General features: G+C 30.1%; 52 protein-coding genes and 1 tRNA gene (1 of these 53 only partly in view). 41 read left to right on the top strand and 12 right to left on the bottom strand.

The features are described 5' to 3' along the window. The 3 genes from AACQ14_RS08455 to AACQ14_RS08445 all read left to right on the top strand — a co-directional run bounded on the left by AACQ14_RS08455 (nucleotide 1) and on the right by AACQ14_RS08445 (nucleotide 1,766). A complete protein-coding gene (locus AACQ14_RS08455; protein ID WP_339363136.1) occupies nucleotides 1–684 on the top strand; it encodes a DUF1287 domain-containing protein in 684 nt (227 codons plus the stop codon). Between the two features lie 11 nt (nucleotides 685–695). Further along, nucleotides 696–1,310, top strand: coding sequence for a nucleotidyltransferase domain-containing protein (locus AACQ14_RS08450; RefSeq protein ID WP_339363135.1), 615 nt, complete (start codon nucleotides 696–698; stop codon nucleotides 1,308–1,310). A gap of 264 nt (nucleotides 1,311–1,574) precedes the next feature. Continuing rightward, nucleotides 1,575–1,766, top strand: a complete 192-nt coding sequence (locus tag AACQ14_RS08445) for a helix-turn-helix domain-containing protein (RefSeq protein ID WP_339363134.1) — start codon at nucleotides 1,575–1,577, stop codon at nucleotides 1,764–1,766. A 389-nt stretch (nucleotides 1,767–2,155) separates the two neighbouring features. Here the strand turns inward: AACQ14_RS08445 and AACQ14_RS08440 are convergent, their stop codons facing one another. The 4 genes from AACQ14_RS08440 to AACQ14_RS08425 form a co-directional block, all read right to left on the bottom strand. Continuing rightward, complete coding sequence (locus AACQ14_RS08440) at nucleotides 2,156–2,359, bottom strand: winged helix-turn-helix domain-containing protein (RefSeq protein ID WP_423247990.1); 204 nt, start codon at nucleotides 2,357–2,359, stop codon at nucleotides 2,156–2,158. A gap of 95 nt (nucleotides 2,360–2,454) precedes the next feature. Next, entirely contained in the window at nucleotides 2,455–3,177 is a 723-nt protein-coding gene (locus AACQ14_RS08435; RefSeq protein WP_339363133.1) for a hypothetical protein, read from the bottom strand. A gap of 1 nt (nucleotide 3,178) precedes the next feature. Further along, complete coding sequence (locus AACQ14_RS08430; RefSeq protein ID WP_339363132.1) at nucleotides 3,179–4,039, bottom strand: ABC transporter ATP-binding protein; 861 nt, start codon at nucleotides 4,037–4,039, stop codon at nucleotides 3,179–3,181. After that, nucleotides 4,020–4,403, bottom strand: coding sequence for a GntR family transcriptional regulator (locus AACQ14_RS08425; protein ID WP_339363131.1), 384 nt, complete (start codon nucleotides 4,401–4,403; stop codon nucleotides 4,020–4,022). Before AACQ14_RS08425 ends, AACQ14_RS08430 begins: the two co-directional genes overlap by 20 nt. Nucleotides 4,404–4,634: 231 nt before the next feature. Here AACQ14_RS08425 and AACQ14_RS08420 point away from each other — a divergent pair, with 231 nt between their 5' ends. From AACQ14_RS08420 to AACQ14_RS08410, 3 genes are all read left to right on the top strand, one after another. Continuing rightward, complete coding sequence (locus AACQ14_RS08420; RefSeq protein WP_339363130.1) at nucleotides 4,635–4,802, top strand: hypothetical protein; 168 nt, start codon at nucleotides 4,635–4,637, stop codon at nucleotides 4,800–4,802. 158 nt (nucleotides 4,803–4,960) lie between these two features. Then, nucleotides 4,961–5,650 carry a hypothetical protein gene (locus AACQ14_RS08415; RefSeq protein WP_339363129.1) on the top strand — a complete coding sequence of 230 codons (690 nt, stop codon included), beginning with the start codon at nucleotides 4,961–4,963 and terminating at the stop codon, nucleotides 5,648–5,650. A 241-nt stretch (nucleotides 5,651–5,891) separates the two neighbouring features. Then, nucleotides 5,892–6,059, top strand: a complete 168-nt coding sequence (locus AACQ14_RS08410; protein WP_339363128.1) for a hypothetical protein — start codon at nucleotides 5,892–5,894, stop codon at nucleotides 6,057–6,059. Nucleotides 6,060–6,287: 228 nt separating this feature from the next. Here the strand turns inward: AACQ14_RS08410 and AACQ14_RS08405 are convergent, their stop codons facing one another. Continuing rightward, complete coding sequence (locus AACQ14_RS08405) at nucleotides 6,288–7,511, bottom strand: stalk domain-containing protein (protein ID WP_339363127.1); 1,224 nt, start codon at nucleotides 7,509–7,511, stop codon at nucleotides 6,288–6,290. Between the two features lie 317 nt (nucleotides 7,512–7,828). Between AACQ14_RS08405 and AACQ14_RS08400 the strand changes: the two genes are divergently transcribed. Both AACQ14_RS08400 and AACQ14_RS08395 read left to right on the top strand, forming a co-directional pair. Next, the gene (locus tag AACQ14_RS08400; protein WP_339363126.1) at nucleotides 7,829–8,422 is read left to right on the top strand and encodes a hypothetical protein; all 594 of its coding nucleotides are present in this window, start codon (nucleotides 7,829–7,831) and stop codon (nucleotides 8,420–8,422) included. A 195-nt stretch (nucleotides 8,423–8,617) separates the two neighbouring features. Then, nucleotides 8,618–9,094: a QueT transporter family protein gene (locus AACQ14_RS08395; protein WP_339363125.1), complete on the top strand. Its 477-nt coding sequence runs from the start codon at nucleotides 8,618–8,620 to the stop codon at nucleotides 9,092–9,094. Nucleotides 9,095–9,213: 119 nt separating this feature from the next. Here AACQ14_RS08395 and AACQ14_RS08390 read toward each other — a convergent pair whose 3' ends face one another. Next, the gene (locus tag AACQ14_RS08390; RefSeq protein ID WP_339363124.1) at nucleotides 9,214–10,329 is read right to left on the bottom strand and encodes an aminopeptidase; all 1,116 of its coding nucleotides are present in this window, start codon (nucleotides 10,327–10,329) and stop codon (nucleotides 9,214–9,216) included. A gap of 331 nt (nucleotides 10,330–10,660) precedes the next feature. Here AACQ14_RS08390 and asnS point away from each other — a divergent pair, with 331 nt between their 5' ends. The 4 genes from asnS to AACQ14_RS08370 all read left to right on the top strand — a co-directional run bounded on the left by asnS (nucleotide 10,661) and on the right by AACQ14_RS08370 (nucleotide 16,188). Continuing rightward, entirely contained in the window at nucleotides 10,661–12,052 is a 1,392-nt protein-coding gene (gene asnS / locus AACQ14_RS08385; RefSeq protein WP_339363123.1) for an asparagine--tRNA ligase, read from the top strand. Between the two features lie 306 nt (nucleotides 12,053–12,358). Beyond that, nucleotides 12,359–14,203 carry a hypothetical protein gene (locus tag AACQ14_RS08380; protein ID WP_339363122.1) on the top strand — a complete coding sequence of 615 codons (1,845 nt, stop codon included), beginning with the start codon at nucleotides 12,359–12,361 and terminating at the stop codon, nucleotides 14,201–14,203. 44 nt (nucleotides 14,204–14,247) lie between these two features. Beyond that, a complete protein-coding gene (locus AACQ14_RS08375; RefSeq protein ID WP_339363121.1) occupies nucleotides 14,248–15,099 on the top strand; it encodes a mechanosensitive ion channel family protein in 852 nt (283 codons plus the stop codon). A gap of 63 nt (nucleotides 15,100–15,162) precedes the next feature. Further along, entirely contained in the window at nucleotides 15,163–16,188 is a 1,026-nt protein-coding gene (locus AACQ14_RS08370; protein ID WP_339363119.1) for a M42 family metallopeptidase, read from the top strand. Nucleotides 16,189–16,277: 89 nt separating this feature from the next. Here AACQ14_RS08370 and AACQ14_RS08365 read toward each other — a convergent pair whose 3' ends face one another. Beyond that, nucleotides 16,278–17,036, bottom strand: coding sequence for a GntR family transcriptional regulator (locus AACQ14_RS08365; protein WP_339363118.1), 759 nt, complete (start codon nucleotides 17,034–17,036; stop codon nucleotides 16,278–16,280). Nucleotides 17,037–17,530: 494 nt separating this feature from the next. Here AACQ14_RS08365 and AACQ14_RS08360 point away from each other — a divergent pair, with 494 nt between their 5' ends. From AACQ14_RS08360 to AACQ14_RS08330, 7 genes are all read left to right on the top strand, one after another. Next, nucleotides 17,531–18,382, top strand: coding sequence for a DUF5685 family protein (locus AACQ14_RS08360; protein ID WP_339363117.1), 852 nt, complete (start codon nucleotides 17,531–17,533; stop codon nucleotides 18,380–18,382). 23 nt (nucleotides 18,383–18,405) lie between these two features. Further along, nucleotides 18,406–19,011, top strand: a complete 606-nt coding sequence (locus AACQ14_RS08355; RefSeq protein WP_339363116.1) for a J domain-containing protein — start codon at nucleotides 18,406–18,408, stop codon at nucleotides 19,009–19,011. After that, the gene (locus tag AACQ14_RS08350) at nucleotides 19,002–19,529 is read left to right on the top strand and encodes a hypothetical protein (protein WP_339363115.1); all 528 of its coding nucleotides are present in this window, start codon (nucleotides 19,002–19,004) and stop codon (nucleotides 19,527–19,529) included. The genes AACQ14_RS08355 and AACQ14_RS08350 overlap by 10 nt, the downstream gene beginning before the upstream one ends. Nucleotides 19,530–19,685: 156 nt before the next feature. Next, nucleotides 19,686–20,759 carry a 6-phosphofructokinase gene (locus AACQ14_RS08345; protein WP_339363114.1) on the top strand — a complete coding sequence of 358 codons (1,074 nt, stop codon included), beginning with the start codon at nucleotides 19,686–19,688 and terminating at the stop codon, nucleotides 20,757–20,759. 133 nt (nucleotides 20,760–20,892) lie between these two features. Continuing rightward, nucleotides 20,893–21,984 carry a metallophosphoesterase family protein gene (locus AACQ14_RS08340; protein WP_339363113.1) on the top strand — a complete coding sequence of 364 codons (1,092 nt, stop codon included), beginning with the start codon at nucleotides 20,893–20,895 and terminating at the stop codon, nucleotides 21,982–21,984. A 1-nt stretch (nucleotide 21,985) separates the two neighbouring features. Further along, a complete protein-coding gene (locus AACQ14_RS08335; protein WP_339363112.1) occupies nucleotides 21,986–24,712 on the top strand; it encodes an ATP-binding protein in 2,727 nt (908 codons plus the stop codon). A gap of 251 nt (nucleotides 24,713–24,963) precedes the next feature. Further along, nucleotides 24,964–25,173 (top strand): hypothetical protein, encoded by a 210-nt coding sequence (locus AACQ14_RS08330; RefSeq protein ID WP_339363111.1) that lies wholly within the window; start codon nucleotides 24,964–24,966, stop codon nucleotides 25,171–25,173. Between the two features lie 26 nt (nucleotides 25,174–25,199). Here AACQ14_RS08330 and AACQ14_RS08325 read toward each other — a convergent pair. From AACQ14_RS08325 to murC, 4 genes are all read right to left on the bottom strand, one after another. Beyond that, nucleotides 25,200–25,273, bottom strand: a tRNA-Arg gene (locus tag AACQ14_RS08325). Nucleotides 25,274–25,376: 103 nt separating this feature from the next. Further along, nucleotides 25,377–26,366, bottom strand: a complete 990-nt coding sequence (locus AACQ14_RS08320) for an ATP-binding protein (protein WP_339363110.1) — start codon at nucleotides 26,364–26,366, stop codon at nucleotides 25,377–25,379. 47 nt (nucleotides 26,367–26,413) lie between these two features. Further along, nucleotides 26,414–27,490, bottom strand: a complete 1,077-nt coding sequence (locus AACQ14_RS08315; RefSeq protein WP_339363109.1) for a DnaD domain protein — start codon at nucleotides 27,488–27,490, stop codon at nucleotides 26,414–26,416. 429 nt (nucleotides 27,491–27,919) lie between these two features. After that, the gene (murC, locus tag AACQ14_RS08310) at nucleotides 27,920–29,299 is read right to left on the bottom strand and encodes a UDP-N-acetylmuramate--L-alanine ligase (RefSeq protein ID WP_339363108.1); all 1,380 of its coding nucleotides are present in this window, start codon (nucleotides 29,297–29,299) and stop codon (nucleotides 27,920–27,922) included. Between the two features lie 434 nt (nucleotides 29,300–29,733). Here murC and purR point away from each other — a divergent pair, with 434 nt between their 5' ends. The 22 genes from purR (at nucleotide 29,734) to ftsH (ending at nucleotide 57,190) form a co-directional block, all read left to right on the top strand. Continuing rightward, the gene (gene purR / locus AACQ14_RS08305; protein WP_339363107.1) at nucleotides 29,734–30,558 is read left to right on the top strand and encodes a pur operon repressor; all 825 of its coding nucleotides are present in this window, start codon (nucleotides 29,734–29,736) and stop codon (nucleotides 30,556–30,558) included. A 339-nt stretch (nucleotides 30,559–30,897) separates the two neighbouring features. After that, nucleotides 30,898–32,172 carry a glucose-1-phosphate adenylyltransferase gene (locus AACQ14_RS08300; RefSeq protein ID WP_339363106.1) on the top strand — a complete coding sequence of 425 codons (1,275 nt, stop codon included), beginning with the start codon at nucleotides 30,898–30,900 and terminating at the stop codon, nucleotides 32,170–32,172. Next, nucleotides 32,172–33,293, top strand: a complete 1,122-nt coding sequence (gene glgD / locus AACQ14_RS08295; RefSeq protein ID WP_339363105.1) for a glucose-1-phosphate adenylyltransferase subunit GlgD — start codon at nucleotides 32,172–32,174, stop codon at nucleotides 33,291–33,293. The genes AACQ14_RS08300 and glgD overlap by 1 nt, the downstream gene beginning before the upstream one ends. 162 nt (nucleotides 33,294–33,455) lie before the next feature. Next, entirely contained in the window at nucleotides 33,456–33,758 is a 303-nt protein-coding gene (spoVG, locus tag AACQ14_RS08290; RefSeq protein ID WP_113673174.1) for a septation regulator SpoVG, read from the top strand. 205 nt (nucleotides 33,759–33,963) lie between these two features. After that, nucleotides 33,964–35,325 (top strand): bifunctional UDP-N-acetylglucosamine diphosphorylase/glucosamine-1-phosphate N-acetyltransferase GlmU, encoded by a 1,362-nt coding sequence (gene glmU, locus AACQ14_RS08285; protein ID WP_339363104.1) that lies wholly within the window; start codon nucleotides 33,964–33,966, stop codon nucleotides 35,323–35,325. 79 nt (nucleotides 35,326–35,404) lie between these two features. Beyond that, on the top strand, nucleotides 35,405–36,370 hold the full coding sequence (locus tag AACQ14_RS08280) for a ribose-phosphate diphosphokinase (RefSeq protein WP_339363102.1): 966 nt from the start codon (nucleotides 35,405–35,407) through the stop codon (nucleotides 36,368–36,370). 97 nt (nucleotides 36,371–36,467) lie between these two features. Beyond that, nucleotides 36,468–37,052, top strand: a complete 585-nt coding sequence (gene pth / locus AACQ14_RS08275; protein WP_339363101.1) for an aminoacyl-tRNA hydrolase — start codon at nucleotides 36,468–36,470, stop codon at nucleotides 37,050–37,052. Beyond that, nucleotides 37,052–37,855: a class D sortase gene (locus AACQ14_RS08270; protein ID WP_339363100.1), complete on the top strand. Its 804-nt coding sequence runs from the start codon at nucleotides 37,052–37,054 to the stop codon at nucleotides 37,853–37,855. The genes pth and AACQ14_RS08270 overlap by 1 nt, the downstream gene beginning before the upstream one ends. Nucleotides 37,856–37,983: 128 nt before the next feature. Then, nucleotides 37,984–41,499 (top strand): transcription-repair coupling factor, encoded by a 3,516-nt coding sequence (gene mfd, locus AACQ14_RS08265; protein ID WP_339363099.1) that lies wholly within the window; start codon nucleotides 37,984–37,986, stop codon nucleotides 41,497–41,499. A 110-nt stretch (nucleotides 41,500–41,609) separates the two neighbouring features. Then, complete coding sequence (locus AACQ14_RS08260) at nucleotides 41,610–42,764, top strand: peptidylprolyl isomerase (RefSeq protein ID WP_339363098.1); 1,155 nt, start codon at nucleotides 41,610–41,612, stop codon at nucleotides 42,762–42,764. A gap of 231 nt (nucleotides 42,765–42,995) precedes the next feature. Next, the gene (gene spoVT / locus AACQ14_RS08255; RefSeq protein ID WP_113673181.1) at nucleotides 42,996–43,547 is read left to right on the top strand and encodes a stage V sporulation protein T; all 552 of its coding nucleotides are present in this window, start codon (nucleotides 42,996–42,998) and stop codon (nucleotides 43,545–43,547) included. A gap of 245 nt (nucleotides 43,548–43,792) precedes the next feature. Further along, entirely contained in the window at nucleotides 43,793–46,807 is a 3,015-nt protein-coding gene (locus AACQ14_RS08250; protein ID WP_339363097.1) for an insulinase family protein, read from the top strand. 160 nt (nucleotides 46,808–46,967) lie between these two features. Beyond that, complete coding sequence (gene mazG / locus AACQ14_RS08245) at nucleotides 46,968–47,774, top strand: nucleoside triphosphate pyrophosphohydrolase (RefSeq protein WP_459112797.1); 807 nt, start codon at nucleotides 46,968–46,970, stop codon at nucleotides 47,772–47,774. 106 nt (nucleotides 47,775–47,880) lie between these two features. Further along, nucleotides 47,881–48,159, top strand: a complete 279-nt coding sequence (locus tag AACQ14_RS08240; protein WP_113673183.1) for an HU family DNA-binding protein — start codon at nucleotides 47,881–47,883, stop codon at nucleotides 48,157–48,159. Nucleotides 48,160–48,252: 93 nt separating this feature from the next. After that, on the top strand, nucleotides 48,253–48,492 hold the full coding sequence (locus AACQ14_RS08235; protein WP_339363095.1) for an RNA-binding S4 domain-containing protein: 240 nt from the start codon (nucleotides 48,253–48,255) through the stop codon (nucleotides 48,490–48,492). A 154-nt stretch (nucleotides 48,493–48,646) separates the two neighbouring features. Continuing rightward, nucleotides 48,647–48,928, top strand: a complete 282-nt coding sequence (gene yabP / locus AACQ14_RS08230) for a sporulation protein YabP (protein WP_113673185.1) — start codon at nucleotides 48,647–48,649, stop codon at nucleotides 48,926–48,928. A gap of 7 nt (nucleotides 48,929–48,935) precedes the next feature. Further along, nucleotides 48,936–49,424 carry a spore cortex biosynthesis protein YabQ gene (gene yabQ, locus AACQ14_RS08225; RefSeq protein WP_339363094.1) on the top strand — a complete coding sequence of 163 codons (489 nt, stop codon included), beginning with the start codon at nucleotides 48,936–48,938 and terminating at the stop codon, nucleotides 49,422–49,424. A gap of 63 nt (nucleotides 49,425–49,487) precedes the next feature. Next, nucleotides 49,488–49,790 (top strand): FtsB family cell division protein, encoded by a 303-nt coding sequence (locus AACQ14_RS08220; RefSeq protein ID WP_339363093.1) that lies wholly within the window; start codon nucleotides 49,488–49,490, stop codon nucleotides 49,788–49,790. 755 nt (nucleotides 49,791–50,545) lie between these two features. Next, entirely contained in the window at nucleotides 50,546–52,921 is a 2,376-nt protein-coding gene (gene spoIIE, locus AACQ14_RS08215) for a stage II sporulation protein E (RefSeq protein ID WP_339363092.1), read from the top strand. 406 nt (nucleotides 52,922–53,327) lie between these two features. Beyond that, nucleotides 53,328–54,695: a tRNA lysidine(34) synthetase TilS gene (tilS, locus tag AACQ14_RS08210; protein WP_339363091.1), complete on the top strand. Its 1,368-nt coding sequence runs from the start codon at nucleotides 53,328–53,330 to the stop codon at nucleotides 54,693–54,695. Between the two features lie 11 nt (nucleotides 54,696–54,706). Then, nucleotides 54,707–55,234: a hypoxanthine phosphoribosyltransferase gene (hpt, locus tag AACQ14_RS08205; protein WP_339363089.1), complete on the top strand. Its 528-nt coding sequence runs from the start codon at nucleotides 54,707–54,709 to the stop codon at nucleotides 55,232–55,234. Between the two features lie 54 nt (nucleotides 55,235–55,288). Next, entirely contained in the window at nucleotides 55,289–57,190 is a 1,902-nt protein-coding gene (gene ftsH, locus AACQ14_RS08200; RefSeq protein WP_339363088.1) for an ATP-dependent zinc metalloprotease FtsH, read from the top strand. 109 nt (nucleotides 57,191–57,299) lie between these two features. On the opposite strand, the gene AACQ14_RS08195 is transcribed toward ftsH, so the two are convergent. After that, nucleotides 57,300–57,671, bottom strand: the 3' portion of a protein-coding gene (locus tag AACQ14_RS08195) for a YaiI/YqxD family protein (RefSeq protein ID WP_339363155.1). The gene runs 78 nt beyond the window's last position; 372 of the gene's 450 nt are visible here — the last part of the coding sequence; its start codon lies beyond the right edge, outside the window — the gene reads right to left on this strand; its stop codon occupies nucleotides 57,300–57,302.

Raw genomic sequence — 57,671 nt, 5'->3', positions numbered from 1 at the left:
TTGAAAAAGGGTATAAAATTAATAGGAATAGGAGTTATATTACTTATTGCTTTTGGGATTTATAATAAATATAAACATGATGATGTGTTTTATGTTTTTAGACCGTCAATCAATATAGAAACTATCAGCTGTGTATATGATTTGGACAAAGATGGATTAAACGATCAAGCAGATATAATTGAAGGTGCTAAAAAAGAGGTTAAGAATCATACAAAATATAAAAGTGGTTATTATGCAGGAGGATATCCTCCAGAAGATGAAGGAGTGTGTACCGATGTAATATGGAGAGCTCTTGATAATGCAGGTTATATCTTGAAAGATAACATGGATAAAGATATAGAACTAAACCCTGATGATTATCCAAGAATTGATAAGATTGATACAAATATTGATTTTAGAAGGGTAAAGAATCAATATGTTTTCATGAAGAAATACATGACTAATCTACCTATAGAAGTTATGCCATATGATAAGAATAATCTTACTCAGTGGCAGGGAGGAGATATTGTGATTTTATCTCATCCAGACCATATTGCAATCATCTCTAATAAGAGAAGGAAAGATGGTGTACCGTATGTTATACACAATTCCTATAATTATCCAAAAGAAGAGGATAGATTGCTGAAATGGAGTGATGGTAATAACATTATAGGGCATTTTAGATTTGTTAATATTGAAATTTGAAGGAGCTTTATATGAATAAATTATTATTGGAATTGAAAGATTATCTAAGAGAAAAATATAAATGTCATATTATCATTTTATACGGTTCATATGCAAGAGGAGATTTTACTGAAGAGAGTGATATAGATATTATCTGTTTCGGGGATGATATAGCACACTGTAATGATACTCAGATATTTAATGGAAAGCAGTTGGATGTTTGGATATACGATACAAAACAGATGAATGAACCAGAAAATTATCTCCATATATTAAATAACAAAATATTACTAGATGATAAAGGGATTGCACAAGATTTTATAAATAAGATACAAAAAGTATATGATGATGGACCAGCCCGACTAGATGAAGGGAAAAAACAATTTAATAGAGATTGGCTGCTCAAAATGTTTAGAAGGACAAAAAAAGGTGATGTAGAAGGCATGTATAGACATCACTGGATGATTAAAGAGTCATTAGAAATATATTTTGAACTACAAGGAAAATGGTTTCTAGGAGTAAAGAATTCATTGAGATGGTTACAGGAGAATGACGAAGAAGGATATATACTATTTAAGAATGCGTTTGAAGGAGAAGCAGGTAGTGAAGAATGTAGAAAGCTTATAGAATATATTGTAAGTAAATAGTGTTATAAATTAAATAGGATTAGGGACTGTTGAATTGTTATATGAAAATATTAAGAAAATGGAATATAAAAAACATACATTAATATCTATTATAATAGTAGTTTTATATGCTATAATAGATTACATATTTGTTATATCCAACACTTCATTAATCTAATTTTCAGCAAGTACTTATTGATTTTGTAAATTCCCAGTATTTACCTAGTGAAATATCTATATCTCTAATGTAAAGTATAATTAAAAAAAACTTGCGTGGTGGGACATATGTTATTTAGAATTAGAGAAATTAGAGAAATTAAGAATTACAACAAATCACAGTTAGCCAAAAAAGCTGGAATATCCAAAGCAACAATATCCAAATTAGAAAATTATAAAGAATCACCTACAATTGAGACATTAGAGAAAATAGCAAAAGCTTTAGATGTTAAAGTAAGTGATTTATTAGTTGAAGATTAAATGTTTGCATAATGTTGATTATAATAATCATAGTCAGAAACCCATAGATGCTTTTTTATGGTAAAATGTACTTGACAGCGCTGTAGCAATAATGATAGTACTTAGTTGTTGTAAGGTTTTATGCTACTTAGTCCGGACTATACAAATACAGGGGAAATCTAAATCGACCATGTGTTTAATAATGATGTTTATATATCCTTATGTATGTTTAACTTTTATCTATAATCTTTAAAACCCAAAATCCCAAGCTATTTATCGACTAAAACTATAAATCAACTAATAAAATTAGTATTATCCTAAATTCAAAATAGAAATGCAGATTATCGCTTAAACACTAGGTTTATCAATAAATTATTCGAGAAATGCACAAAACCGTAGATTATATATTACTAATTAGTGAAATTATAATCTACGGTTTTTCTTCTCTGAATTCTAGCCGAACCCCAGACGGTTACTATGTACTGCGGATTGTCTGGGGACGGCTCTATCTTATTTCTTAACTTAAATATGAATGATGTGAGATTGCTACCCTCTGGAGCATTCTCATAACCCCATAAGCTTTCTCCATTTTCAGGAGGTAAAGGTTCTGGCAAAGAAAGGGGTCTAAATGATCCTTAAATGTAACAACTATTATTTTCCCATTTTACCACCTGCCTTTATTGATATAGCAAATTCAACTTCTCTTATATCATCTAAGTTCTGTTCGGCGAATAACAGCATATGAACTGATACCTAAAACACCTACCAGTACAAGTAAGGTCAATACTGGAAAAAAATAATTGATTGTTCCATTTCTCATAAAACCAAATGCTTTCAGCATCAGTGCTACTATATTGTTCACAACCTCGCTTGAAAGAACAAATCTAAACAGAGCGACAATTAATAATACAGCACCGCCAAGGATAACAGTTAAATAAATAGACAATGTTTTCCCAATTTTATTTATTACAAGGACGCCAAGATATAGCAAGGTACAAATAAGCATATAGGCAAGGAACAGCCATAACCAATTTACTAAAACATTTCCATATCCATATATGCTGGAATATAAAGATAGATAATTATGCTGTAAATAATGTATCACGTTTCCCATTATGGTATCAAACAATGCCATTATTCCTGATATAAACGCAAACATAGTAAGCGAAGCAGTAAAAATATATTTACGGGTAAATCCATTCTGTATCAACATTTTGAAATCTTCCTTAAAACCTAATACACCTAAAATACCAATATAAATTAAGGTATTCATTTCAAGAGCATTTGTTCCTAGATCTTCAAAACTTCCCGTGCTAATTCCAATAATTAGAGTAATAAGTGTAACTATTGAATATTGGATAGCGTAGAAATACCAGATATATTTGAATGAAGTTGTACACTCATATTGAATGATTGTTTTTAATTTATTCATATTAGTTACCGCCTTTCTCTGTAAGCTTGACAAACAGTTTTTGTAAATTCATGTTTGAAGTCTGTAAATTACTTCCCTGAGGAAACTGTGATTTTTCTCCTACTACATAGGCGAGTTTCAGACCACCTATTTCATCATAGCCTATCACATTTTTATCTTTACAATAATCGTCAATATCTTTTGCCACACCAGAAACGCAATAACCCGTTTCTAATAGTCTTTCCACACTTTCTTGCAACAGTACTTTCCCATTGTCAATCAAAATAACTTCCTCAATAATATTTGCTACTTCTTCAATCAGATGGGTTGCGATAATGATTGTTCTCTCGTTACTTTCATAGTCTTTTAACAGCATATTGTAAAACAACTCTCTGTGGTTAGCGTCCAAACCTAATACTGGTTCGTCGAAAATCACATACGGTACATTAAGAGCCATAGCAACCGTTAATTTAAAAATGGACTGATACCCTTTTGACAGTTGCTTAAATTTTTTGGTGATATTGAGATTAAATTTATCCGCAATCTGTAAAGCCTTTTCTATATTGAAGCTGTCATAAAAGCGGTTTATCCATTTAAAATGGTCTTTGATTTTTAAGCTCGTATCGTATAAATCAACTTCACTCATACAAAAAATTTTTTCATGGACTTCCATATTTTCCTTTGCAGGTACATCATCAATCAAGATTTTTCCTTCGTCAGCAAAAATACGGTTTGCTATAATATTGATGAGCGTTGATTTTCCAGCTCCATTTCTTCCTAAGAAACCATAAATTTTACCATACTCAAAAGAAAAAGAAACATTATCAAGTGCAGTAACATCATTGTATCGTTTTGTAATATTCTTAATTTGAATTGCGTTCATTTTCATAACCCCTTTCTATTAATTTCATAATTTCTTCTTTGGTCATTTGCAATTTTGATGCTTCTTCAATCAATGTTGCAATGTACTGATTGTAAAAGTGACTTTGCCTTTTCTGGCGTATTTTTTCAACTGCGCCGTTTTTCACGAACATTCCTAACCCTCTTTTCTTATAAATGATTTCATCATCTACCAGCATATTCATTCCTTTTAGAACTGTATGAGGATTAATATGTAGCAGAGCTGATATTTCATTTGTTGAGGGGATTTTTGTTTCCTCTGGAAATACGCCTGTAAATATAGAGTCCTCAAGTTGTTCTGCAATCTGAATGAAGATTGGTTTATCTATATTTGGATTAATATTCAATTATATCACTCCTTTGTTTGTTTGTTAGTCAAGTAACTAACTACATTACACTATTAATATAGCCGATTATGGAACAAGTGTCAATACTTTTTAAAGAAATCATAAAAATAATCAGAGATATCGTGCAAATTCATACAGAAATGTACGTTTAACTATTCACCTATAGTCTTTCAGTTGATATCTTTACAAAGCGTCAATTCAAACTGTGAAATCTGTGCTGCCTCTGTCTGATTGTCAATAAACTTCACATTACCAGAGGTTCAAAGAGTATTGCGTGAATATGAAGATGGTTATAAACATGAAACAGTAAGAGAATATGATTGGTCAAGTAGAGAAGTTTTTATGGAACACTTATTAGACCTATTTCGTATGAAAAGTATACATATATTAGAATTATAAAAAAACGACAGTTCAGTTAATTAGTAATATAATTGAAAATTAAGCTGCATTATGATAGAATTTTGCTAAAAAAACAAAGTCTTATTTATTGATTATAATTGGATTATCTGATAGTATTAAATGAGTATTTAAATATCTAAAGATGAGAGGTAGATAAAATGAATAAACATTTCTTAACACTAGGTTTGATTTTTGTAGTTATGTTAACTGGATGTAAGGATAATGAAGGTATTACTTATGAAACAGAAATATCACAAGTAGTTGAAAAAGAAATTGCTACTATAGAATATGAAGAGCTAGAAAAGAAATTAAATAATGCTAAAATAAAAATAGAGGAATTAGAAAAACAAATCGTTGATCTAAATAAACAGTTGAAAAACACCGAAAACCAAGAAAATATTGATGGTGATTTACCTACTAACTATGAATTAAGAATCATTACTGTTGACGAAAAAGAAATTAAATATATTATTGATAAAACCCATATTGCATCACAACCTATATCAATCATAGGTTACAATATTGATCGAATGGTTGAGAGTTATGAAAAAATACAGATTAAAGGATTAGGTGAAGGAGAGCATTTTAAAGCCGAAGTTATTGGTAGTATTTATGACTTTCAATTAATAGAGCTTAAATGGAATGAAGAAACTGATAACCTAGATGAAGTAAGAGTGATAGATGAGTTAGAAGAGGTAAGAAATCAAGCAGTATATATTGAAACATATTTATCATGTGGCATGCCTAACCAAAAAATAAAATGGAAAGATTCAACAGGAAATACCCATGAGATTTATTTGGCTAATGATGGTTATGGGTTTGATGGGTCTATAATATGGTCAGAATAATATGTAATTAGGATTAGTGCATACAGAATGTAATCAACCCCTAGAAAGTAGCCAGAAAAAAGCGTTTGATATTACAAAATTATTAGAGAAAGCAAAAAACTTGTAGATGATGGACAAGCAAAGAAAATAGTTTTAATTATTTAATAACTAAAAATAAATCTAATTTTTATTGCATATAAGATTAATATTTGCTAATATTATTAATATAGATACTAACAAATCAGATAAAGAGGTGAGGCATATGCTATGGTTGATTATTATATGGATAGTTTCTGGCATATGGGTGTGGATAGATAGTAAACATCATAGGAATGATAATATTATATGTTCACGATCATTAGTGTTAATGGGACCATTAGGAGTAATAGTATATTTACTTGGAAGAAATCCACACAAAAGTATTAATTAGTACATAGGAGCCTTAAGAAGGCTTCTTATTTTGTACTTATAATAAGTATATAAAGTACACTTAGTGCAGTATCGAATATTAAGAAGCACCTAGATCATGAGGGAATTTTACCAAAAAAGCAAAAAAAATAGATGTAAGGACACATTCTCAAGAGAGGAAGGAGTCTTTACATCTTTGTTTGTGTTCAAATGTCAATTTAACGCCATTGAAATGAGGGGTCAGTTCATACTATTTACCAACATTTAAGGTCTTAAGGAAACTCTCTGCGTCAATAAATTTTAGTTCAGAATTTTCCCAATCTGTTAAATCTACGGTAATTATCACATCTTCACTGACACGTCTATATGATAAATTCTCTATATCAAGATTATATGTACCATCTTTCATGTTTAAAGCTATTGAATTTCCAGTATCATCCCAGTTCATAATAAAATAATCCTGGTACGCCAACATCATATATCCAGCATAATAATTTAATCTATAATCGGTTACTAATTTTTTTTCAAGGGTATTTACATCAATACGTTTAGTAGAATAATTATCCTTCTTATCTAAATAATATAATTGACCATCATTATAATATATTTTATAGGATAAACAATCTTTAAGAAATATTTCTGGTTCTCCAGAGGGCTTCATTCGCATTATATTTTGACCATAAGCATTACTTGTGAAATATATATATTCGCCATCTGTATCCATAGTAAATATATTGACATCTTCTAGTATTGCTTTTTCTTCTGTACCATCTTTATTGATTTGCCATAAAGTTCCTCGTTGTACAAAACCATCTTCTCTTTCTAGATCAACAAAATTCATGTAGTATATAGTATCTCCTATAATTCCTAACGTATATGCTTTATTCTCAGATATTTTAGTACTAGTTCCATCATTATTAAGTCTATATATTCTATATCCTGTATCTTCATTATTATAATAACACATATCACTCATCATGTTTACATAATATATAGGTTCATCTGTAGCAACCCCCACTGATTCTGTAGGAGTGATTAATACTGAACTTTTAGCGTTATCCCAACCTACCTCATAACCTAATGCTTGCATTACTACTCTGATAGGTAAATAAGTTCTGCCATTTTTAACTAAAGAAACAGTATCATTATATATGATTCTCCCATTTTTTATGATATAGTTTTTATCTATTGGTACTTTCACAGTAATATCATCTTTTTTAGCTATTGCTGTTCTATTCTCATCATCCCATGATATAACAGCACCTGCTTGTTCTAATGTGATTCTAAAAGGTACTTGTGTTCGATTGTTCTCATCAATAAAAGGCATACCACTATCTTCTGTAAATATTACTTCTTCTCCATCTACAATTATTTTCGCAGTGTTTGCTGTAGCGTGAAGCGTAAGTCCATATTGTGGTAATGACAGTAATATGAACATAGATAAAACCATAGCTAATCTTCTTTTCATAATCATTTCATTATCTCCTTCTACTTGTTTTAATACTTAATATCATGTTTTTTTGTTAGATTCAGGTAATGTGATTTTACTGAAAATCTAATGAGTTACTTACATATTTTAGCATATGTATGTTACTGATTCAAATATTTTACTACAAATATTTAATATCATTTATTAGCATTAAAAAAAAATTGGAATAAATGGACATAGGGATATTATTGATTATTATTAAATTGTCTGTTAACATTAAATTTCGGGAAGTATATAATATGTTATTTTTTAATAAAGGAAGAATACAATACGAATATTAAATTGATAAAGGAAGTTATAATATGGAAAAACAACAAATTACCATTCAAGTTAGTAAAGAACTGCTAAAAGAATATGAAAAATATTATCCAGATGTATACAAAGGGCTAGAACTAGGTATAAGGGCATGGATTAGTATACGACGTGATACGATTAATGAAATGAATGGTTTTTTTACAAAAGACGAAGTAAAGTTTCTAATTGAATTTGTAAAAGATATTGATCATATAGAATATTACTATGATTTGTCTATTGATCTTATAATTACAGAAGAAAAATTGTCTTGTAGAGATATAGAAAGTATAGCAAAAAGGCATAATATTAACTATCATGATTTCTGTGATAAAGTACGTAATATTGGAATGGGTAAATCTACTGCTATACTTGATTGGGCAAACGCTTATTGGACTAATGGAACGTTTAGAAAAATAACTATGGACGACTATATAAAAATTCTCACTGAAAAATCCAAAGGGCGTAAAGTTTTAGATAAAATAAACAAGGTCTATTTTGAGAATAAGAGTCTAGAAGAAAGTGAAATAAATAGACGATTGAAAGAAGCAGTTTCAGAAAGTGATATAAATGTTTTACTTGATGAATTACATATAGATGACTAGTGAATATAAAGCTTTAATATACTGTGCTTAATAGTGTAATCAATGTATAAAATGATTGTAATAGGGATATTTATAAATAATATCAAAATTAAAAATATCATAAATGTCCTTTTTTAATAAAGGGAAATATGCTATTATTTTATTGTCAGTTCGAAACCATCCTGACACTAAACAAAACTAGGGAGGAACATAAAAATGAATAGAAGTACAAAGTTTTTAACGCAAGCAGGTTTGATTGCGGCTATTTATATTGTACTCACATTAGCTTTTAGACCAATAAGCTTTGGAGAAGTACAAGTTAGGATAGCAGAGGCACTAACAATATTACCATTCTTTACACCAGCTGCCATTCCTGGATTATTTGTAGGATGTTTACTTGGTAACTTTTTAGGTGGTGCAATAGTCTACGATATAATATTTGGAAGTTTGGCATCATTACTATCATCAGTGCTAGTATATATGCTAAGACGATATAAATACCTAGTACCAATACCACCAATAGTAATCAATGGTATAGTAGTAGGATCAATCCTTAAGTATGCATATGCAGTACCATTACCATTAATATCACTAATGATATTTGTTGCTATAGGACAGACTATCGCTTGTTATGGTCTTGGATTACCGCTCTTGCTTTTTTTACAAAAGAATAATATATTCAAAAAAAATTAAAAAATAGTATATCATTATATCTAATGCTACAGATATAAATTAAATAAGTAATACTAAATTCTAAAGGAAAAAAAGCGCTAGATAGCGCTTTTTTAATATAATATTCTCTTGTATTCTTTTTATTTAAGATTCTCAGGATTTAAACACTCAAGTTCTGGAACTACAAACATACCATCTTTTCTAATAAGCACATCATCAAAATAAATTTCTCCACCGCCAAAATCAGGAGTTTGAATATATACTAAATCCCAGTGGATAGCTGAATGGTTTTCATTATCACAGTCATCATATGAATTACCAGGTGTAAAGTGGATACTACCCATAATCTTTTCATCAAATAAAGTATCTTTTAGAGGATTTAAGATATAAGGATTAACACCAATAGCAAATTCACCTATATATCTAGCTCCTTCATCTGTATCAAGTACAGCATTGATTTTTTCTGTATCATTAGCAGTTGCTTTTATAATTTTACCATTCTTGAATTCGAAAACAATATTTTCATAAGTAAAACCTCTATAAACAGCAGGTGTATTATAACTGATAACACCGTTAACAGAATCTTTAACAGGCGCTGAATAAACTTCACCATCAGGAATATTGCATCCGCCATCACATTTAATAGCTGGAAGCCCTTTGATTGAGAATGAAATATCAGTTCCTTCACCAACGATTCTTACTTTATCAGTCTTGTTCATAAGAGCAACTAGATTATCCATAGCCTTTGACATCTTTCCATAATCAAGTGTACAAACGTTAAAATAGAAGTCTTCAAAATCTTCTAGACTCGTATTAGCAAGTTGTGCCATAGAATTGTTAGGGTATCTCATAACAACCCAACGAGTATCAGGAACACGAACATCTCTGTGTACAGGAGTAAAATGATACATTTCGTATAATCCTCTTTTGTCACTTGGAACATCACTTAACTCATTAACGTTATCAGAAGCTCTAACACCAATGTAACAATCCATTTCTCGCATGATCGTCAAATCAGATTCAGCCATCAAATCTATTTGTTCTTTAGTACAATTTAATAATAACTCTCTTTGTACAGATTCATCTATATGTTTTTCGAATGGAATACCTCCAACTGCGTAAATTTCTTTTATTAATTGTCTAGTAAGAGGTAATGTAGAATCACCAACATGCTGTATTAAAACCTTATCTCCTTCTTTGACTTTGCAAGAATAATTAACTAGAATTTTTGCTAACTTTACAATTCTTGAATCCATTATATATCCGTCCTTTCTTTTTTAAAATAGTAAACTTTTCTTGTGGTACACGGTAATATAAGAATCGTTTTTATATTAATTTCTATTCTTTTATATATAAACAACAATATTAAATTTTCTTTGTTTTTGCACCGTGAATTACTAATAAGTATAACATAATTAGGTAAAAAAAATAAGTTAATTGGTTATACTTATAATAAATATTATTTAGGAGACTTATAACTTTAATAATTTAAGTTACAAAGTAAAAAATTATTCATTTAAATATAAAAAAATTTGAATGACTATGGTATAATACCAATTAGAAAGTTTGAAAGGAAGGAGAACTATAATGAAATATACATCAGTTAAAGAATTATTTAGAAATACCAGCCAATATACAGATAAAGAAATAACAGTCTCAGGTTGGATAAGAAGCGTTAGAGCTTCAAAAGCCTTTGGATTCATTATTCTTAATGATGGGACATTTTTTAATAATCTTCAAGTAGTAATTAATAACGAATTAGAAAACTTTGATGAACTATCTAAGTTGAATGTTGGTTCATCAATTATTGTAAAAGGTAAATTTATTGAGACACCAGGTGCTAAACAACCTTTTGAAATGCAAGCAACAGACGTACAGATAGAAGGCGCATCAACACCAGACTATCCATTACAAAAGAAAAGACATACATTTGAATATCTAAGAACCATTTCACATCTTAGACCAAGAACTAACACTTTTGCAGCGGTATTCAGAATACGTTCTGTTGTGGCTCAGGCAATACATCGATTCTTCTCAGATAAAGGATTCGTATATGTTCATACTCCAATTCTTACAGGTAGTGACTGTGAGGGAGCAGGAGAAATGTTCAGAGCTACTACACTTGATTTGAATAGCGTTCCAAAAGACGAAGAGGGTAATATTGACAACAAACTAGATTTCTTTGGAAAAGAGACTAATCTTACAGTTAGTGGTCAGCTTAATGTTGAAACTTATGCAATGGCATTTAGAAATGTATATACATTCGGTCCAACATTCAGAGCAGAAAATTCTAACACTGCAAGACATGCAGCAGAATTCTGGATGATTGAACCAGAGATGGCATTTGCTGATTTGATTGATGATATGGATATAGCAGAAGAAATGATCAAATACATCATTACTTATGTTAAAGAAAATGCTCCAGAAGAAATGGAATTCTTCAATAAATTTATTGACAAAGGTTTGTCAGAAAGACTTGATAATGTACTTAACAATAAATTTGAGAGAATTACTTATACTGAAGCAGTTGAGCTTCTAGAAAAAAGTGGAGAGAAATTTGATTATCCTGTAAAATGGGGAGCAGATCTCCAAACAGAGCATGAAAGATATATAACTGAAAAAGTATTCAAAAAACCTGTATTCGTCATCGACTATCCAAAAGAAATAAAAGCTTTCTATATGAAGTTGAATGAAGATAATAAGACAGTTGCAGCTATGGACCTATTAGTTCCAGGTGTTGGTGAAATCATCGGTGGTAGCCAAAGAGAAGAAGACTACGATAAACTAATATCCAAGATGAAAGAATCAGGATTAAAAGAAGAAGATTACTGGTGGTATCTAGATATAAGAAAATACGGCGGATGCAACCATGCTGGATTCGGATTAGGATTTGAACGTATGATTATGTATATAACAGGTATGAGTAACATAAGAGACGTAATCCCATTCCCTAGAACAGTAAATAATTGTGATATCTAAAATAGTCTGCCAAGACTACCTTATATAATATAAACTCGTTTTTCCAATAGGAATTACGGGTTTTTTAATTTTATGCTGTAAAATTACCTGCTGAATTGATATATTAGGGGTGATGCCTCCTGTTATTGAAGTTTTTTCATATAATTATTGTAAATTAAAGTAAATTTGGCGATAATTATAATAAAACTTACTTGTTTTATAGGAAAACAAACTATATAATATACTCGTATCCAAATAAGAGTATCTATGATAGGAATAATTATTAGGAGGTTAACTTTGTTAGATTAAAACAAAGTAATGATATCAATGGGAAAAAAAGAAAAGGAAAGTGACACTAAAGATTTGAAGGATACCAAGACTATAGATAAGAAAATAATATATAAAAGGTCTCTTAGGATTGGTCTGGGGTTTCTGACAATTATTGTATTATTTATAGGATTCCTATTAATATATTTGCATAATTCATCGTTTACAGTTGCTTTCAATCAAATAGAATTAGGTGGATATTTTAATGATAGAGATTTAGGAAAGATTATTGAGATAAAAGAAAATAATGTATCTATAGAGATACCAATAGACGTTCTAACAACAGCATTTAATCATAAGATTGAAGAGATGAGTATACAAAATGGTTACATTATAAATAATGGCTTTATTGATACTAATGAAAATAAAGCATACATTAACACTACTATACATGGCATCAATATACCAATATCCATGGATGTAACTCTAGATAACGACAATAGAGAGATACAAATTAATTTTACCAACATGAAACTTAGAAACAAGAACTTTTTATCACTACCTAAATCTATAGAAGAAACTATAAAGGCTAAGTTGATTGAGAACAAAGAGATATTAAATATAAGCTTAGATGACTTTAATATACCAGACATAGCAACTATCCATAGCATCAATATGGATTCAGACAAAGTAGTTATAGATTTAGTCATTGATGAAGCGAGAACTAAACAATTACTAGCGGACATTGCTAAGGTTAAAAGTGATGAACTCTATGGTATATATAAAAATGATAATGACAATACTCGAGGAAAAGTTTTAGATATCATTGATAAAGAAATAATATCAACTGAAGATATAGAAATGATATTGACAGATATACTCATAGGAGACGAAGAACTAATAAAAAATATATTAATACTGACAGATGAGAATAAAATTGATTACGTTCTTAATAATTTTGGAAAATATATTACTCATTATAGTAAAAAAGACATAACAAATGAGAAGAACAAGCTTATTTTAGGTAAAATCAAAAATTATTGTACTTTATTACTTGACCAAGTAGAAAAACTGCCTAAGAATGAGTACGTAGTTTACTTAAATAATCCTTATGACATAGACAAAGATGTATCTGTTTTTATAAAAGATATAATCGTTAAATATAATCTTGATATACCAGAAGATGTCTATGACAAGATGAATTTTTTATATAATTATGCAGATAAAAATTATATAATTGCATATAAGATAGATGATAATAAATATGCAGTGGTTGATAAGATGAACTATGATTTTATTGATGAAAAAGATTATTTAGGTTACCAATTCCAGAAACCGCTAGAGACAAAAGTATTTTATGATGAAGATATTGAAAAGAGTATAAAAGAATATTTTGCCTCAGAGGTATTTATAAGATATATGAATACTGATGGTAGATATGCTTTTGTAATAGCCTCAAATTCTAATAATTATCAAAGCTATGAGAGATTTGCTCTGGAAAAGAAAGAGACATGGAAGATTGTAGATAAAGGTATTAATGATTTATATACTTTTAGTATTAATCATCCAGGATTTAATATAAGAACTATAACTGATAATTTTATTGAAGATAACATATATAGTCTATCAGACAAAGATATAAATGCTGTACTAGACCAATTGGAATATAGAGATATAATACCTGACAGAAAAGAAGTAGGAATAGAATACTGTTCTTATGATGGTAAATACATTTCTATAAAATTGACTAATGACGAAGAATACGTATTTTCAATAAAATATTCTTATTTGGATAAAGTCTATAAAAAAGAAACAGCAATAAATAAATGGAGAGATATATCTCCACTTATATTATTACAAGATAAAAATAATGACAAAGATGATGCAAAACTAATCAATAAATAATATTTTTTTATGGATTAGTAAATTACTAAAGAAAGGAAGACATTATGGACACAGTTATGAAGCAGTTAGACAATATCAAAGTTAAGGCTCTAGAAATATTGACAGCATATGGTTTCAAAATCTTAATGAGTTTTGTTATCTTAATTGTTGGATTAAAAGTTATTAAATATTTGGTTAAACTTATTGAGAAGTTCTTGAACAAATCAAAAGTAGATGTATCATTATCAAAATTCTTGTTATCAGCAACAAGATTAATATTGAAGATATTACTTGGTATCATCATAATGGAAAATCTAGCTATTCCAACCACTTCTCTTATAGCAGTTATTGGAGCAACTGGTATTGGTGTTGGTATGGCTTTACAAGGAAGTCTTGCTAACCTTACAGGAGGAATCTTAATATTATTATTGAGACCATTCAAAGTAGGAGATTTCATTGAAGAAAAAGCATTTGGACATGAGGGTATAGTAGAAGATATTCAAGTGTTCTATACAACATTAAGAACAAGAGACAATAAAGTGATAACTGTACCTAATGGAAGTTTATCCAACAGCAGTATTATAAATCATTCAACAATGGATATCAGAAGGGTTGATTTGACTTTTGGTGTAGCTTATGAAGAGGATACTTTTGCTGTTAAAAGGGCAATAAAAGAAGTTATTGAGAAACATGCTCTCATACTTAAGGATAGAGAACCATACATTAATATTAGCGAACATGGAGATAGTTCAGTTAATTTTGCTGTATTGGTATGGTGTAAAACAAAAGATTATCTACAGGTGAAGTTTGACCTGATAGAACAGATTAAGATTAAGTTTGATGAAGAAAATATCTCAATACCTTATCCACATATGGATGTAAACATTGTTAATAATGAAGGTAAGATTGCCAAGTAAAGTGAATTCATTAATGATATGAATTCACTAATATAAAATATTTTTACCAGAGGAGATGTATAGATGGAAAAGTACAAAGATTACATTCTTGATTTTCTAAAAAAAATACTGGAAACGGAAAGTCCCAGCGGATTTTGCCAAAACATCATGAAACTCATAAAAGAAGAAGCTAATGACATGGGTTATGACATGGAATTCACTAACAAAGGCTGCGGAGTCATAAAGATTGAAGGTAAAAATAAAGAAGTTCTAGGATTATCAGCTCACGTTGATACTTTAGGAGCTATGGTAAGATCCATTAAATCTAATGGAACAATCAGGTTCACTAGTATAGGCGGATATCTAATGAACAGTATAGAAGGCGAATACTGCAAGATATTCACAAGAGACGGTAAAGAATATGACGGTACCATACTAACTACAAAACCTTCAGTTCACGTATTTTCTGACGCATCAGAGCATAAAAGGATAGAAGAAAATATGGAAGTAAGAATAGATGAGAGTGTAACATCAAAAGAAGATGTAGAAAAATTAGGAATAGAAGTAGGTAACTTCATTGCTTTTGATCCTAGAGTTAGGGTAACAAAAAGTGGTTATATAAAATCTAGACATCTAGATGATAAAGCAGGGATAGCTACTATTTTTGCTTTAATGAAATACATAAAAGATAATAATATAATACCTGATAACACTATAAAAATATTTATATCTACATATGAAGAAGTAGGACATGGTTCTTCTTATATTCCACAAGATATAACAGAAATGATTGCAATAGATATGGGTGCAATGGGGGATGACCTTTGCTGTACTGAACATGACGTATCTATCTGTGTAAAAGATTCATCAGGACCTTATGACTATAATATGGTTAATAAATTAGTAAGCATTGCAAAAGATAAAAAGATTGGATATGCATTAGATGTTTATCCTAACTATGGTTCAGATGCATCTGCTGCTCTGCGTGCAGGAAACAACATCAGAGGGGCACTTATTGGACCAGGGGTACATGCATCTCACGGTATGGAAAGAACTCATATAGAGGGCATTCTCAATACCTTAAAACTATTATCAGAGTATGTTAAATAAGTGAAACAAGATATATGTAAGAAAATAACTCATATAAAAGTAAAAACCTCAGGAATTAACCTGAGGTTTTTACAAATACCTACCGTTTACTAAACAAACTGTTCTACAGAGAAAATATTCTTATCTCCTCTAAATCTAGAGACAGTGTACTCTACAGGTGTCTCAAATTTATTATAACCTTTTACATGAAATAATTGTATTGCAGTTGTCTTATTGATTTCAAGTAATTCACAATCTTCCTTAGTAGGAACAACAGCTTCCATTTTTTTAATTATTTTATAGACTTTAGTATTAATATTGCTAGATAGTATGCTATATAGTGATTCTTCATTCATATTATTATCGAGAATATGTTTACAAAATGAATAAGGTAAATAAGTTTGAGAAATTATTAGTGGTTCATTATTTACAAATCGGAGCCTCTTTAAATAGATAACGTCTGTATTCGGTGCGAGATTTAAAGCAGATGCAACTTCTGGGGTAGCGGAAACTACCTTAAAATCTAAAACCTTAGTACTAGGGGTATATCCATTTCGTAACATCTCATTATCAAAGCTCTCTGCTTTTTGAGTAAAATCATGTTTAATTTTGGTTTGAGCAACAAAAGTACCTCTACCTTTTACACGATAAAACTTACCTTCATTAACTAATTCAGTTAATGCTTGTCTGATTGTTGTTCTGCTTATACCATAAATATCACATAGCTCAAACTCAGTAGGTATCATATCACCTGGTTTTAAAACTTCATCCTTCATCATTTCAATCAAAATATTCTTGAATTGAAAGTATAGAGGAATAGGAGTTGACTTGTTAACGGTATACTTTTTAAAACTATCAATACTTGCCATAATTCATCACCCTACTTTATTATATTTTTAGTATAAGGTTTATCTGCTACAACACCTATTTTACAATAATTGGAGAAAAAAGCAAGGGCTAATTTCATTAAATATTATAATAGTTAAAAATTGCTATATAAAAATGTTAGTATACTAGCGATTTTGCCCTAAAAATAAGCCAATCTTAACTTATAAAATATATTTTTAAATATTAAACGTGATTTTTACATAAAATGAAATTTCTTTTATAAAAATTTGATATAGCATTTATATATTTATGTGCTTAATTTTAGAAACTTCCCTTGACAGGAGTACATAGAAATTGTACACAAAAAATTAATAATTGTAGTGTTGAGCTTTTATTACTTATGCTTTATACTAATAATATTAAGATTTTTAATGTCATTTATGTATATAATATATCGGTATTATTTGGAAAAAACTTAATAGTTACCTTGATTTTGTGTTATATTGTTTTAATAAATTAGTAGAGAGGACTTAAAATGTTTGGATATGTGCAGATTGATAAACTTGAATTAAAAGTAAGAGAATATATGACATACAAAGGATATTATTGTGGATTGTGTATGGCGTTGAAGCATAATTATGGAAATCTTAGCAGGTTTACATTGAATTATGATATGACATACCTGGTTATCATTTTAACGTCTCTATATGAACCTGTAAATAATTGCTCTAATTGCAGATGTGTGGCTCATCCTCATAATAAACAGCTTATGATAGATAATGAGGTAAGTGAATATTGTGCAGCGCTTAATATTATGTTAGCATATAATAATCTAAAAGATGACTGGAAAGATGAAAGAAGTATAAAAAGCCTTCTTGCAATGATGTTATTTAATAGAGGGTATAGAAAAGCTAAGAAAAAGTATCCAGAGAAAGATGAAGTGATAATTAGATTTATAGAAGAATTAGAGGAACTTGAAAAAGCTGATTGTAAGGATATTGATAAGGTATCAAATGTTTTTGGACATCTAATGGGACAACTTATGATTTATAAACAGGACCATTGGAAACAATATTTAAATAATATTGGATTATATTTGGGAAAATATATTTATATTTTAGATGCCTATGATGATATAGAGAAAGATAAGAAAAATAAAAGTTATAATCCATTTCTATTATGTGAAGAAGAAAACATAGAAGAGTATGCTAAGAACCTATTGAACCTCAATTTATCTTTTTTGGATAGTGAACTGGATAAATTACCTTTGGTAAAAGAAAAACCTATTCTAGATAATATAATATACTCTGGAATTAAAAATAGAATGAGAATTATTTTTGACAAAGATGATTGTAATAAATGCAAAAGATTAGAAGAAACCAATTAAATTCTTACTAGGAGGAAAAGACAATGAGAGACCCTTATGAAGTATTAGGAATAGAAAGAGGAGCAAGTAAAGATGAAATAAAAAAAGCGTATAGGGAATTAGCAAAAAAATATCACCCAGATAGATATGCAGACAACCCATTAAACGATCTTGCAGAAGAGAAATTCAGAGAAGTTCAAGAAGCGTATGAATCGCTAATGAACAATAATGACTATACAAATTCAAATTATAGCAGCAGTAATTCAGGTTCTGGGTATACATCTTCAGAATATATGAATGTAAGAAGTTATATTCAAGTTAGAAGATTCCAAGATGCAATGAATATGCTTAATGCTATGAGTGATAAAAATGCTGAATGGTATTATTTAATGAGTATCTGTCTTGTTGGCACAGGCTATACCAACCAAGGATTCGAATATGCTAGAACAGCTGTAAATATGTCTCCAAACAATATAGAGTACAGAAACCATTTAACAAGACTTCAAAATGTTCAGAATGGATATAATACTAGAGCATATCAATATAATAGAGGGAACAATAATTCAGATGCTTGTGGATGCTGTTCACAACTCATATGTGCAGATTGCTTATGTGAATGTCTTGGAGGGGATTTAATTTCATGTTGTTAAAAACAAAGAGATTAGCATACTTAGGAATATTATTGGCAATTAATCAGATTATATTGTTGTCAAGTACAATATTTGTCAGTAATACAATAATTATATTTGCACTAGCAGCTATTTTAATAGGTGTAGTAATCATTGAATTCAATTTAGCCAATGGTGTAAGTTTTTATATAGCATCCAGTCTACTTGCACTTATATTAGTACCTGATAAGATACAGATCATAACATATATTGCGTTTTTTGGGCTATATAGTATAGTCAAATACTTAATTGAAATATTAATAAACCGTAAAAACTTATCAGTCATCATAGAAGTCGTATTGAAGATAGTATATTTCAATATGGTATTAGTAGTTTATTACTTTGTTATAAAGCAGTTTGTATCAGTTTTACCCTTCAATGTAACATGGTGGGTCGTTTTAGCAGCAGAAGTATTCTTTATCGCATATGATTACTTCTTAGGATATTTTCTCCACGTATACGCAAATAGAATAAAACCAAGATTAAAAAAATATCTTTGAGTACAATAATCAAAACATAGTCTCTACTGAAATAATGCAACCTAGTCACTTTTCTTGAATGTAAATATATATTTTAGGTGATAATATATATTACATTAAGTATATAAGTTGAATTTGATAATTTTTAATACAAAATAAAATAACGGAGTGGTTTTGATGAAACAAAGGATTGGAATTGTAACAAGTGGGGGAGACTGTCCAGGTTTGAATGCAGCAATTAGAGGTGTAGCAAGAGCTTCTTATGGTATGATCGATTGTGAGATAATTGGTATAAAAGACGGTTTTAAAGGCTTAATACATTGTAATTATCAAGTGTTGACTCCAAGGGATTTCTCTGGAATACTTGTTAGAGGAGGAACAATACTTGGTACATCCAGAACTCCATTCAAGAAAATGAGAAAAATTGAAGAAGACAATATCGATAAAGTAAAAAATATGGTAAATAATTATGAGAAAATGAAGTTAGACTGCTTAGTGACACTTGGAGGTAATGGAACACATAAAAACGCTAATCTCCTTAGGGAAGAAGGGCTTAATGTAATAGCTCTACCAAAGACTATTGATAACGATATATGGGGTACAGATATAACTTTTGGATTCCATAGTGCAGTAGATATCGCAACTGAAGTAATCGACCGTATTCATACAACAGCAGATTCTCATGATAGAGTTATGTTGGTTGAATTAATGGGTCATAAGGCAGGTTGGTTGACATTACACGCAGGGGTTGCTGGTGGAGCAGATGTAATTTTGATTCCTGAAATCCCTTATGATATTAATAAAGTGATAGCTTCCTTGGACAAAAGACATTCTTCAGGTAAAAACTTTTCTATATTAGCTGTGTCAGAAGGAGCACTTTCAGTCGAAGAATCAAATATGAAGAAAAAAGAGCTGAAAAAATTAAGAGAAAAAATGAAATACCCATCAGTATCCTATAGATTGGCTAAACAGATTAATGAAGCCTTGGGTCTAGAAACAAGAGTAACTATACCAGGACATCAACAAAGAGGAGGTTCACCTTCACCATATGATAGAATATTGGCAACAAAGCTTGGTGCATATGCAGCTGAGATGATAGCCAACAAAGACTATGGAAAAACAGTTTCAGTTGTCAATAATAAATTATGGGCAACACCTTTAAAAGAAATAGCAGGTAAGTTGAAACTAGTTGAGAAAGATAATCTGCTAATAAGTACTGGTAAATTGGTTGGGGCGAGTTTTGGAGATTAAGGGAGTGATTGAACTCTCTTTTTTTATAGACAATAATAGAGCATAATTACTTTTTCTTGTATTTTACAGGAAAGTTTTACGTGACTAAGTAATTAATATAAAGTAAAATAATGTTAGAAAGGGGAACGGGTATATGATAAAGTTTATTCATACAGGTGATGTACATATTGGTATGGAATTCAAAAGTGCTAGCTTCTCTAGTGAATTTGCTAGAAAGCGTAGAAACGAGATAAAAGAAACTTTTATGAATATAGTTTCAAGAGCAGGAGAAATACAAGCTGATTTATTACTCATAAGTGGAGATTTATTCGAAGACGAATACATTACCATAGGAGAACTAAAAGAAATCAATAATAGCTTCAGTAAAATTAGTTCTACAAAAATAATAATGATTGCTGGTAATCACGACCCCATAATAAATGACAAATCATATTATAACCTAATAGATTGGTCACACAATGTTTATATAATGAATACATATACTGAGAAAATTACATTTGAAGAATTGAATGTTGATATATACGGATTAAGTTGGAATAAGAAGGAGATAAAAGATAATCTTTTTAATGATATAGAAGTTGAGAATAGCGACCGTATCAATATATTATTAGCCCATGGAGATATATATCAAAAATCCAATTATCTGCCTATAGACAAGGATAATCTAAAAAGTAAAAACTTTGATTATGTGGCTCTTGGACATATACATAAACATAATTTTATACAACCTGATATCGCTTATTGTGGAAGTCCTGAACCTCTTGATTTTGGCGAAACAGGAGTTCATGGAATTATAGAAGGCAGCATAAGCAAAGATAAAATAGATGTTGACTTCCTGCCTTTTTCCAAAAGACAATTTGTGGGGGTGGATGTTACAGTGGAAGATGATATGACAATTGAAGATATAATAGAGAATATCAGAATCATAGTTAGTGACTATGATTTCAAGAACCTATATAGATTCAATTTGAAGGGCATAAGGGATAAGGATATATTGTTTGATACACAGTACATAAAAGAAAGAGTAGAAGAATACGTAATATATGCTGAGATTATTGATACCACTACACCTGATTATGACCTTGATAAATTAAGACAAGAAAACGAAAATAATGTTATAGGGAAATACATTGAATACATGGAAAGACAGAATATCCAAGATGAAATATCAAAATTGGCTTTATATGAAGGTATTGAAGCGTTACTAAGTGAGAAGGTGAACTGATTTGTACATAGATAAAATGGATATAATAAGTTTTGGAAAATACCAAGATAAAGAGATTAAATTAACAGATGGTATAAATGTTATTTATGGTGATAATGAAGCTGGTAAATCTACTATACATAAATTCATTGAAGGCATGTTATACGGTTTCTACAAGCCTTATAGAAAGAATAAGCAGTTCACACCTGATTATGATCGTTTCTTGCCATGGAATAATAGTAATAAGTATAAAGGAATATTGGTTTATAAACATCTTGAAAAAGAATACCGCATCGAGAGAAACTTCATGAAACGTAACGATAAGGTAGAGATCTTTGATAATGGTACTGGAGAAAATATTACCGAAAAATTTGAGTATGATAGTGCTACCAAATTATATCAACCAGCCTCTAGACATATAGGTATCAACAAATCAACCTTCAATAATACAATCAGTATCGGTCAGCTTAGCAGCAAAACCTCTGACGAACTGGTGAAAGAAGTGAAAGACAGCCTTATCAATCTAGGTGAAAGTAAGGATGAAGAGATATCAGTAAGGAATGTCATCGAAAAATTAAACAAGAAGTTAGATGAAATAGGTACTGCTGGCAGAAAAAAGACAACCCCTTATGGGAAACTTACCGAAGAAATAACAAAACTGAAAAAAGAAAAAACTGAAGCTGAAAAAACATGGCAAAAGGTTCTAGAAAAACAAGAAGAATTGAATAACGTCAATAATAACTTAAAGGAAATGGAAAATAGAAAAAAGGATAATGAAGAATTACTTGATTATCTCAGTAAAGAGGAAGTTAAAAAAGCCTATGAAGAAGGATTAAGGCTAAAAGAATATATAGATAATAAAACTTCTGAACTAAAAGATATAGAACAGTTCAAAGATGCTGATATAGAACTTATAGATGAGGCTATCAAGAAACTTAACAATCTAGAATCATGTAAAATGCAGTATGATGAATTAAAATCAGAACTAACAGACATAGAGGACTATCTAAAAAAACAATATGAGATATATAATCAAGTCAAGGTGTTAGAAGATGAAGATTTGAATGATATTGACAGTATAGCTTCACAGTATAATATCTATAATGATATGGTGAAAAAATATAATGAATTAAAAGACCTGATAAGGGAACTTAAGATAAAGTTAAATAGCGAAAACGAAAATAATGGTGTTATAGAAGATGAATATGAATATACTAGACTGGAAGAAGAACGAAAAGAGATAAAATACAGCAAATCAGTGGAAACTGAATTAAAAGAACAAAAATATCAAGATATGCTGGCTAATCAAAAACATGGTAAATTAATATCTTCAGTATCATTTTTAATTTTTATTGGTCTTTTGGTAAGTGGTATCATATCTTCTCAAATAATAGTTATAGCTGTATCTGTTGTGTTTGCTGGCGTATCTATATATACTACAATGGGTTATAGAAAAAATAAAGTCAAATTAGATATTCTGGTTAATGAAATCAATAAGATCAAATCAGCAGAAGGAAAAAAACAAAATAAACTAGATGAAATTGTACAAAAGCAAAATGAAATATTAAAGAAACATAGGTGTACAGAACTTATTGAGTTAAGGAAACTAAAAGATAAAGTAATTCATATTAATGTAATTCATGAAGATAATAAGAAAAGATATACAAAGGCTATTAGTGACCTAGAAAAATTAGAACTTGAAAAGAAGCAAAAAGAAGAAAGGTTAACATATTATGTAAACCTATTATTGGATACTAAGAACCTAGATATAAATAACATTAACTTAGTAAAAGAAAAATATGAGATTTTTAAAGATACTAAGAAAAACATTAATCATAAAAATGAAGATAAAAATAACAGATTAGCAAAATATAATAGCATTAGTGAGCAAATATCTACGTTGAATAAAGAGATCAAAGAGGTAGCTGATAGGTATAATGTTCAAGATGAAAAAGGATTGCAACAAGTAAAAGATAAGAAATATCTATATCATAACATGATAAGTAATATCAATAATAAAAAAGAATTGTTAAGTAGATTGCTTGGGGATAATACTTTAGAAGAGTTGGAGCAAAAGTTGACAAAGTATGATCGGGTACAAATGACAACTGATAAATCTAAAGAAGAACTATTATTAGAGCAGGATAGCCTTGTAAACGATATTTTGCATATTAGCAAAGATATAACTTCTTATGAGACTAAAATAGCTAATTTACAAAAAGATGTTAGACCTATAGTAGATATTGAAGAGGACATATCCAATAAATTGAATATAAAATCTGATTATGATAAGAAAATTAAGGCTCTCACAATGGCAAGAGATGCTATTGAGAATATATCTAGAGATATACAGAATAACTTTGCCCCAAAACTCAACGAAAAAGTTTCTAATATAATCAGTAACATCACCAATAAAAAATATACTGATATCAAGATTAATCCTAATATGGAGATTCTTACATATGAACCTGAAAATCATGAATTAATCTCTATAGATTCTTTAAGTAAAGGAACCATTGACCAGATGTATTTTGGATTGAGGCTAGGACTTATTGATATTATTAAAGATGATAAATCATTACCACTTATATTAGATGATTGCTTTGTCCAATACGATAATGATAGATTAAAGATGGTCATGGAAACCCTAGGGAATCTAGATAGACAGATAATTATATTATCTTGTCATAGGAGAGAGGAAGAAATATTGAAGGGGCTTAATGTGGAGTTTAACTATATAGCATTGTAATTTGATAATGATGATTTTTGTTATAGAAGCAGGGTAAAGGATATAACCAATTACCCTGTTTTTTATGTTTTATTGTTATTAAAGTTAGCTATTTTATTGTAGGTGTTTTTTTAATTATCTGTTCTGAAATATATTGGACTTGACCTATCAATTTCCATTTTTCATTTTGTGGTAAAAGCTCAAAGTATGTTTCTAAATAACTATTATTAAACGAGAGTAATAAAGCAATTATAATTTAGGAGTGATTAATTATGGAATCAGATTCAGTAGAAGAACTTGAAAAAATGATAGCATTTGTGGAATGTTGTAATGACTTTATAGCAAAAATTAAAGTTTACTTTGATAATCCATTTATTACTCCTGAGGATAAAAAATATCTTATTACAAGTATACAGCTATTAAGACATCTAGATTATAAGTACATTAATAAAATATTGCAAAATATTAGTTATGAAGAATAGATAAAAGTATTTTACCCAATTTATAACGCACGTGGTAGGACTCGAACCCACAACCCTCCGGTCCGAAGCCGGATGCTCTATCCAATTGAGCCACACGTGCGTATTGTAAACCACTATTAAGTTTTTTACCTAACCTATTATATCACTAAAATCACAATAGTCAATATGTATATCGTATATAAAAACTCTATGTATTATTAACATTATTGATATTTCTTTAATCTTATATCTGAACCAAAGATTTTAAGGGGTTCATAGTTACCGAATATACGGGATACAATCCTGTCTGAGTATTGTTTTGACCAATCAGTTGGTGATAAGTTAGTGGATATCAATGTTGATTTCTTATTCAATAATCTTGTATTAAGGCAATTGAATAACTCAACTCCTGTAAAACGATTATTGAATTCAGTTCCTAGATCATCAATTATTAACAAATCACAATCAAAAATTGATTCAATCTGTTCTTCAGGAACTTTTTCATCACCATTATTGAACTTATAATCCTCAAATAACTTAAACAGTCCAAATGATGTCAAATAAATTACTGTATGGGAACTATCCAATAATGCTTTTGCTATACAGTTACATAAAAAAGTCTTACCAAGACCAGCTTGTCCAAACAAAATGATATTTGTAAATTCACTATCAAAGTGATTAACGAATTTCTTGCATTTTCCATATATTTTACGTATATTTTCTAATGGTGACAAGTTGAATCTTGAATCTATCTTATCTGAATAATAGTTAAAAGAAAATGTACTGAAATTTTCTTCTTCAATAATATTTTTAATATTAGATTGTTCATAAGCAATATCAATCATGGCTTGCTTCAGGCAGATACATTTTTCATTACCGATATAACCTGTATCTTTACAGAGATTGCAATCATATTTCGGTTGTAGATAATCTTCTGGATATCCATGATCTAGCAATAAACGTATTTTCTTTCCTGATAGAATAAAATTACTTTCTTGGAGTTCTTCAATTTTTTTTTCTGCCTCATCTGGATGCTCAATAATATAATATGTAGTATTAACACTATTAGAAGCTATCTCATCATCTAAAACTTTTATAAGAGGTATTCTATTGTAGATTTCTTCTTTTCTTTTAGTAATTTCATGCTTGATACTAAGCTGTTTCTTTTCATAATTTTGCATGATTAACTTATATTGAGAACGTTTTAGATTCATAATATTAGCTCTTCCTTTCTTTTAATAACGATTTAAGTAGTGTTTTATTAGTAGCTTCCATCTGTTTCTTTAATGAGTAATTCCATAGCTTTTTTCTCTAATTCATCGAAATTATATGTACGTTGGTCATAATTAATAAACTTAGATTGGTTCTTAGTACTGTCAGTTTTCTTGGTATTAGATTTTAACTGGTGTTTTTCATCAAGCTCATTAACATTTTTAAGGGTCTTTACGTTGTTCTTATGCCAGTTATTAATTATAGCATCAATATAACTAAACTGAGGCTGATGAATTGTTTCCATTGTTCTATTACATGCCTCTATAATAATTTCTATAGAAAGATCATAATCATTTAACCATTTCTTCATATATGTAATTTGTTTTGGAGTAGGATTCCTATCACCAATACCAAGGGATTTCATGATTTTAAAATAACTATTATTAAAAGTCTCAATTCTATTTTCTGCTTTTGCAATTGTATTGATACCTTCATCTGCCCAGTTGATTGCTACTTTTTCAATATAACTCATATTTCTATGGTTGTTGGAAACACAATACTCTATGAGAAGTTCAATAACTTCAAAAGGAAGGCCCAGCCAATCATTGAAACCGATTAAAGTGTTGATGTCCTGTTGAGTCAACATTTTACCAAGATACTTCTGAGTTATGTAAATCAGTTGCTTATAATTTTGTCTACTCATAAAAGATGTAATCTCATCAATTTTATATTGAGGTTTTGATGAGATATTGATTCTAGCATCTAACTGCTTTGCTGTAGCAGCAGTTTCTTTCTGTGTATCCACAATGGCATCTACAGTATCTATATTAGTAAGGTCATTGAATTTTATTGACCTAATAACTTTTTTATCATCATATTCTATTGTCATTACATTGGCTGATTCCCAATACCCTATAGCCCTCATGACATCTGTTTCAGTTAGATGAAGTTTATCAGCTACGTCTAACATTGATAGTGATTGTATATTTTTTGATGCATATCTGATAATCAATAAATACACTCTCACGAAATCTCCATTAGAGTTTGATAAGAATTTATCAATAAATTTATTTGGTATCAAGGTAAATTGATTAATATTTTGTGGATAAATAGTAATCATACTCATAAAACAAATCTTCCTTCCGACAACATTTTATGTAAACTAAGCTTTGGTTATTTAACTTAATTAAGTTCATTAATATATAAATCGCTCTTAGTATAACATAAAAAATTATATTTGTGTGGTAAATAATATTTTCAGAAAACTCTATATTATGTCAGAAAATTTACTGTAAAAATGTTGAAAGTGATAGTTTTTTTAACATTTGGAGTATATTGTTTAACAAAACATTAACATTTACCTGTTGATAACTTTGTGGATAGTGTGGATAAAGTTTTACATAACTTATTAACATATGTTAAAATTCTGTAATAATATCTAAAAATCAAGTGTTGAAAAAATAATTTCGAGTTAACTAGCCGATATTATGTAAACTATTTAGCCATTAACTAACCACAGCTTTCCTGTTGACAACATTGTGGATAATGTGGACAACTATCCCTTAATTAGTTCTTCCCCTATAATTTTCACGTCTCCTGCTCCCATAGTTATCAACAGGTCATTTGGATAACAATTCTGGAGTAAAAAAGTCTCTATTTCGTCAAAAGAAGAGAAATAAAAGGCTTGCTTTCCAAGTTTAGTAAGTTCAGATAATAAGTCCTTGGAATGAATTTCGCCAGTATTTTTTTCTCTATCTGAATAAATATCTGTCAATATAATATTATCGGCAGAACTTAATGAATACGCAAAGTTCTTCAAGAAAGCTTTTGTTCTTGAATAAGTATGTGGCTGAAAGACAACCCATAATTTGTTATGAGGGTATTTTGTTGCAGCTGATAGTGTTGCTGATATTTCAGTTGGATGATGAGCGTAATCATCTATAACATTAACTCCTCTTATATTCCCTTTATATTCAAATCTCCTGTTTGTTCCTGTAAAATTCATTAGACCTTGTTTCATATCAATGATATCAACGTTAAGGCAATTACTAGCAGCAATGGCAGCTAAGGAATTATATACATTGTGTATACCGTTGACTTGTAAATTGATTTCTTCTATTTTTTTACCATTATACATAAGGTCATATGTTGGATAACCATACTCATTATATTGTATATTTTCAGCATAATAATTATTATCTTTACTTTTTCCGTAAGTAATGATATTACAATCTAGGTGAGAAATTATTTCTTCGTAATTATCTATATCCCCATTGATAATTAAATAACCGTCATTTGGTAATTTATCAGCAAAAGATTTAAAAGAGTGTCTTATATGATTTATATCTTTAAAATAATCAAGGTGGTCTTCTTCTATATTAAGTATGATAGAAATAAAAGGATTAAACCTCAAAAAGCTATCACAGTATTCACAGGATTCCGTAACGAAATAGTCAGAATCCCCAACACGAATATTTCCATCGATCACATTGAGTATACCACCTATTGATATAGTTGGATCTTTCTGTCCTTGAAGAAGGATATGGGATACCATTGAAGTAGTAGTAGTTTTTCCATGAGTACCAGATACTGCAATTGGATATTTATATGTTTTCATAATCTGTCCAAGTAATTCAGCTCTACCTATTAATGGAATGCCTTTTTCCGCCGAAGTCATATATTCTACATTATCTTCTTTTACAGCTGCTGTATATATTACTAATTCAGTATCATCAGAAATGTTGGAAGCTCTATGCCCTAAAAATACATTCATACCAAGTTCTTCTAGTTTTTTTGTTGTTTGAGTTGTTTTTATATCGGAACCAGTTATTTTAAATCCTTTTTGATGCAGAATTTCTGCTAAACCACTCATACTAATGCCGCCAATTCCTATAAAATGAACATTTAATGGCTTATTAAAATCGATTGTATACATTACTGAACACTCCTCATTTTTATTATTATATTAGGAAATTTTTATTATCTTATATTTTTATCCCATAAAAGTTATAACTTTTTTATGGGAGGGGTAGCCTCTTTTCTTGTATTGCAGTGATAAAATCTTATCTAATATATAGTATATAAAATTAATTATATAATCGGCACAAAATAATAAGGATTTTATAGCCTGTATTAAACAATAGGTAAGAAATTTATTCACTTATTTAATATTATAACTATATGAGTTAACTTTTAAAAGAGAAATATAAAAAAATGCTAAAATGGATGGATTCTCTGATTTTTGTGGTATAATAATAAATATGAGACAAGTGTTGAGTAGCAATAGAGTAAGTATTGCTTAAATTACCTAAAAAAGTTTTACATACAATTTAATTAAGCTAAAATATGAAGAGATAAGGAGAATTTTTTGTGGGTAAAAAAGTGAGTAGAACAGATAGAATTGCAGTGATTACGAAGATGCTGGTTGAGAATCCCAAGAAGATATTTACATTAAATAATTTTGTGGAGATTCTTAGTTATGCTAAATCAACTTTAAGTGAAGATATTGATGTAATAGAAGAAGTATTTAAGAAATTTGAATTAGGTGAGATTAAATCCATTCCTGGTGCTGCCGGAGGTATTTACTACAATCCTAAACTTACAGATGAACAAATAGAGAATATATGTAATGAATTATGTGAATTGATAAATGATAAGAAGCGAATCATTCCTGGTGGGTATGTCTATATGAATGATATATTCTATAATCCTAATATCTTACAGAAAATTGCTAAGTCATTAGCTGCACCTTATCTAGATAAAAAGATAGATTATGTAGTAACTATCGAAACCAAAGGTATTCCACTGGCAATTATGACTGCTAACATACTTAACATACCAATGATTGTTGTAAGGAAATCAGCTAGGCTTACAGAAGGGACTACTATTCAAATGAATTATATAGCTGGTTCTTCAAGAAGGATTAATACTATGGCTTTGGCAAAGCGTTCTATACCAAAAGGAGCTAAAGTATTATTTGTAGATGATTTCATGAAAGCGGGAGGAACAGCTAAAGGTATAACGGATTTGATGAAAGAATTTGAGGCTGAAGTAATGGGTATAGCGGTGGTTATGTCTACGAAAGAACCGGAAGATAAGTTGATAGAGGATTATTATTCATTGTTGGAATTTGATGGTATTGATGAAAAAGATGAAAAGATCAATATATATAGGAAAAAGAATAATAATGTTTGATTAATATAAATGGAGAATGTTGATAGGAGATTTGTGTAAAAAAAAGACAACGGTTGTATATTGAAACCATATATAGTGATAATACACTCTAATTACGTTTGTTGTTTTTAGCTGTTTTTAAGGGATGACAACAAGCTAAAAAGTTGTGGATTATCACTATATATGGTTTTTTCTGTATATTGCCACGTTTGAGCTGGTAGAAGCACTATTTCATTTATCTTGTGATGGAATAAGATGTGCAAGTAAAAATTATTAATTTCCTGTAATAAACTTGGAACAAAAGTGGTATTAATATAATAGTGAAAAAAAATAGTGTATGTCTAAGTTAGGAGGTAAGTAGTGAAGAGAAAAAATATTATAGCTATGCTTCTTGCTGGTGGTCAAGGCAGCAGGTTGGGAATATTAACAACACATGTGGCAAAACCAGCTATAGCATTTGGTGGCAAATATAGGATTATTGATTTTACTCTTAGTAATTGTATTAATTCAGGAATAGATACTGTTGGGGTTTTGACTCAATATCAGCCATTAAGATTGAATAACCATATAGGGATTGGTATACCTTGGGACCTGGACAAAAATTATGGAGGGGTCAGTATTTTACCACCCTTCGTGAAGAAAAAAACAGGGGAGTGGTATTCGGGAACAGCTAATGCAGTTTTTCAGAATATAGATTTTATTAATAACTATTCACCAGAATATGTACTTATTTTATCGGGTGATCATATCTATAAAATGGATTATGAGAAGATGTTGAACTATCATATCAAGAAGAGAGCAGATGCTACTATAGCAGTATTTGAAGTACCTATAGAAGAAGCTCATAGATTTGGTATTATGAATACAGATGAAACTAATAAAATAATAGAATTTGATGAAAAGCCAAAAGTTCCTAAGAATAACTTAGCTTCTATGGGAATCTATATTTTTAATTGGAAAGTATTGAAAGAAGCTTTGGCAAAGACTAATAGTATGTATCCAAAAAATGATTTTGGAAAACATGTTATTCCATTTATATTAGGTAATGGGGGTAATCTATTTGCGTATAAGTTTCAAGGATTCTGGAAGGATGTAGGGACACTTCAAGCTTATTGGGAAGCCAATATGGAATTAATCAATCTTATTCCTGATTTCAATCTATATGAGGCTTATTGGAAAATCTATACTAAAAATGAGATACAGCCGCCTCAGTATATTTCTAAAGATGCGAGTATAGAAACCTGTATCATTGGTGAAGGTACTGAGATAGAGGGTAAGATATATAATTCGGTTATAGGCTCTAATGTTAGTATAGGTAAAAATACTGTAATAAAGGATTCTATAATAATGAGTAATACAGCAATCGGTGATGATTGTAAGATTTATAAGAGCATCCTCTCAGAAGAGTCAATCATAGGAGATAATGTAAGGATGGGTATAGGAGAAGATGTTAAGAGCATAGATTATCCACAGCTCTATAACTCTGGTATTTCTGTGGTGGGTGAAAGAACATGTATACCTGATAATATTACCATAGGAAAAAACTGTGCAGTCTATGGTAAGTTAGATATTGATGATTTTCAGGATAAAGTTTTAATGAGCGGTAAATCGATAATTAAGGAAGAGGTGGATTAATGCGAGCTATAGGAGTTATTCTTACAGGTGGAAAAAATGAAAAGCTTCATGAGCTTACTGATAATAGAATATTAGCTGCTATGCCTATTGCTGGTTGCTATAGGGCAATTGATTTTTCCTTAAGTAATATGACTAATTCTGGAATCAAAAAGGTAGCAGTTATCACTCAATATAATTCTCGTCCTCTTATAGAACATTTGAGTTCTTCCAAATGGTGGGATTTTGGGAGGAAGCAAGGAGGACTATTTATTTTTAGCCCAAATAGATCTCAGAAGAGTAACTTCTGGTATAGAGGAACAGCAGATGCAATCTATCAGAATTTAGATTATCTGAAAGATAGTCATGAACCTTATGCAATTATTTCTTCTGGGAATGTAATATGCAAAGTAGATTATAACAAGATATTAGAGTATCATGTGGACAAAAGGGCAGATATAACTATAGTATGTAAAGATATGAAAAATACAAATGAAGATTTAAGAAGGTTCGGAATGGTTTTGAAGAATGATGAAAACAGAATAATTGATTTTGAAGAAAAACCTTTAGAACCACAGGGAACAATCATATCTACAGGTATTTATGTAGTTAGAAGACGGTTGTTGATTGAGTTGATTGAAGAGATATTATCTGGGGAAAGATATGATATAGTTAATGATATCATTATCAGGTATAGAAAACAGAAAAAAATATATGCTTATATGCATAATGAATATTTTAATAGTATTGCAAATGTTGAATCATATTATAATTGTAATATGGATTTTTTAGATAAAAATAATAGAAAATATTTTTTTGGTAATTTTCCATACATTTCTTCCAAAGTGCAAGATGAACCACCAGCAAAATATAATTCCGGTTCGGTGATAAGCAATAGTCTGATATCAGGGGGATGTATAATAAATGGAAAAGTAAATAATTCGATACTTTTTAGAAAAGTTTTCATTGGTAAAAATACTTCCATTAATAACTCTATTATACTAGATGGAGCCTATATAGGCAATAATTGTTGCATTGAAAATTCTATAGTTAATACGGATACTGTTATAGGCGATGATTGTACGTATAAAGATAGAAAAGGAAATATCAAAATTGTTGTAAATAGAGAATGCATATATATGTAGTTCAGATAAATAATTAAAAAAGCTGTAATTATACAAAAAAACATTGAACTTTTCTGAAATATGTAATATAATTATTGTGAGTTATCACTAAAGCAAAAATATGTGTGTAAGGTGGAGGGGGATTCTTCCCCTTAACAACAAGTTACGGAAAGGGGTTAACACATGCAAATTACAGATGTGAGAATACGTAAGGTTGCGAAAGATGGGAAAATGAAAGCAGTAGTATCAGTTACTTTTGATAATGAATTTGTAGTTCATGATATCAAAGTGATTGAAGGAGAAAAAGGATTATTTATAGCTATGCCTAGTAGAAAGGCGCTTGATGGTGAGTTCAGAGATATAGCTCATCCTATTAATTCTGAAACTAGAGAAAAAATTCAGAAATGCGTATTAGAAAAATATGAAACTCTAGTACTTACAAACGATGATACAGCTGATGAGATAGCAGTATCGTTTGAGGAATGATTCTTCAGGGCACTTCATTATGAAGTGCCTTTTTGTATGCAGATATATACTTTTCCTATTTGTGTATTTTTATATTTTTGCTTAGTAAAAGTAACAGGAAACTGGAAAGTTTAATATATTAATTTGTAAGTTATTTAACTTGCATATATTTAGTAAGTGGTGTAAAATAATTAGGGTTAATTAAAACCTGAAGGTGGTGTATAAGATGAGTAGATTAAAAGCAGTGATATTGGCAGCTGGTGCAGGTACAAGAATGAAATCTGAATTACCAAAGGTTATACATAAAATACTTGGCAAAACAATGCTTGATTATGTTATTGAAGCAGCTATGGAAGCTGGCGCTGAAGATATAGTAGTAGTCGTTGGACACGAAAGTGAAATTGTTAAAAAAGAAATCTCGTATAATGTAGAATTTGTTTTGCAGGAAGAACAATTAGGAACTGGTCATGCGGTAATGATGGCTAAAGATTTCATTGGTGATGAAGGAAATGTACTTATATTATTTGGCGATACACCATTAATTACTGGAGATACACTAGCTAAGATGGTAGATTACCATATTAGGCATAACAATGCTGCAACACTTCTATCTACTATAGTAGAAGATCCTACTGGTTATGGTAGAATCATAAGAGACGAATCCAATACTTTTATAAAAAGTATAGAACATAAAGATGCATCAGAAAAAGAAAAGATGGTAAAAGAAATTAATTCGGGTATGTATTGTTTTGATGCAAAAGAACTTAATAATGCTCTTGATTATTTGACTAATGATAATGCCCAAGGGGAATATTATTTACCTGATACTCTGAAGACTATTATGGCGAAGCATTTGAATGTTAATGCTATGATTAGTGATATCTCTGAAGATATCTTAGGAGTTAATTCAAGAGTTCAATTATATCAAGCAGGACAGATTATGCAACAAAGAATTAACTATAAGCATATGGATAATGGAGTAACCATAATTAATCCTTTATGTACTTATATAAGTAAAGATGCTTGTATTAATTCTGATACTATAATATACCCTAATTCTTTTATAGAAGGAAAAACTATAATAGGAAATAATTGTATTATTGGAGCTAATAGTAAGATTGTAAATTCAAATATTGGTAATAAAGTGAATGTTGAATCATCAACAATTCTTGATAGTAGTATTAGCGAAAATACCAATGTTGGACCATATGCTTATATTAGACCTAATTCCCATATTGGTTCTAATGTAAAAATAGGCGATTTTGTTGAAATTAAAAACTCGAGTGTTGGAGATAATACTAAAGTAGCTCATTTGACGTATATAGGTGATGCTGATGTTGGAAAAAATGTTAATTTCGGATGTGGAACTGTAGTAGTTAATTATGATGGTGTGAATAAGCATAGAACAGTCATCGAAGATAATGCTTTCATTGGTTGTAATACTAATCTTGTATCACCAGTTAAAGTTAATAATAACGCATATACAGCAGCGGGCTCTACAATAACGAAAGATGTACCAGAATACTCATTGGGAATAGGAAGAGCTAGACAAATTAACATACAAGATTGGGTAAGAAAAAAACGGTAATCTATATAAGGAAATTATTTCTATCTAGAAATTTAGAAATGGTTTCCTTATGTTTTAAAAATATTATAGGAGGATTCATATGACAAGTACAATTAGGAACAATGACGGCATTAAGATTTTCTCATGTAATGCTAATCCCCAATTAGCAGAGGCGATTGCAGCTGATTTAGGATTAACTTTAGGAGCAGCTGATGTTGGGCAGTTTAGTGACGGCGAAACGTATGTGAAGATTGACGAAATTGTTCGTGGTGTAGATTGTTACATTGTTCAACCTACATCAAGCCCTGTAAATGACAATTTAATGGAACTATTAATTATGATTGATGCTCTAAGAAGAGCTTCAGCAGGCAGGATTACTGCAGTAATTCCTTATTATGGTTATGCAAGACAAGACAGAAAGACAAGAGCCAGGGACCCAATTAGTGCAAGATTGATAGCTGATCTAATACAAGCAACAGGTGCAGATAGAGTATTAGTTATGGACTTACACTGTGCTCAGATTCAAGGATTCTTTACAATGCCTGTGGACCATATGTTAGGTGCTCCACTACTATTAAAATATTACAAAGAAAAATTTGCTGATGATATGGATAACATTGCAATGGTATCACCAGATATCGGAAGTGTTAAAAGAACTCGTTCTTTTGCAGAAAAATTAGATATTCCAATGGCTATTATTGATAAGAGAAGACCAGAAGCAAATGTTTCAGAAGTTATGAACATAATTGGTAATATTAATGGTAAAAAAGTTATTCTAGTTGATGATATGATTGATACAGCTGGAACAATATGTAATGCAGCAAGTGCATTAAAAGAACAAGGTGCTGTAGAAGTGTATGCATGTTGTACTCACCCAGTATTATCAGGTCCTGCAATAGAAAGAATTCAAAAATCAGACATAAAAGAATTAGTTGTACTTGACACAATTGCTCTTCCAGAAGAAAAGAAAATCGATAAGATTAGACAATTATCTGTTGCTCAAATTCTAGCAGAAGCTATTCATAGAATCCATTGCAACAAATCTGTTTCAAAATTATTCGGTTAAAAAATTGACTATTGTATGAAAATATGGTAATTTGATTATGTTAAAGCCCTAGTATATACTAGGGCTTTTAGTAAATAAATTAGAAAGGTGATTACAAATGTATATAATTGCTGGATTAGGTAACCCAGGCATGAGATTCACTGCAACAAGACATAATGTCGGGTTTGAAGTGATAGAAAGATTGGCATATGAGAATAATATCAAGTTAAATAAGAAAAAATTCAATGCTGTATTAGGAAGCGGTGTTATTGGTGGAGAGAAAGTAGTTCTGGTACAGCCTCAAACATATATGAATCTAAGCGGCGAAAGCATAAGCAAGGTAATGGATTTTTATAAATGTACTGAAAAAGATTTGATAGTTGTGTATGATGATATCTGTTTTGAAATAGGAACAATAAGGATACGAAAAAAAGGAAGTGCCGGTGGGCATAATGGTATGAAAAACATTATTAGACACATAGGTACTAATGAATTCATAAGAGTAAGAGTAGGTGTCGGAGCCAAATGTCCTGAGTGGGATTTGAAAGACCATGTATTAAGCAGATTCAATGATGAAGAAATAAAGAATATGGTTGAAGAAATAAAAAGAGCCAGTGATGCCATAGAAGATATAGTAATAAAAGGTATAGATAAAGCTATGAATGTATATAATGTTAAGATTAAACGAGAGGAATGTGATTAATGAGAAGAGTAATATCATTATTGTTAATTATTACAGGTGTTATACTTATAGCTTTACCGCTGGTTGGGAAATATAGAACCCACAGATTGCAAGAAACCATGTTAGAAGAATTCTACAGTGATTTCCAGCCGCAAAATGAAGAGGAATTAGATGTTTCAAGACAGAACAATATGGTTTTGAACGATATATTCAGCTGGGGAGACAAAACTGAAAATCAAGAGAGTATAAATCCTATTGAAGTAAATGAACAATCTTTGAGTGATAGTGATACAGATACTGAAGAAACTAACGTGAATGACACTGATAGTAATGCTAATGATGACTCTAATAATATCACACCAGAATCTGATGTAGATGAAAGTACGGAACCAGAGAAAAAGAAGGATAAGCCTAAACCTAAGCCAAAACCTAAAGCAATAGCCATAATTAAGATTGATAAAATAGGAGTACATCTGCCAATAGCTAATGGTATTGACCTTGAAACCTTGAAATATGCTATAGGATATATGCCTGAGAGTGGTGAATTCGGTCAGATTGGAAATGCAGTATTAGCCGGTCATAGAAGCCATACTTATGGAGTGTTCTTTAATAGGTTAAATGAATTAGAACAAGGAGATAAAATTAATATAGTCACTAAGGAAAAGGAGTTTATCTATACAGTTTACGACAAGAAAATAGTTGAACCAGATGATGTATCAGTTATGAGAGGGAGCAGCAAATCAAAAGTCATCACATTAATTACATGTGATCCTGTTATTGGTGCTACTCATAGATTAATTATACATGGAATGATTGATAACTAAGCAAAATACTACTATAAGAATATATAATTGTTTAAAATTGCCTAGAAATATTATATAATAATTGGTATATAATATAATATATTTACTTTTGTACATTCTTAATATAGGAAAAATCAGGATGTGATGATTTGAAAACACTAGTACAACCTTTAAGAGATTTAGAGGCTTTTAATAATGCCCTTGAAAAAATTAATAAAAAAATATCTCCAATATATCTTACAGGAGCTATCGACTCAGAGAAATGCCATCTAATGCATGCACTAGGTGAAAACAGAAACAAACTTATTATTACGTATAACGAACTTAGAGCTAGAGAAATCTACGAAGACATGAAGTTTTTCAGCAACGATAATGTTTTTCTGTATCCTGCAAAAGATATAATATTTTATAGTGCTGACGTACATAGTAATGACATTATCGAACAGCGTATAAATATAATCAAGAAATTATATGACAGCGGAGGATATACAGTCATACTATCAATAGAAGCAGTGATGGATAAATTAATAGGTAAGTCTATGTTTGAATCAAGTATAATAAAAAGTAAAGTTGGGGATGTATGGAATCTTACTGAGATAAGTGAAAAATTTATGTTCATGGGATACGAAAGAGTATCTCAAGTAGAAAGCAAAGGACAGTTCGCTATTAGAGGCGGAATAATTGACATATTTCCACCTACAGAAAAGAATGCATATAGAATTGAATTATGGGACGAAGAAATAGACTCTATAAGATCTATGAATATAGAGAGTCAAAGATCAATTGATAAAGTTGATGAGATAGAGATATACCCTGCAAGAGAAGTTATTGTAGACAAAGAGAAGATAGCAAAAGCGATAGATAAGATAAAAAAAGATAGGGACCAGTTAATTAAGACATTTGAAGCAAATAATAAACAAGACGAAGTAGATAGAATAAAGCAATCTACCTCTATTTTGCTGGACAAAATTACTAGTCAAAAAACATTTAATGGTATTGAAGGATACATTGATTATTTTTATGATGAGACAGTTTCCTTTGTAGACTATTTCCCTAATGAAACGTTATTATATATTGATGAACCAGCAAGGATAAATGAAAAGTGGGAAAGCACTAAAAAAGAATTCAACGAAAGTATAATTAATAGATTCGAAAAAGGCTATTTATTGAAAGGTCAAACGGAAATACTCAGGACCATAGATGAATTATTATTCAAATTCGAAGATTATACATGTGTTTTATTAAGCACACTACAGCAGAAGACAGATAGATTCAATTATAAATTTAATGTTAATTTTTCTGTAAAATCAATTAATCCATATCACAAAAGTATGGAGATCTTGGAAAAGGATCTAAAATACTGGAGTAATAATAGATATAGGACATTATTGCTTACAGGTTCTAAGACCAGAGCGGAAAGACTATCTTATGAATTAAAAGAAAGAGGAATAGATGCCTTCTATTTGTCAAAATTGGATGCAGAGATTCCAAAAGGAAAAGTTGCAGTTAGCTATGGTAGCTTACACAAAGGGTTTGAATACCCTCTTATTAAATTTGTAATAATATCAGAGACTGATCTAGTGGGGAAAAGCAAGAAGAGGAAAAAGACAAAAAAGAAAAAGTTCAAGGGAAGTAAAATAGAGAGCTTCACTGAGCTAAAAGTTGGAGATTATATTGTCCATGAGAATTATGGAATAGGTATTTTCAGAGGAACTGAAAAAATAGAGATTGATGGAATCAGTAAAGACTATATCAAGATATCCTATAGAGACGAAGGAAACTTATATATATCAACCAGTCAATTGGATGTTATTCAAAAATATATTGGTTCAGAAGGTAAGAAACCAAAACTAAACAAATTAGGTACTAATGAATGGAAGAAGACCAAAAGCCGTGTTAAAGGTATAGTAGAAGACCTTGCAAAAGACTTGGTGGCTTTATATGCTAAAAGACAAGCAAAAGTAGGTTATGAGTTCACAACTGATACTGTTTGGCAAAAAGAATTTGAAGAGATGTTTCCATATGAAGAAACAGATGACCAGTTAATAGCTATAGAAGAAACCAAAAATGATATGGAAAGCAGAAAAATAATGGATAGACTAATCTGTGGTGATGTAGGCTATGGAAAGACGGAAGTAGCTATAAGGGCTGCATTTAAGTCAGTTCAAGACGATAAACAGGTAGCTTATCTAGTGCCTACTACCATATTAGCTCAGCAACACTATAATAACTTTGTCCAAAGGATGAAAGATTTCCCTGTAAGAGTAGAGATGTTATCAAGATTCAAAAGTCAGAAAGAACAGAAAAAAATAATAGATGATACCAAAAAAGGCTTGGTTGACATACTTATAGGTACTCATAGGATAATATCAAAAGATGTTGTATTCAAAGACCTTGGATTACTTATTATAGATGAGGAACAGAGATTTGGAGTAGCACATAAAGAGAAAATCAAGAAAGTAAAACAAGATATAGATGTATTAACTCTAACAGCAACCCCTATACCAAGAACTCTTCATATGAGTCTCATAGGTATAAGGGATATGAGTGTGCTTGAAGAGCCGCCAGAAGAAAGACATCCTATTCAGACTTATGTACTTGAGCATAACGAAGAATTGATTAAAGATGCTATATATAGAGAATTGTCAAGAGGCGGACAGATATATTATGTTTATAATAGAGTCAAAAAGATTGATGAAGTAGCTGACTGGATAAGTAAGATGGTACCAGAAGCTAATGTGGCATTTGCTCATGGACAGATGAATGAACGGGAACTTGAAAATATCATGTTTGAGTATATTAATGGTGATATTGATATACTTGTCTGTACAACAATCATTGAAACAGGTCTTGATATTCAAAATACCAATACAATAATCATTCAGGATGCAGATAGATTAGGTCTATCCCAGCTTTATCAGTTAAGAGGTAGGGTTGGAAGATCTAACAGGGTTGCATATGCTTACTTATTGTACAAAAAAGATAAGATATTACAAGAAACAGCTGAAAAAAGATTACAAGCCATAAAAGAATTTACCGAGTTTGGGTCAGGCTTCAAAATAGCCATGAGAGACCTTGAGATCAGAGGAGCAGGTAATCTTCTTGGAGCAAGACAACATGGTCATATGGAATCAGTTGGTTATGATCTGTATTGTAAACTATTAGAAGAAGCAATACATGAAGTCAGTGATGACAAAGTAGAGGAACGTTTTGAAACATCTGTAGAATTAAATGTTGATGCTTTTATTCCCTCTACTTATATCAAAGATGAAATAAGAAAACTTGGAGCCTATAAAAAGATTGCCAGCATTGAAGACGAAAAAGATTATTATGATGTGCAGGAAGAGCTTGAAGATAGATATGGTGACCTTCCAAAATCAGTTGTTAATCTATTGGATATAGCTATCATGAAAGCTATTGCCAATAAAGCAGATATAGTAAACATTGAGCAAAAAGGTGAAAACATCAAATTTGAAGCTAGAAAAGATGCTAGGATTAATCCTGACAAAATACCTGAGCTGTTAAATAAATATAGAAATAGGTTGTTTTTTACAATTAATAAAGCACCATATTTTACGTATAAGATTAGCAGAGTTGATAAAAAACAATTTTTCAGACATATTAAGAATGTGTTACAAGACATAAAAGATTTGAAGGATTCATAGGTTTAAACTATAATGAAGATAGACATATAATTAGGAAACAATAAGCAACTTCTATATATTTAGTAAATTATATAAGTTGCAAACTGGTTTCTATGTTAGGAGAGATAAAAATGAAAAGCACTTATGAATGGATAAGTAAGTATATTCTGCTTTTCATGTGCATCTTCTGTTTAGTGGGTTGTAGTAGTAAAAAAGAAATAAAAGAAAAACTTGATATCTATGAAGACAATGATAAGTTGATTACCATTGATGATGTAGATATTAAGGTTGATGAGGTAATGCCATATTTACTGCAGGTTAAAATGGAGTTTGAAGAATTAGGTGGAGAAGATGTCTGGGATCATAATGATTTTAGTGGAGGGAAAAAGGCTGAGGATGTAGCCAAATTAGCAGTACTTGATAATCTTGTACGTACTAAGATTTTGGTCAAGAAATCAGATGAAATGGGGATAACTATTACTGAAAGCGAAGATAAAGATGTAAAGGCCCAAGCGCTAAAATACTATAATGATTTAGAAAAAGCAGATATAGAAAATTATCATTTAACCAAAGAAAGTATTTTCAATTCTTTTAAGGAATATAGATTAGTAAATAAGGTCATTAATGAAATGACAAAGGGATATGTTCCAAAAGAAGAAGAATTGACAAATAAGTTGTTAGAAAATGAAAACTATGCAAAATTAAAGTCAAGTAACCTAGAAGATATGCTGCTTAGCTTAAAAGTGATACACATATTTATTAAGACACATGAGAAAAATAATAAAGATGAATATGTGCTTATATCACCTGATATTGAAGAAAAAGCAAAGAAAAAGATAGAAGATATATATAAGAAAGCTGTTGCTGGCGAAGAGTTTACTAGTCTTGTAAAAAAATATTCACAAGATGAATCTACAAAAGAAAATAATGGGGAATATATTCTTCCAGTTAGACTTTTAGACGATAATTTTCAGAGCCTCATAGAATTAGAATCTGGAGAAATAAGTGATATAAAGAAAAGCGATTATGGATATCACATTTTTAAAGTACTGGAAAAAATTCCTCCTACAGATGAAGAAGTACAAGAATTTGAAGAAGAATTCAAGAAATATGAGAGTCAGTTAAAAGAGGAATATAAAGAACAACTAAAAAATAGTGCATTTAATAAAATATATGATGAATGGAAAAATAATACAATTGTAGACTTGAATGAAGAATTGTGGGCTAAAATAGATATTTTCGGTAATATTAATGAAAATCCAATAAGTGACAAAAACATTGAATGAAATAAATATTAATATCGAATAATAAGGACTAAGAGATAATCTTAGTTCTTTTTTTTATCTTATAGGAAAGTATATTAATTAACATCATCAAAGCTGATAAAAGTAAAATTTAATTTGAATAAATTGGTATTGGGTCTTAAGTTTAAAACTGTCAAAATATGAATATTATAGTTAAATTGTTGCATACTATTATTGACAGCTTTGTGATGACTATCTAAAGGAGGTAATAATTTGAAGGCAACAGGTATTGTAAGAAGGATAGATGATCTTGGTAGGGTAGTTATACCAAAAGAAATAAGAAGGACATTAAGGATAAGAGAAGGAGACCCCTTAGAGATATTTACTGATAAAGATGGAGAAATAATACTTAAAAAATACTCACCTATTGGTGAACTTGGAACATTTGCTAAACAGTATGCAGAAGCTTTGGCACAAACTACTGGACATACCATCTGTATTTCTGATAAGGATCAAGTTATAGCTGTATCGGGTGGCTCCAAAAGAGAATTTTTAGAAAAACAAATAAGTAAAGAACTAGAAGAAGCAATAACAGAAAGAGAAACAATACTAGCTAACAAAGATGAAAAGAAATTTATAGATATTTTATATGATGGAGAAAACGATGAATATATTTCTGAGGTTATAACTCCAATAATATCAGAAGGTGACGCCATAGGAGCTGTCATATTCTTAAGTAAAGATAGTAAAATAAAAATGGGTGAAGTTGAAACTAAATTAGCTCATTCAGCGGCAGGATTTTTAGGTAAACAAATGGAACAATAGAGCAAGGCTGAGTTTTTTAACTCAGTCTTGTTCTATTTTATTATGTTTGATTTCAGGTAAAAGTGAAATTAAGAGTATCTTAAGAAAAAACAAATAAATACTAAATAAATATAAAGTAATATAGTAATAGTAAAAATTAAATAATTCAGATTGCTAATTTTATAGTATTAGAGGTGAAGAGTTTTAGATAATAAATGAAAAAGCATATCTGGATAAATCTAATTCCGTTAGAAAGAAGGAAAATCGTGGAAAAAATAACGAAATTATTAGTCATACCTTTAATCGTCATCTTTATTGCTGGATGGATATGGTACTTACTGGATAGTGGTAAAGGAATAAATCAGAATGAAAGTGTAAGCAAATTAGGGACCCTATCAGGATTTAAAGTGATAGATACTGAAGAAATTAAGGAACTAAATGGAACAGCCATCACTTATGAGCACATAAAATCTGGTGGAAAACTAATTTATATTAAAAATGAGGACAAGGAAAGATTTTTCTCAATTAATGTTAAAGCACTTCCAACAGATAACACAGGTATCCATCATGTCATTGAACATTGTGTTGCTAAAGGAGGTTCACTTCATTATCCAATAAAAAATCCTTTATCAGAAATCAAAAAGAACTCCATGAGTCAATCAATAATTGCCGCTACTAACTTGGATTATGTTACTTATTCAGCAAGTAGTTATATAGAAAAAGATATTTATAATATCATGGATGTTATGATGGATATAATATTTTTCTCTAATTTAACAAAAGAACCAAGATTATTTCAAGCTGAGAGAGGGATTTATGAGCTAAATTCTCAGGAAGAAGATGTTGTATTTAACGGTAGGGTTTATAGTGAGATGAAAGGTTTGCAAGATGTGGATATTTTTCTCAATCGAGCAATCAACAAATCTCTTTTTCCTGATACAGCGTATAGATTTGAAGTTGGGGGCATTCCAGAAGATATTCAAGTATTAACAAGGGAACAGATGATAAATACGTACAAGAGCCATTATAAACCTTCTAATTGTTATACCATTATATATGGAAAACTTGATATTAACCATGTTCTAAAACTAATTGATGAAAAATTTTATTGTCATTTTTCTAAGAATAATGAACAGATACATGATATAGCAATTAATCAAGAAGCCTTTAGAAAGCCTGTAGATTATATAGAATCATACGGCATATTGGAAGAAGATAAAAAGCTAACTTATCTAACCTATAATTATGTAGTAAGTAATATTTTGGATAGTGAAACAATCATTGGCTTTAGAATTTTGGATGAAATCCTCAGTGAAAAGATTACACAATTAAATACTAAGCTAAAAGATAATGGATTAGGAGCTATGATAGAAACAAGGTTAAATATAAGTGGCTTTCAGCCAGTGTATACAATCAAAGTGTATGATACTGGAGAAGAAAATAAAGCAAGGATTCAAGAATATATTGATAGGGCTTTCTCAGATATCTACGAGGAAAGATTGGATAAAAAGATTATTCAACAAACAATAAATAAATGGAAAAAACGTGATAACTATAAGATGTTGAGCAGTATTAACATGATAAATTATAATAATATAATATGCCAAAGTTGGCTTCATGGTGGAGATCCTTTTCTATATATTAGAGAATATGAATATTTGGAAAGCATTGAAAAAAAAGTAGAACAAGGATATTTTGAAAACCTAATAAAAAAATATATTATGGATAATCAACATAGGTCTATAGTAACATTAAAACCTATTGTTGGGCTTGTAGAAAAACAAATTGAAAAGGAGAGAAAGAAGTTAGCTAACTACAAATCCAGTTTAACACCGCAACATCTGCAAGCATTAATAAAACAAACTAAAACATTAAATGAATGGAAAAATAAAAGAAATACAAAGGAAGAACTAGCCTTTATTCCCTCACTTACATTAGATGATATTAAAATTGAGATGGATGAGATACCAACACAAGTCAAGGAACTAGAAAATACCACAGTTTTATATCATCCTATTAAGGTAGATAAAATAGCTGAAATGTCTCTTTATTTTGATACACAGAATGTACCTTGGGATAAGATAGGCTATGTGAAGCTTTTGTGTGATCTCTTGGGAAAATTAGAAACAGAGAAATACAGTGATGAAAAAATAAAAAAACATACTAAAAATTACTCATGGATAGCTGTACCACGCTATTATCGAATGTCTGATTCCAATTTATACCGATTAAAAGTTCAGGTACATCTAACTACAGATGAGGTTAAAAAAGATATGTTTGAATTAGCGGCTGAAATACTGAGTAACACCATTTTTAGTAATAGAGAAAGTATAAAAGATATCATAGTAAACCAAAAAATGGAATATGAAATGAGTTTTAAAGAGTATGATTATGGAAGTACATTAGCTTATAATCAAGTTGCTTCTTATGGAGAATACATTTCGAAAATATGGGGAGTTAGCTACTATGAATTTCTGAAAAAACTTGAACAAAATTTTGATGAAAATTTCCTAGATATTCAAGAAAACTTAAAAAACATCAATCAAAAAGTATTTAATCAAAATAACATGACAATCAGTTTTGTTGGCAATAAAAACGAGTATGGTCAATTTGCTAAAAGTATTTCTGGTTTAATAAAGAATATAAATCATACCTGTTACTCGGTAGAAAATCATTTGTATAAATCAGATTCTATAAACAAGGGAATTATAATACCTATGGATACTTACTATATAGTAAAAGGAGGTGACTTTACCGAAGATGGATATGTATTCAATCCTAAAATGAAAGTTCTTGAAAATATATTAAATAAGGAGTATATGAAAAAAATAGCTAATGAAGGAGGGGCATATGGAGCTTCAATTAGTATTAATAGGGATGGTCAGATTATATTTAATGTAGATAGAGGATCCAATATTAAAGAAGCAATGAAAGCTATTGATGAGGTAACACTATTTATTGAAAAATTTAGAGCGACAGATAAAGAGATGGAAAAATATATTATTAATACTGTACCTCATATCTTGCTGAGAGATCAATTTAAATCACATATATTTAAATATACAAATGCAGATGAAATGTATTTTTCTAATTATTTTATCAAGGATTTTATTAATGAATGTAAGGAAATAATGGATACAACAGATGAGGATATTAGAAACTTTGCAGAAATGATTAAAGGTGTGCTCCAACAAAATCATTTCTGCGTTGTTGGAGGAGAAAAACACATTATTGAAAACAAAGAAAATTTTTATGCAATAGTGTATTTTAATCAACGTTGAATAGTGCATTAACACTAAAATAAAAAAAATAGACCTATTTAGGGCAATGAAAAAATAATAAAATAAAACTAATTTTATAAATCAGCAAGTAGAATAAATAAAATTTTGTTTATTAGCTTATTATATTATGGTATAATTTGTTATATATTATCTGATTGGAATGATTGTGGTGACAAAAATTTACAAAAATAATAAAAATTATTCTTTTGAAGAGCTCAAAAATATCATTAGAGTATTGAGAAGTGAAGAAGGTTGTCCTTGGGATAAAGTTCAAACACATGAAAGCCTTAGAGGTGGTACCTTAGAAGAAGTATATGAGGTATTAGAGGCAATCGATAATAATGATATGGAAAACCTGCAAGAAGAACTTGGAGACATGTTATTACATGTAGTATTCCATTCTCAAATAGCCACTGATAATGAGAATTTTAATATTGATGATGTAATTAATGGTATATGTGAGAAACTTATCAGAAGACATCCACATGTATTTAAAGAAAAACAAGATAAATCGCCTGAAGAAGTTACTATAAAGTGGAATGAAATTAAAAAAGTTGAAAAAAACAATATTTCCTATACTGAAGACATGAGAAAAGTGCCAAAAGCTCTTCCTGCATTAATGAGAGCAGTAAAAGTTCAAAAAAAAGCTAGAGATGCAGGTTTTGATTTTACAGACATAAGCCAAGTTATGGCAAAAGTACACGAGGAATTGGAAGAATTAGAAGAAGCCATGAGAATTGGTAATAATTGTAACATTATGGAAGAATATGGGGATTTACTATTTTCAATGGTTAATATTTCAAGGTTTTTGAAATTAAATACTGAATTTTCCTTGACAAATGCTACAGAAAAGTTTATAAATAGATTTGAGGGAATAGAAAACCTTGTAATACAAAAAGGTTTAAGCATGAACGACATAACAATGACTGAACTGGACAAGTTATGGGAGCAGCTTAAAGAACATTAAGAATAATCGTTTAAACGATTGTTTATAAAGCTAAGAATATTCTTAGCAGCGCATATATGCGCCTTTGTTCAAAATAATATAATATTAAAGTAGAGGAGGAGTTATTATGAACAAAGCTGAATTAGTTACGGCTATGGCAGAACAAACTGAATTAAGTAAAAAAGATGCAGAAAAAGCGTTAAAATCATTTATTGATGTAGTTTCAAATGAGTTAAGTAATGGGGGCAAAATTCAATTAGTTGGATTTGGTACTTTTGATGTTACTGAAAGAGCAGCAAGAGAAGGTAGAAACCCACAAACTGGAGAACCAATGCAAATTGCAGCTTCAAAAGCTCCAAGATTCAAAGCTGGAAAAGCTTTAAAAGACGCTGTAAATGGTCGCTAGGTAAAACATTTAATTTCTAAAAATCTGCACTATATGGTGCAGATTTTTTTATTTATTATATAAATATTAATCTACAAAAAGGCAGGTGGTAATATGAGATTAGATAAATATCTTAAGGTATCAAGACTAATTAAAAGAAGAACCGTAGCTAATGAGGCATGTGACGCAGGTAGAATCAAGATCAATGAAAAAGTAGCTAAAGCAGGAACAAAAGTATCTGTTGGAGATATAATAGAAATTCAATTCGGTAATAAAGCGGTTAAGGTAGAAGTATTAATGGTAAAGGAAACAGTAAAAAAAGATGAAGCTAAAGATATGTTCAAGTATCTATAGAACGAAAGGTTGCCTCATAGGATTTTAATGGATGAGACAGCCTTTTTCTATCTTTTTAACGGTACGTCCCATAAAAACACATTAGATTAGAATAAATCCCTCTATAGGTTAATATAATGAATTATAGGTAATCCACATTAAGAGGAGGGTAAACATGGAAGAAAAGCATACTAATATGAACCATAGGTTAGTTATCAATGATAGAGAAAGAATTTCTATAACAGGAGTTTCTGATGTCATATCTTTTGATACGGACGTTGTCATGGTTGAGACTGAGATGGGAACGCTTACCATTAAAGGTTTAGAACTACATGTTAATAGGTTGAATCTAGAAAAAGAGGAATTAGAATTAGATGGGCAGATTGAAAGCTTAGAATACAGTGATGGTGCTAGATACGGGTCTAAAGGATCATTTATGTCAAAATTATTTGGTTAGGTGATTTATGAATAGTTTAGTAAGTGCTCAAGCAATCAGCTTCATTATGTCAATACTAAGTGGTCTTTTTCTAGGATTTGTGTATGATTTAGTTAGAGTTCTTAGAAGAATAATAAAACATCCTAAATGGCTTATCAATGTACAAGATTTTATATTTTGGCTATTTGGAAGCTTTATAATATTCATGGACATATTTAAAAACAATAATGGTGTCCTAAGAGGATTTTTATACATAGGAGTATTCTTAGGCTTAATAATCTATTTCTTCTTAATAAGCAAACTAGTATTAATGATATTCATGAAAATATATTCCTTCATAGCTAAAATAATAAAATTCTTGTTCAAGATAATAATAGGACCAATAAAACTTTTACTTCGTCCTATCAATTTTGTAGTCAGAAAAATATATAAACTCTTGAAAAAATTCGGCAAATGGTTGATAATAAAATATAAGAAGATTATTAAGGACGTAAAAGTGATATTTAAAAAGAAATAGATATATTAACTTAAAGTATGATAAAACGCTTTAAGCATATACAAATGTTGTTACGAGAAAGGAATGATAGTTTACTTGAGAAGAAAAAGAAAAAAAACAAAAGCTATATTGTTTTCTACACTAGTATTAATACTACTAACCGTTGTCGTAAGTATTAGAGTATCAACACTGTATGTTAAGAACCTCCAGCTAGAGAAAGATGAGATGAAACTAGAACAGCAAATAGAAACAGAAGAACAAAAACACATAGACCTATTAAAACAAAAAGAATACATTAAATCAGATGAATACATAGAACAATTGGGAAGAGAAAAATTTGGACTAGTTAAACCTGATGAAATAATATTTGTAAATGAAGAAGAATAAGAGGTTTCCTGTTTAAGGAAATACTCTTTTTTTTGTGAGCTTTTATATTCTTAGAAACTTAAGAATAATAGTATTGTCATATTTCAGACTGTGGGTAAAGCATTAAGATTAAAATAGACAACGGTTGTATATTGAAACCATATATAGTGATAATCACTCTCGTTACGTTTGTTGCTTCTAGCTGTTTATAAGGTATGGCAACAAGCCGTAAAAGTCGTTATTATCACTATATATGGTTAGTTCTATATTTACCACTCTTAAGCTAGTAAAAAGAATGCGGTTGTAGCCTACATTACAAAGTAAAAGGTACAAGGTAATTATTATTTAATTAAATTATCAATTAGCTTAATAAATAAAATAAGCACATTAATCCACACTTTAAACCACCTTATGTTTATAATCTTTATACCCATGATTTAAACACCGAGTGGAGATAGTATAGGGGAATATGAAGCAGTGAGCCATGGACGGCGAACTCAGCCCTTTAAACACGGACGTTTAACGGGCTGACGAAATATTCCCCTATACTATCTCCACGACCGTTCTTCCACCTATAAACATAATAACCCACCTCTATTCGATAATTAACCTATTCATGAGAAAATTTGTCTAAAAGTTTTTTTATTTTGGATACAAGTTATGACAAACAATTCCATTTGCATCATATATAATTAGTTCTCACCAAGAGATGATTGGATTAGTCAACCAGCGATTAATCATAATTAAATAATATTTTGCGAAGGGGAGGAGAATATATGGGTAAAACTAACATTACAGTAGAACAAACTAGGATGCTAATAACAAAAAAAGATAAAATACAAAAAGAAGGATTGAAAATACTAAAATTAATTTTTATGTATGCTGTAGGTCTAATGATGGGTAGAGCAGTAATGTTTGGTAATATGAATCCTATGGCAATGGCATACTTTTCAGCTGTATATATTGATAAGAAAAATCGAATATGGATGTTCTTTTCAGTTTTGATAGGTTTACTTACTGCTATGCCAATAATCGATGCATTGAAATATGCACTAATTATGATACTCATAGTATCAGTAAACTCTATTTTAGATATAAAAGGCAAGAAACCTTTGCTGATTCACGAGGGGGTGATAGCTGCAACCAGCTGTTTGATTATTACGATCACTGCTGGAATCATACAAAACAACTTATTCAATAATATGTTTGTTTCATTATTAGAAAGTGCTTCTATATTTTCATTAGTATTAATATATGGGCGTGGACTCAAATATTTATTTGAGCACGAAGAAGATAAAAAAGCAACTAATGAAATACTAATCAGTGAAGCCATAATAATGGGTACAGCAGTTGCTGGTATAGCTGACATAACTGTTATGGGATTAGGATTCATAGAAATCTGGATATTCTCAGTTATCTTGATTCTAGGATATAGACATGGTATTGGTACAGGTGCCATTATAGGTGTGATATCTGGAATAGTATTAGTTCTGATGGGGAGATATGAACCGGAGATAATAGGTATATTCGGTATGGTTGGGATACTGTCAGCTCTATTTCGGGAATTAGGGAAAGTAGGTAGTATAATAGGATTTTCTCTAGGGACAATTGGTTTATGGTATTTCATATCTCCCCTTAACCTGGATTTCCAGATAGTAAAAGCCTTGATTGTAAGTGTAGGTATATTTGCTATATTACCCAACGAACAAGAGCAGATATATTCAATGAAAAAAACCTCAATAGAAGAGGATAAATATATAGACAAAGTACAAGGAATCATCAGTGAGAAGTTAAACAATTTTTCCGATTCTTTTCAAAATATTGCTAAGACTTTTGAACATATATCTGAAAGGAGAGTGAATCTAACAACTGAGGAGGTGAATAAGCTCTTAGATGATGTAGCGGAAAAAGTATGTAAAGACTGTAGCATGTGCAAAATGTGCTGGCAAAAAGAGTTTTATGATACATATAGAACAGTATTTAGTATTTTTTCCGCTGTAGAAAATAAAAATCAGATAACCGAAGATGATATTCCTGATGTCTTTATTAAAAAATGTATAAAGCCAAAGGAATTCATAATAACAACAAATAGATTATTTGAGTTATATAAAATAAATCTAACTTGGGAAAATAAAATTGCTGAAAACAGACAACTAATATCCCAGCAGTTTTATTCCGTTGCAGATATCATTGACAAGTTAGGAAATAATTTATATAAGAATATAGAGTTTAATACAGATTTGGAAAATAAAATTTCTGAGGAATTAAAAAAGGACGATATTATTGTAAAAGATGTGGTGGTATATAAAGCAAGTAACCAAAGGATGGAAGTAAGTCTCAAGATAAAATATAGTGGAGATAAAACGAAAAGCATGAAAGATATAACTCCTGTAATTAATAAATTCACCAAGAAAAAAATGAGATTAGAAGAAGGGTGCAAATATATTAATGGGAGTAAATATTGTCAAGTGAAATTTATTGAAAGTGAGGTTTACAGAATTGCAAAAGGGGTCGCTAGAGCCAGTAAGGACTATAAAGACATATCCGGTGACAGCTATACCTTTTTGAATCTGCCAAAAGGACAAGATATCGTTGCACTCTCAGATGGAATGGGTACAGGATTGAAAGCTTTCAAAGAAAGTAAAGCTGCTATTGAATTATTAGAACAATTGCTGGAAGCAGGATTTGATGGTGAAACAGCAATAAAAATGATAAATTCAATACTTGTATTAAAATCTAGTGAGCAAACTTTTTCAACTCTGGATATGGGTTTAGTTGATAGATATACAGGTGTATGTGAATTTGTAAAAATTGGGGCTGCATCGTCATTCATAAAGAGAGGAAATAAAGTAGAGGTAGTAAAATCAACATCACTCCCTATGGGGATGTTGAATGAGATAGAAAGTGAATCAACTACCAAGAATCTAAGAAATGGCGATATGGTTATAATGGTTACAGATGGAATATTAGATTGCGAGGATGAGGAGATTGATAAAGAGAAGTGGGTAGAGGAGTCTCTACATAAATTGGATAGTAGAAATCCACAGGATATGGCTGATTACATATTAGAAGCAGCCAGAGAAAAGACAGGAGGCATGTTGAAAGATGATATGACTGTACTGGTTATGAGAATATGGGAAAAAGCGGGATAATTATTATTATAAGTACTAATAGCGGAGAAATATTAAAGGTTTTCTCCGCTTTTAATCTTATAGGAAAGAACTAATTCTCGCATATGCAATATTATACTATACAGTAAGCTCCGAATTCTAAATATCGAGCGCAAATAGTATAGGGGAATATGGAGCAGTGAGCCATGGATGGCGAACTCAGCCTTTTAAACACGGATGTTTAACTGGCTGACGAAATATTCCCCTATACTATTGGAGCGACTGTTATGCAATCGCTAATTTGTATATAAGATATTAACAAACTGTTAATAATGAAGCATATATAACAAAGATTTAACTTGACTATTGATTTATTTGAACAAGTCTAGTATATTAAAAGAGTCACTTATTTATGGCTAAACAGAAATTATAAAGGATGTAAAGATGTATGGTAGATAAGGTGTTAAACACTATCCAAAAGTTCAATATGATTGACAAAGGTGATAATATCATCATTGGTGTATCTGGTGGAGCTGACTCCATATGTTTATTACATATGCTATATAGTTTGAAAAGTAAGTTGGATATAGATTTACATGTTGTGCATGTTCAACATGGTATTAGAGGAAAAGATGCAGATGAAGATGCAAAGTTCGTAGAAAAATTCTGCGATGAAAGAGGTATTGTATGTCATGTGTTTTATTTTAATGTTAAAAAGTTAGCAAAAGAAAATAAAATATCCGAAGAAGAAATGGGTAGGAAAGTAAGATATCAAGTTTTTTCAGATGCAAGTAAAGAATTGGGCGGTACCAAGATTGCTTTGGCACATCATATCAATGATAATGCTGAAACCATAATAATGAATCTGTTAAGAGGAACAGGAATTAAGGGAATCGGTGGAATACGTCCCAAAAGAGATAATATCATAAGACCATTGATTGAGTGTACAAGAGAAGAAGTTGAAAAATACTGTGTGGATAATGATATAAAGTACAGAGACGATTATACTAATCAGATGGAAATATACACTAGAAATAAGATCCGTCATACTGTTATACCTTACATTGAAAATAATTTTAATCAGAACTTTATTACTAATATAGTTAATACAGCTAATTTAGTAAGAAGTGAAGATGATTATATAGATAAAATTGTTTTAAAAGAAAAAGAAAAAATTGTAAAGATAAAAAATAAAGAATATGTTATTGATACAAATGAATTTTTACAATTGGATACAGTCATAAAAAGACGGCTGATAAGACTCATAATCGGCGAGATTACCTCATTGAAGGATATTGAATATAAACATATTAATGAGATAATTCAATTAGCCGATAAACAAGTAAGTAAAAGAATAAATTTACCAAAAGGATTAATAGCAAAAAAAATGTATGACAGTATCATAATAACCAATTTGGGAGAAAATAAGATAAATGATTTTAATTATGATGTAGACGAGTTATCAAAAATCTATATAAAAGAATTAAATAAACATTTAGATTTTCGCATTATTGAAGAGAAAAAATATAATATTCCTAAAAATTTATATACGAAATGGTTTGATTATGATAAAATAAAAGATAATTTGAAGGTTAGAAGTAGAAAGAGTGGAGATTTAATCGCCATAAAAGGAATTAATGGTACTAAAAAATTAAAAAAGTATTTTATTGATTGTAAAATTCCGAAAGAACAACGAGATGCTATACCACTTCTAGCAGATGGAAACAATATAATTTGGGTCATCGGTTATAGAATAAGTGAAGCATACAAGGTTACTACTTCAACCAAAAAAATATTAGAAGTAAGATACTATTAGAGGAGGATATTATGATGCATAACATACAAACATTAATATCTGCCGAAGAGTTAAACGCAAGAATTGCAGAATTAGGTAAACAAATATCAGAAGATTATCAAGGTAAAGAAGTTAATTTGATTTGCGTACTTAAAGGTGGAGTAATGTTTATGGTAGACTTATCAAAACAAATTCAAGACATTCCTGTTACAATGGATTTTATGGCTGTTTCAAGCTATGGGAATGAAGTATCGAGTAGTGGTGTAGTTAAAATAGTAAAAGATCTTGATGAGTCAATTGAGGGTAAGGAAGTAATAATTGTTGAAGACATTATAGATTCCGGTAGAACACTTAGTTATTTGGTAAGTATATTAAAAGATAGGAAACCAAATAGTATTAAAATATGTACATTGCTAGATAAACCAGATAGAAGAGTTGTTGAGGATGTACAAGTTGATTATACAGGATTTAGTATACCTGATAAATTTGTTTTGGGATATGGTCTTGATTACATGCAAAGATATCGTAATTTACCATTTATTGGAACAATGGATAGTTAATATTTGATAGACAAAAACCGTAAATATTCTAAAGATAGGAAAGGAGGCAAGCACATGAAAAAAAATATTAAAGGATTTAGTTTTTATGCGCTTTTACTTTTAGTTTTACTTATCGCAGTTTTTATATCAAGTAACAGATTTGACACGATGAAAGGTGACTATGGTTATCAAGATTTAATTAAAGAGATTGATGATGTTGTCAGAATTGAAGTTAAACAGAATGCAGAAATACCTACTGGTATTGTAACAGTCTATTTTGAAAATACTGATTCTAGAAGTTTTCCAATCACTAATACATCAAAATTCGAAGAAAAAATGGAAGAATATGGGAAGAAAATATATGTTAAAGATATTGTAAGACCAGGTTGGTTTATTCAGATACTTCCATCACTGATAGTTCTTATTCCAGTAATTTTCTTATTAATCTTTATAATGAATCAAGCCCAAGGCGGCGGCGGTGGAAACCGTGTTATGTCTTTTGGTAAAAGCAAAGCTAAAATGGTAGTAGATGAAAATAAAAAGATTACATTCCAAAACGTAGCTGGACTTGAAGAAGAAAAAGAAGAATTAGAAGAGGTAGTAGAATTTCTTAAGAGTCCTCGTAAATTCGTAGAACTTGGTGCTAGAATACCAAAAGGTGTTTTATTGGTAGGACCTCCAGGAACAGGTAAAACATTACTTGCAAAAGCAGTAGCTGGAGAAGCTGGAGTACCATTCTTTAGTATTTCTGGTTCAGATTTCGTTGAGATGTTTGTCGGTGTAGGTGCATCTAGAGTAAGAGATTTATTTGACCAAGCTAAGAAGAATGCTCCATGTATAGTTTTTATTGACGAGATTGATGCTGTTGGTAGAAAAAGAGGTGCAGGACTTGGCGGAGGTCATGATGAAAGAGAGCAGACACTTAACCAATTGCTTGTTGAAATGGATGGATTTGGAGTTAATGAAGGTGTAATTGTTATAGCTGCAACAAACAGAGCAGATATATTAGACCCTGCATTATTACGTCCAGGTAGATTTGATAGAAAAGTTGTTGTAGGAAGACCTGACGTCAAAGGTCGTGAAGAGATATTAAAAGTACATGCAAAAGGGAAACCTTTATCAGATAATGTTAATTTGAATGTTATTGCAAAAACAACAGTAGGATTTACTGGTGCTGATCTTGAAAACTTATTGAACGAAGCTTCAATATATGCTGCAAGAGCTAGTAAGAAAGTTATTGAGCAAGAAGATATTCAAAGAGCGTTTATTAAGATAGGTGTAGGTACAGAAAAGAAAAGTAAAGTACTCACCGAAAGAGAAAAGAAAATTACAGCTTATCACGAGGCTGGTCATGCTATATTATTCCATGTATTACCTCTTGTAAATCCTGTACACAGTATTTCAATAATACCTACAGGTTACGCTGGTGGTTATACTATGCCATTACCTGAAACTGATGATACTTATCAAAGTAAAAAAGAAATGGAACAAGACATAATTGTAGGATTAGGTGGTAGAGCCGCTGAACAAATCATCTTTGACGATATAACAACAGGTGCATACGGTGATTTACAACAGGTAACATCAACTGCAAGAAATATGGTTGTTAAATTTGGTATGAGTGATGTGATAGGGCCTATCCAGTTTGGAAACGATAATGATGAAGTATTTATTGGACGAGACTGGGGCCATACAAGAAATTATGGTGAAAACATCGCTGGATTAATTGACAGTGAAATAAAACGTATTGTGGATAATGCTTACAATGAAGCTCTAAGATTATTAAATGAGAACATGGATGTTATGCATAAAACAGTACAATTATTATTCGAGAAAGAAAAAATATCAGGAGAAGAATTTGCAGCTTTATTCGATAAAGAATATAAAAAGGTAGATAAAAGCGATGTGGATTCAGTTGTAGTAGCTCCTTTAGAGAAGCAAGTGAAATTAGATGTAGATAGTGGAGAAGATAAGTAAACTGCTTCATATTCCCCTATACTATTTACGTTCGTAACAGGTCTATTTATTATATGAATTACAATAAAATTAACTATATAAGAAAAGGATGACTTTTGCCATCCTTTTTTTATAGAGTAATATCATTACTTAATGTATTTAATATGAGTTTTCGAAAGTTATTTTCGAATTTGGTGTCGTGGTCTATGCTTCTCTTTTTCATTTTGGAATAACGTTTTTTTGCTCTTCTGGCTTGGCCGGATATATGCCTTTCCATAAGGAGTCTATTTATATTGTCGTTGGAATAGATAAAACCGTTTGGGTGGATAGCGGAGGCTTTTTTGCTTAGAGCCATGGTTGCTACCCCGTAATCTCCGGTGATTATAATATCCTTTTCTTTTGTTCTATTTATCAAAGCAAAATCAACAGCATCTTTTCCTTTCCCAATAACAAATATGTTACAGTAATCATTTTCATATATATGTGATGAATCTATAAAAAT

This window comes from Vallitalea maricola (assembly GCF_036985595.1).
Taxonomy (GTDB): domain Bacteria; phylum Bacillota; class Clostridia; order Lachnospirales; family Vallitaleaceae; genus Vallitalea; species Vallitalea maricola.
Note: the sequence above shows the minus strand (reverse complement) of the source record. Positions and strands in the feature narration are given on the sequence as shown.

Bases quoted from the DNA above. Each gene is read 5' to 3' on its own strand.
- yabP (WP_113673185.1), top strand. From the start codon at position 48,647: ATGGAAGAAAAGCATACTAATATGAACCATAGGTTAGTTATCAATGAT.
- AACQ14_RS08375 (WP_339363121.1), top strand. From the start codon at position 14,248: ATGGACACAGTTATGAAGCAGTTAGACAATATCAAAGTTAAGGCTCTA.
- hpt (WP_339363089.1), top strand. From the start codon at position 54,707: ATGATGCATAACATACAAACATTAATATCTGCCGAAGAGTTAAACGCA.
- AACQ14_RS08415 (WP_339363129.1), top strand. From the start codon at position 4,961: ATGAATAAACATTTCTTAACACTAGGTTTGATTTTTGTAGTTATGTTA.
- AACQ14_RS08355 (WP_339363116.1), top strand. From the start codon at position 18,406: ATGAGAGACCCTTATGAAGTATTAGGAATAGAAAGAGGAGCAAGTAAA.
- AACQ14_RS08435 (WP_339363133.1), bottom strand. From the start codon at position 3,177: ATGAATAAATTAAAAACAATCATTCAATATGAGTGTACAACTTCATTC.
- AACQ14_RS08360 (WP_339363117.1), top strand. From the start codon at position 17,531: ATGTTTGGATATGTGCAGATTGATAAACTTGAATTAAAAGTAAGAGAA.
- AACQ14_RS08410 (WP_339363128.1), top strand. From the start codon at position 5,892: ATGCTATGGTTGATTATTATATGGATAGTTTCTGGCATATGGGTGTGG.
- murC (WP_339363108.1), bottom strand. From the start codon at position 29,299: ATGTATACAATCGATTTTAATAAGCCATTAAATGTTCATTTTATAGGA.
- asnS (WP_339363123.1), top strand. From the start codon at position 10,661: ATGAAATATACATCAGTTAAAGAATTATTTAGAAATACCAGCCAATAT.
- AACQ14_RS08320 (WP_339363110.1), bottom strand. From the start codon at position 26,366: ATGAATCTAAAACGTTCTCAATATAAGTTAATCATGCAAAATTATGAA.
- ftsH (WP_339363088.1), top strand. From the start codon at position 55,289: ATGAAAAAAAATATTAAAGGATTTAGTTTTTATGCGCTTTTACTTTTA.
- AACQ14_RS08390 (WP_339363124.1), bottom strand. From the start codon at position 10,329: ATGGATTCAAGAATTGTAAAGTTAGCAAAAATTCTAGTTAATTATTCT.
- AACQ14_RS08240 (WP_113673183.1), top strand. From the start codon at position 47,881: ATGAACAAAGCTGAATTAGTTACGGCTATGGCAGAACAAACTGAATTA.
- glmU (WP_339363104.1), top strand. From the start codon at position 33,964: ATGAGTAGATTAAAAGCAGTGATATTGGCAGCTGGTGCAGGTACAAGA.
- AACQ14_RS08405 (WP_339363127.1), bottom strand. From the start codon at position 7,511: ATGATTATGAAAAGAAGATTAGCTATGGTTTTATCTATGTTCATATTA.
- tilS (WP_339363091.1), top strand. From the start codon at position 53,328: ATGGTAGATAAGGTGTTAAACACTATCCAAAAGTTCAATATGATTGAC.
- AACQ14_RS08260 (WP_339363098.1), top strand. From the start codon at position 41,610: ATGAAAAGCACTTATGAATGGATAAGTAAGTATATTCTGCTTTTCATG.
- glgD (WP_339363105.1), top strand. From the start codon at position 32,172: ATGCGAGCTATAGGAGTTATTCTTACAGGTGGAAAAAATGAAAAGCTT.
- AACQ14_RS08235 (WP_339363095.1), top strand. From the start codon at position 48,253: ATGAGATTAGATAAATATCTTAAGGTATCAAGACTAATTAAAAGAAGA.
- AACQ14_RS08330 (WP_339363111.1), top strand. From the start codon at position 24,964: ATGGAATCAGATTCAGTAGAAGAACTTGAAAAAATGATAGCATTTGTG.
- pth (WP_339363101.1), top strand. From the start codon at position 36,468: ATGTATATAATTGCTGGATTAGGTAACCCAGGCATGAGATTCACTGCA.
- mazG (WP_459112797.1), top strand. From the start codon at position 46,968: ATGATTGTGGTGACAAAAATTTACAAAAATAATAAAAATTATTCTTTT.
- AACQ14_RS08350 (WP_339363115.1), top strand. From the start codon at position 19,002: ATGTTGTTAAAAACAAAGAGATTAGCATACTTAGGAATATTATTGGCA.
- AACQ14_RS08280 (WP_339363102.1), top strand. From the start codon at position 35,405: ATGACAAGTACAATTAGGAACAATGACGGCATTAAGATTTTCTCATGT.
- AACQ14_RS08270 (WP_339363100.1), top strand. From the start codon at position 37,052: ATGAGAAGAGTAATATCATTATTGTTAATTATTACAGGTGTTATACTT.
- AACQ14_RS08370 (WP_339363119.1), top strand. From the start codon at position 15,163: ATGGAAAAGTACAAAGATTACATTCTTGATTTTCTAAAAAAAATACTG.
- AACQ14_RS08220 (WP_339363093.1), top strand. From the start codon at position 49,488: ATGATAGTTTACTTGAGAAGAAAAAGAAAAAAAACAAAAGCTATATTG.
- spoIIE (WP_339363092.1), top strand. From the start codon at position 50,546: ATGGGTAAAACTAACATTACAGTAGAACAAACTAGGATGCTAATAACA.
- AACQ14_RS08400 (WP_339363126.1), top strand. From the start codon at position 7,829: ATGGAAAAACAACAAATTACCATTCAAGTTAGTAAAGAACTGCTAAAA.
- AACQ14_RS08430 (WP_339363132.1), bottom strand. From the start codon at position 4,039: ATGAACGCAATTCAAATTAAGAATATTACAAAACGATACAATGATGTT.
- AACQ14_RS08445 (WP_339363134.1), top strand. From the start codon at position 1,575: ATGTTATTTAGAATTAGAGAAATTAGAGAAATTAAGAATTACAACAAA.
- AACQ14_RS08450 (WP_339363135.1), top strand. From the start codon at position 696: ATGAATAAATTATTATTGGAATTGAAAGATTATCTAAGAGAAAAATAT.
- AACQ14_RS08345 (WP_339363114.1), top strand. From the start codon at position 19,686: ATGAAACAAAGGATTGGAATTGTAACAAGTGGGGGAGACTGTCCAGGT.
- yabQ (WP_339363094.1), top strand. From the start codon at position 48,936: ATGAATAGTTTAGTAAGTGCTCAAGCAATCAGCTTCATTATGTCAATA.
- AACQ14_RS08395 (WP_339363125.1), top strand. From the start codon at position 8,618: ATGAATAGAAGTACAAAGTTTTTAACGCAAGCAGGTTTGATTGCGGCT.
- AACQ14_RS08315 (WP_339363109.1), bottom strand. From the start codon at position 27,490: ATGAGTATGATTACTATTTATCCACAAAATATTAATCAATTTACCTTG.
- AACQ14_RS08365 (WP_339363118.1), bottom strand. From the start codon at position 17,036: ATGGCAAGTATTGATAGTTTTAAAAAGTATACCGTTAACAAGTCAACT.
- spoVG (WP_113673174.1), top strand. From the start codon at position 33,456: ATGCAAATTACAGATGTGAGAATACGTAAGGTTGCGAAAGATGGGAAA.
- AACQ14_RS08340 (WP_339363113.1), top strand. From the start codon at position 20,893: ATGATAAAGTTTATTCATACAGGTGATGTACATATTGGTATGGAATTC.
- AACQ14_RS08380 (WP_339363122.1), top strand. From the start codon at position 12,359: ATGGGAAAAAAAGAAAAGGAAAGTGACACTAAAGATTTGAAGGATACC.